At 35.8% G+C, this 47,137-nt stretch carries 37 protein-coding genes; 26 read left to right on the top strand and 11 right to left on the bottom strand.

Annotated elements, in window-relative coordinates; genetic code table 11:
* From H602_RS0108740 to H602_RS0108715, 6 genes are all read right to left on the bottom strand, one after another.
* Positions 1-4,031 (bottom strand): PKD domain-containing protein (locus H602_RS0108740; RefSeq protein WP_026977667.1); only part of this gene is annotated, 4,031 nt, incomplete at its 3' end.
* Between the two features lie 392 nt (positions 4,032-4,423).
* On the bottom strand, positions 4,424-6,676 hold the full coding sequence (locus H602_RS0108735; RefSeq protein ID WP_026977666.1) for a toxin-antitoxin system YwqK family antitoxin: 2,253 nt from the start codon (positions 6,674-6,676) through the stop codon (positions 4,424-4,426).
* A 278-nt stretch (positions 6,677-6,954) separates the two neighbouring features.
* Positions 6,955-10,689 carry an AAA family ATPase gene (locus tag H602_RS0108730; RefSeq protein ID WP_026977665.1) on the bottom strand — a complete coding sequence of 1,245 codons (3,735 nt, stop codon included), beginning with the start codon at positions 10,687-10,689 and terminating at the stop codon, positions 6,955-6,957.
* 202 nt (positions 10,690-10,891) lie between these two features.
* The gene (locus H602_RS0108725) at positions 10,892-12,121 is read right to left on the bottom strand and encodes an exonuclease SbcCD subunit D C-terminal domain-containing protein (RefSeq protein ID WP_026977664.1); all 1,230 of its coding nucleotides are present in this window, start codon (positions 12,119-12,121) and stop codon (positions 10,892-10,894) included.
* A gap of 71 nt (positions 12,122-12,192) precedes the next feature.
* Positions 12,193-13,059 (bottom strand): hypothetical protein, encoded by an 867-nt coding sequence (locus tag H602_RS19350; RefSeq protein WP_051224324.1) that lies wholly within the window; start codon positions 13,057-13,059, stop codon positions 12,193-12,195.
* Positions 13,060-13,150: 91 nt separating this feature from the next.
* Positions 13,151-13,354 carry a hypothetical protein gene (locus tag H602_RS0108715; RefSeq protein ID WP_026977663.1) on the bottom strand — a complete coding sequence of 68 codons (204 nt, stop codon included), beginning with the start codon at positions 13,352-13,354 and terminating at the stop codon, positions 13,151-13,153.
* Positions 13,355-13,569: 215 nt separating this feature from the next.
* Between H602_RS0108715 and H602_RS0108705 the strand changes: the two genes are divergently transcribed.
* The 11 genes from H602_RS0108705 (at position 13,570) to H602_RS19345 (ending at position 23,623) form a co-directional block, all read left to right on the top strand.
* A complete protein-coding gene (locus H602_RS0108705; RefSeq protein WP_026977661.1) occupies positions 13,570-13,806 on the top strand; it encodes a hypothetical protein in 237 nt (78 codons plus the stop codon).
* 48 nt (positions 13,807-13,854) lie between these two features.
* On the top strand, positions 13,855-15,573 hold the full coding sequence (locus tag H602_RS0108700) for a tetratricopeptide repeat-containing sensor histidine kinase (protein WP_026977660.1): 1,719 nt from the start codon (positions 13,855-13,857) through the stop codon (positions 15,571-15,573).
* Positions 15,574-15,583: 10 nt separating this feature from the next.
* A complete protein-coding gene (locus tag H602_RS0108695; RefSeq protein WP_026977659.1) occupies positions 15,584-16,252 on the top strand; it encodes a DNA-binding transcriptional response regulator in 669 nt (222 codons plus the stop codon).
* A 449-nt stretch (positions 16,253-16,701) separates the two neighbouring features.
* Positions 16,702-17,508, top strand: a complete 807-nt coding sequence (locus tag H602_RS0108690) for a hypothetical protein (protein ID WP_157504992.1) — start codon at positions 16,702-16,704, stop codon at positions 17,506-17,508.
* Positions 17,509-17,723: 215 nt separating this feature from the next.
* Positions 17,724-18,431, top strand: coding sequence for a TlpA family protein disulfide reductase (locus H602_RS0108685; RefSeq protein WP_211224062.1), 708 nt, complete (start codon positions 17,724-17,726; stop codon positions 18,429-18,431).
* A 641-nt stretch (positions 18,432-19,072) separates the two neighbouring features.
* The gene (locus tag H602_RS0108680) at positions 19,073-19,468 is read left to right on the top strand and encodes a hypothetical protein (RefSeq protein ID WP_026977656.1); all 396 of its coding nucleotides are present in this window, start codon (positions 19,073-19,075) and stop codon (positions 19,466-19,468) included.
* Between the two features lie 6 nt (positions 19,469-19,474).
* On the top strand, positions 19,475-19,885 hold the full coding sequence (locus H602_RS0108675) for a J domain-containing protein (protein ID WP_026977655.1): 411 nt from the start codon (positions 19,475-19,477) through the stop codon (positions 19,883-19,885).
* Between the two features lie 317 nt (positions 19,886-20,202).
* Positions 20,203-21,426 (top strand): hypothetical protein, encoded by a 1,224-nt coding sequence (locus H602_RS0108665; RefSeq protein WP_026977653.1) that lies wholly within the window; start codon positions 20,203-20,205, stop codon positions 21,424-21,426.
* Positions 21,427-22,518: a hypothetical protein gene (locus tag H602_RS0108660; protein WP_026977652.1), complete on the top strand. Its 1,092-nt coding sequence runs from the start codon at positions 21,427-21,429 to the stop codon at positions 22,516-22,518.
* A 409-nt stretch (positions 22,519-22,927) separates the two neighbouring features.
* Positions 22,928-23,095 carry a hypothetical protein gene (locus H602_RS20095; protein ID WP_169516028.1) on the top strand — a complete coding sequence of 56 codons (168 nt, stop codon included), beginning with the start codon at positions 22,928-22,930 and terminating at the stop codon, positions 23,093-23,095.
* Between the two features lie 42 nt (positions 23,096-23,137).
* Positions 23,138-23,623, top strand: coding sequence for a CinA family protein (locus tag H602_RS19345; protein WP_051224321.1), 486 nt, complete (start codon positions 23,138-23,140; stop codon positions 23,621-23,623).
* 217 nt (positions 23,624-23,840) lie between these two features.
* Here the strand turns inward: H602_RS19345 and H602_RS0108635 are convergent, their stop codons facing one another.
* The gene (locus tag H602_RS0108635; RefSeq protein ID WP_026977650.1) at positions 23,841-25,982 is read right to left on the bottom strand and encodes a catalase; all 2,142 of its coding nucleotides are present in this window, start codon (positions 25,980-25,982) and stop codon (positions 23,841-23,843) included.
* Between the two features lie 233 nt (positions 25,983-26,215).
* Positions 26,216-26,860: an SOS response-associated peptidase gene (locus H602_RS18495; protein ID WP_051224319.1), complete on the bottom strand. Its 645-nt coding sequence runs from the start codon at positions 26,858-26,860 to the stop codon at positions 26,216-26,218.
* A 621-nt stretch (positions 26,861-27,481) separates the two neighbouring features.
* Here H602_RS18495 and H602_RS0108620 point away from each other — a divergent pair.
* The 3 genes from H602_RS0108620 to H602_RS0108610 all read left to right on the top strand — a co-directional run bounded on the left by H602_RS0108620 (position 27,482) and on the right by H602_RS0108610 (position 30,877).
* On the top strand, positions 27,482-28,957 hold the full coding sequence (locus H602_RS0108620) for a DEAD/DEAH box helicase (protein ID WP_035759244.1): 1,476 nt from the start codon (positions 27,482-27,484) through the stop codon (positions 28,955-28,957).
* A gap of 281 nt (positions 28,958-29,238) precedes the next feature.
* Positions 29,239-30,285, top strand: a complete 1,047-nt coding sequence (locus H602_RS0108615) for an endonuclease/exonuclease/phosphatase family protein (RefSeq protein WP_026977648.1) — start codon at positions 29,239-29,241, stop codon at positions 30,283-30,285.
* A 55-nt stretch (positions 30,286-30,340) separates the two neighbouring features.
* Complete coding sequence (locus tag H602_RS0108610) at positions 30,341-30,877, top strand: GNAT family N-acetyltransferase (protein ID WP_026977647.1); 537 nt, start codon at positions 30,341-30,343, stop codon at positions 30,875-30,877.
* Positions 30,878-30,907: 30 nt separating this feature from the next.
* On the opposite strand, the gene H602_RS0108605 is transcribed toward H602_RS0108610, so the two are convergent.
* Both H602_RS0108605 and H602_RS0108600 read right to left on the bottom strand, forming a co-directional pair.
* Positions 30,908-32,284: an exonuclease domain-containing protein gene (locus tag H602_RS0108605; RefSeq protein ID WP_026977646.1), complete on the bottom strand. Its 1,377-nt coding sequence runs from the start codon at positions 32,282-32,284 to the stop codon at positions 30,908-30,910.
* Positions 32,285-32,405: 121 nt separating this feature from the next.
* Positions 32,406-33,455: a flavin monoamine oxidase family protein gene (locus H602_RS0108600; RefSeq protein WP_026977645.1), complete on the bottom strand. Its 1,050-nt coding sequence runs from the start codon at positions 33,453-33,455 to the stop codon at positions 32,406-32,408.
* A gap of 395 nt (positions 33,456-33,850) precedes the next feature.
* Here H602_RS0108600 and H602_RS0108595 point away from each other — a divergent pair, with 395 nt between their 5' ends.
* The 11 genes from H602_RS0108595 (at position 33,851) to H602_RS0108545 (ending at position 45,395) form a co-directional block, all read left to right on the top strand.
* Complete coding sequence (locus tag H602_RS0108595) at positions 33,851-35,116, top strand: cation:proton antiporter (RefSeq protein WP_026977644.1); 1,266 nt, start codon at positions 33,851-33,853, stop codon at positions 35,114-35,116.
* 113 nt (positions 35,117-35,229) lie between these two features.
* The gene (locus H602_RS0108590; protein ID WP_026977643.1) at positions 35,230-37,647 is read left to right on the top strand and encodes a heavy metal translocating P-type ATPase; all 2,418 of its coding nucleotides are present in this window, start codon (positions 35,230-35,232) and stop codon (positions 37,645-37,647) included.
* A gap of 109 nt (positions 37,648-37,756) precedes the next feature.
* Entirely contained in the window at positions 37,757-37,972 is a 216-nt protein-coding gene (locus tag H602_RS0108585) for a heavy-metal-associated domain-containing protein (protein ID WP_026977642.1), read from the top strand.
* Positions 37,973-38,130: 158 nt separating this feature from the next.
* Positions 38,131-38,733, top strand: a complete 603-nt coding sequence (locus tag H602_RS0108580; protein WP_026977641.1) for a YciE/YciF ferroxidase family protein — start codon at positions 38,131-38,133, stop codon at positions 38,731-38,733.
* Positions 38,734-38,960: 227 nt separating this feature from the next.
* On the top strand, positions 38,961-39,446 hold the full coding sequence (locus tag H602_RS0108575) for an acyl-CoA carboxylase biotin carboxyl carrier protein subunit (protein WP_026977640.1): 486 nt from the start codon (positions 38,961-38,963) through the stop codon (positions 39,444-39,446).
* A 101-nt stretch (positions 39,447-39,547) separates the two neighbouring features.
* A complete protein-coding gene (locus tag H602_RS0108570) occupies positions 39,548-40,990 on the top strand; it encodes an acetyl-CoA carboxylase biotin carboxylase subunit (protein ID WP_026977639.1) in 1,443 nt (480 codons plus the stop codon).
* A gap of 101 nt (positions 40,991-41,091) precedes the next feature.
* Complete coding sequence (locus H602_RS0108565) at positions 41,092-42,633, top strand: acyl-CoA carboxylase subunit beta (RefSeq protein ID WP_026977638.1); 1,542 nt, start codon at positions 41,092-41,094, stop codon at positions 42,631-42,633.
* Positions 42,634-42,718: 85 nt separating this feature from the next.
* Positions 42,719-43,369 (top strand): hypothetical protein, encoded by a 651-nt coding sequence (locus H602_RS18490; RefSeq protein ID WP_051224316.1) that lies wholly within the window; start codon positions 42,719-42,721, stop codon positions 43,367-43,369.
* A gap of 252 nt (positions 43,370-43,621) precedes the next feature.
* The gene (locus H602_RS18485; RefSeq protein WP_051224314.1) at positions 43,622-44,053 is read left to right on the top strand and encodes an META domain-containing protein; all 432 of its coding nucleotides are present in this window, start codon (positions 43,622-43,624) and stop codon (positions 44,051-44,053) included.
* Between the two features lie 238 nt (positions 44,054-44,291).
* Positions 44,292-44,708, top strand: a complete 417-nt coding sequence (locus H602_RS0108550) for a DUF2141 domain-containing protein (RefSeq protein WP_051224311.1) — start codon at positions 44,292-44,294, stop codon at positions 44,706-44,708.
* 234 nt (positions 44,709-44,942) lie between these two features.
* Positions 44,943-45,395: a ferritin-like domain-containing protein gene (locus H602_RS0108545; RefSeq protein WP_026977636.1), complete on the top strand. Its 453-nt coding sequence runs from the start codon at positions 44,943-44,945 to the stop codon at positions 45,393-45,395.
* Positions 45,396-45,500: 105 nt separating this feature from the next.
* Here the strand turns inward: H602_RS0108545 and H602_RS0108540 are convergent, their stop codons facing one another.
* On the bottom strand, positions 45,501-45,989 hold the full coding sequence (locus H602_RS0108540; RefSeq protein ID WP_157504990.1) for a hypothetical protein: 489 nt from the start codon (positions 45,987-45,989) through the stop codon (positions 45,501-45,503).
* Positions 45,990-46,547: 558 nt separating this feature from the next.
* On the opposite strand from H602_RS0108540, the gene H602_RS0108535 reads away from it, so the two are divergent.
* Positions 46,548-47,137: transposase (locus H602_RS0108535; protein ID WP_026977634.1), on the top strand; the 590-nt coding region annotated here is incomplete at its 3' end.

Below are 47,137 nucleotides of genomic sequence, written 5' to 3'. Positions count from 1 at the left end.
AGCAAAGTCCCACCATTTGTTGAATTTGTAGTGTTACTGTACCATTGATAATTAAAACTTCCATTTCCGCCCGTTGCTGTAACAACCAAATCGGTCGGAATTGCATTTGAACATAAAGTTTGCAATGCAATAGGTTGTGAAGTAATTGTTGGATCATCAGAAACAGTGATTGCAACAGCGGCACTATTTACGGCACCACAACCGCTTCCGGAAAGAGAAACTTCGGCATAAAAATAAAAAGTTCCAGCAGTATTGAAAGTAGGAGGCGTGTAGGAAGCAGTATTTGCACCAGAGATTAAAGTTCCCCCTGTATTTGAATTTGTCGTGTTAGAAAACCATTGGTAAGTTGGGTTTCCAGTTCCCCCAGTATATGAAACAGCTAATGGAGACGAAATGGTCACGCCCACACATAAATTTACCGGAGTGATCGGTAAAATAGAAACATTCGCCGCTGGGATTATTTCGACTTTTGAAGTATTAGTTGCTACCGTCGAACAAGAACCTGTAATAGCATCAAAAGTTACTAAACAATAATAAAATGTAGTTCCTGCAGTATCTGAAGGCGGTGAAAAGGTTGAACTTGTTTGCCCAACAATTGCAGTTCCTAATGTGTTTTGGTTTGCACTATTAGAATACCATTGATAGGTTGGCGTTCCAACTCCATTTGCCGTAGTTACCGTTAAAGTACCCGTGCTTCCGCCAATACACGAAGTAATTGGTCCTGCTGGAATAGAAGCAGTAGGCGATTGATTTATAATTACTGTGGAAATTGCACTTGTAACATTACAACCTAATGTAGATTGTGTAATTATGCAGTAATAATATTTAGTACCAACTGTTGTAGTTGGCGGAGTATAGGATGCAGAAGTAGCTCCCGTAAGCAAAGTCCCACCACTTGTTGAATTTGTAGTGTTACTGTACCATTGATAATTAAAACTTCCATTTCCACCATCAGCTACAATAACCAAATTGGTTGGTGCGGCGTTAGAACATAAAGTTTGTGAAGCAATAGGTTGCGAAGTAATGGTTGGATCAGCAAAGACGTTTATAACTACAGACTGACTAGTAATACTCCCACAGTTATTTCCTGGAAAAGTTACTATTACGTAATAATAATATGTTCCTGCTGTAGTAAAAATGGGTGGCATGTAGGTTGATCCTGTTGCACTACCAATGGCAGTTCCGCCTGTTGTTGCATTTGTACTATTAGAAAACCATTGATACGAAGCAATACCTAATCCACCACTTGCAGTTACAGATAATGGATTGGCAATAACAATTCCAACGCATATATTTTGAAAAGCAAGTGGTTGTGTTGTGATTATTGGTAGGGCCACAACTTTTACCAAAGCTGTTGCAGAAGTCAAGCCGACACAACCTCCTGAAGGAAATGTAATTTTGCAATAGTAATAAAGTTCTCCCACTACATTAGTAGGCGGATTGAAAGTTGCTGATGTCGCACCAGAAATAGCGGTGCCTCCTGTTGTTAAATTTATGCTGTTGCTGTACCATTGATAAGTAGGCACTCCAAAATTAGAGTTTATTGCGACAGTCAATCCCGTTGCTGTACCATTTAAGCAAATTGTACTAGGTGCAGGTTGGGTTGTAATTGTAGGAGCTGGATTTACGGTACTTACATAAGTAATCGCAGTTCCAGTACAATCGCCAATTTTTGGTGTAATGGTATAAGTAACCGTTCCTGAACTTGTATTTGTTGTAGTTAAAATTTGAGCAGGAATTGTACTTGCTGTTCCCGATGCAGTAAATCCTGAAACCCCAGGTGTTGCCGCAGCTGTCCAGGTATATGTGGCACCTGCTGGAGTTGACGTCAATACAATTGGAGCCGTAGCCGTGCCTGAACAGATTGTTTGACTTAAATCTGTGTTGGTAATTGTAGGAGTAGGATTAACAGTAAAAATTTGTGTAGCAGTGTTACTTGGCCCACACTCATTAGTCACTATCAAAGTAATGCTTTTTGAACCAGGTGTTGAATAAGTTATCGAACCAGGGTTGGCAGTTGCAGCAGTTGCAGGAGTTCCTCCAGGGAAACTCCACGCATATGTTAAAGTACTCGATGCAGGCGCACAAGAATTTATAGTTGCAGATGGCGTGATAGACCCAGGACCACAAAAAGTGGCTATAGGATTTATAGAAACTGTAGGCGGCTTTTTTACAACTATGGTTTGAGAAGTGGTTGTGCTGCCGCAGCTATTTGTAGTTTTGAGCGTTAGTGTGTACGTTCCAGCTTCAGTAAAATTGAAGGATGGATTAGCAGAAGTCGCCGAAGTATTATTAGTGTAAGAATATCCAGATGTTGTGCCACAATTTCCAGCCGCATAACCTACAGACCATTCATAAATGGGAGGAGAACATTGAGCAACTAAATTTGTTGTGTTCGTTGTTGTTATGGCTAATGGAGTGCAGCCTGAATTGGTGTTCAGTGCGAAAAGTGGAGTTAAAGGTGGTTCAATACAAATTGTTTGAGTATCAACTGAAGTTTGTGAACAACTATTTCTTTCAAATAGTTTAACGCTATAATTTCCTGCTATATTAAATTTTATTGATAGGTTCACTGAACCATTTGTCCATCCTTCATATTCATCTGGAGACCCACCATTATCACCCAAAGTTCCACTATTTAAATTCCAACCCGTAGATGGAGTAATTTGCCAATATCTCCCACCATTTGGATTGCAGCTTGAAGCTGTAACTGATGACCCTGGAACTGACTGATTGTTGGTAGTAATTATCTGATTAACGCAACCAACTACAGGTAATGTAAAAATTGCTGTCGGAGTTGATGATGTTCTTATTGGGCCAGATGAAGAGCTTGCAGATCCGCAAGGATTCACCGCTTGAATAGATACTCCAAAACCATTATTCTCTATAGTACTTCCGTTAGTAAAACTTGAACCGCAAGAAGTTGTAGTAAATGTTTTTGTAATTGAAGTCGGAATATTGAACTGTGTAAAAGTTAAAGGATTAGCTAAATCATCAGAAAAAGTAATTTTGTAGGTTGTTCCTGGAACATTTTCTGAAACACCACTTATAGGAAACACTAGAGTGAAAGGAGTACAACCTTGAGCATTTGCTGGTAATTGAATTTGAGGTGAAGCAGGTTGATTACCAACAAAAACAGTATAACTTTTAGAAATGACACATCCATTTGTAGTATTTATGGTTAAAGTTAAAGTATAAAGTCCAATGTTATATATGTTGTTTGTGCTCCAAGCCCCAGATGTAGATGTAAAGTTTGGCACTCCAGGTACACCCCAATTAATAGAATAACTACTGACATATGATTGCAAATTATTTGGTACCCCATTACTAACAAATATCTTACCTGTCGGTGTGCCAGGCTCTGTACATTTTACTAGCCATTCACTTCCATTATAATCTTGCAGCTGTGCGCCAGCTAATTTTGGCTCGAGAATCGTTATTACCACATCGTCATTCACCTGACAATTTCCAACTTTTGCAGTCACAGTGTAATTTCCAGACATTAAAATAGTGGAACTTGCTAAAGTCGGAGATTGCTGATTTGAAACATACCCATTTGGTCCTGTCCAAGAGTAGGTAACAGCATTACTTCCATTTCCTGAAACACTTGATGTCAAATTGATAGGATTTCCTCTACAAACCACCATATTCGACCCTGCTGAAACTGTAAATGGGGCTATCACTTTTACAATTACTGGATCTAAAGTTAAGACTTCCGTACCAGAAGCATCTTGAACGCTAATCAATTTATAACTAAACTCTGTTACTGCAGATGTAGTAACGGTTACACTTGCAAAATTGTTAGATCCAGAAGCTACATTTTGATTTGAACCTCCGTTAATAGTATAAACAAAAGTATAAGGAGCAGTTCCACCACTTCCTGTAAAAGTAACTAAAACGTTAGTAGCATTTTGACAAACAGTAGTTCCCCCAGTAATCGTTGCCGAAGCAGCAAAAGGCTTTGCCAGATCTGCACTATATCCAAAATTAAAGACAAACAATAAAAAGATAATAAAGTAATTTGATTTCATAGGTATGCGGTGTTGATAATATTTTGTTTAGGCTTATATTATTTAAAATCTTGTAAGAACTTAATATTTCGCAAAACTAGCGTAAATAATCTAATAATAATAAGTTAAATTATTATAATTTAATAAAATTATAGTAATCACATTTTTAGCATTTTAATTATCTGCCATTGGTACGGTCAATGCGTCTTGCAATAAATTAATACCATTTTGTAAATATTAGTAGACTTTTGATTAAAATTATGTATGCTATTTGATTAACAAAGTTTTCATTTCTGTACGAGTGCAAATTAATTGCAATGGTTAATTAACTATTGCAATTAATTTGCAATAAAGATGCTCCCGAAATTTATACAAAACATTGTAAAACCATTGTAGATAAGCGTTTCAACAAATCACTCCTTTATAAAACCTTCCTTGTAGGACTCTTTTCTTATGGTTTTGTCGTCTTCATCTTTGTAACGAGTGGTGCCATTACGCTTTCCATTTTTGATTTTTCGCTCTTCTCTAGTATTGTTTTGAATATTCAAATAAATAAATTCACCACTAAAATCCCGCATTTGTTTTACATCCCAATACGTTTCACTTTCCACCAGTCCGCGCTCCCACATCGTCGTGACTTGAACGCCCTGATTCAAATAAAGATCGTTCCAAATTCCGTCTTTCAAATTTTCAACATAATTTCCAGTGGATAGTATTTGTTTATCTTTAGAAGTTAATTCATATAGACCTTCCTTTATCTTTAACTGTGGCAACAGATGCTCATATGTGGATGGAAAATTGGCGCTGGAAATTAAAAAATCTCCCTTCTTGTCTATTTTAATGGTAAGTAGTTCCGTGCCATTTCCTGAATAAAAAATATCTTTTAACGTGTAGAAATTAGAATTTTCGCTGATAATTTCAACACTTCTTTTTTGCTGTCTATTTTCTAAAACCTCAAATTTTTTAAAATATTCAACGTTGAAATATTTATTCATAACCGGCAGCCCGTTTTTATACGTTATATGTTTGCCGTCAATTTTATCCAATTTATAATGATAGGATTCAAGAAGGGATTGATCGTCACTAAAGCGCTCCCAAGGTCCTTCCTTTAAATTATTTTTATAATTTCCTGTTTCATAGGATGGCCCGCTAACATCTAAATCAGAAAATCGCGAAATAGAGTAGTGCATCCATTTTCCATCTTTTAGATCTGTTTTGTATTGGCCTCTAGATAAGAGTTCGCCATTATTGCGTTTCATTTCATAAAAACCATCAAGCGCATCTTCTTTATAATTAGAAATTAAATGAAAACGGACGATCACTCTTTTATAACATTCTTCGTCTTTGTTTAAACCTTCAGGACAATTGATTATGACATTTTCAGAAACAGAAAACGTTTCGGAAGCACCATCCAGTAACCCATTTTTATAATTTACAATCCAATGCAATTCTCCAGACCCATCTGCAGTGGAGCCATCGCTATTGGTTTGTGTATCATAATAATAGTTCCAAGTTCCTGTTTTTAAACTATCTCTGTAAGATCCTTCTGCTATTTTAACTCCACTGATATCATAGCGTTTTGCAAAGCCTTCTAGTTTATCATTGCTGTAATTTTGCTCTAAAAGCAATAATTTGGGCATGGATAACGTATCTATCCTACCTAGACCACCATACACAACACTTTTCATATCCAGATATTCTTTATAACTTCCTTCCAAAAGATTATTCGTGTACTGCATCTCTTTGATAATACTTTTCCGAGAGGCATAGGCTTTGCCCTCAAGTATATCATTTTTATAAGAAAAGACGCTCGAGATATATTTTTCGTCTGGAGAAATTACATATTCAATTACTTTTCCATTTAAGAATCCATCCTTATAAGTACTTATAGTTTCAATATATACATCAGCATCTTCGATAAATATATAGGAACTATTTTTACCGTGCTTATTACCATTTTTAAAATTAAAGAGAGCTGTTATCTTGCCGTCAGAATTATATCGAGTAGCTTTGCCTTCTATCTTACTGTTCTTTAAAAAGTACTCAAAAGTTAAAGTGCCGTTCTCATCGTAATCTTTTTTAAAACCATTGTTGGGATCAAAAACGCCACCTTTCTTATAAATACTTGCTTCATAAACTGTAAATGTTCTTTTGGAGTTGGAATAATAATTGTCTTCCACTTCATCTTCATCCACTTCTCTTTTATAAGCAATCTTTAAAACAAAAGCCATGTTCTCATACGTAGCTACTAACTTTTCGTCGTGTATAGATTCATCTGTAAGTCCATAGCCAAAAGATTTAAGCTGGGATTGTATTGCAGTGTAATATTCTTTTTGTCTAAAACGATACATAATCCGATTGGGTAAGTCGTCATAATTATATAATGTTAACCAAGCCGTAGCTTTCTTATCATTGTTGTAATTCCTTCCATTTGCCCATGTAATTAGATCATAATGTTCATCATCTCCTTTAGTAGAATCATAATAATCCCATTTCTGTAACAGCAAATTTTTATTGGTCGTTTCCCAGTTTTTATTACTACAAAATATTTGGAGTTCGCTTAAAGTAATGCGTTGCGCAAATGATGTTCCACTGCCCAAGATGAAAATAATAGTATATAAGATGTAATTTTTCGTGAATAGTGAACGTGACTTTTGGTGTGACATTAGCAGTGTGCTATTTAATTTGACTAATTTTGTACAATTCTTACAAACTGTATTCCATCTCCGGTTTCTTGATTTCTGCAATTTCTTTTATAATATTTGTTATGACTACCGGCAGAAACGCATTTAAATTGTATTACGTGTAAGTTGTTATTAATTAGTTGATTACTTAGTTTTATATGGCTTAAATAAAATCGTAACATTGAACGTTACAAATCTAAATAAAGAGATTCACTTTATTTTACGGTTTCCCGTACCTGATGAAATAAACATATAAACTCTTAAACCCCCACAATCTCCACACTACTTCTTCCACTGGCTTTTTTACTCACTTTTATCTGTACCGGAATCCGTTCGGTCATTTCTTGAACGTGCGAAATCACACCTACTTTCCGACCTAAATTGTGCAAGCGTTCCAATGCATCCATCGCAATATTTAAGGTATTTGGGTCAAGTGAACCAAAACCTTCGTCTATAAATAAGGATTCTACTTTCATTTTGCTCGACGAAAGAGACGCTAATCCAAGAGCTAAAGCAAGTGACACTAGGAAGGATTCGCCACCTGAAAGGGAATAAACGGTTCGAATTTCATCTCCCATATCTTGATCCACCACCTGAAGTCCCAAAGTATTCGGAATGCGTTCAATTTTATAGCGATTGGTCAAGTCTTGCAAATGCAAATTAGCATAACTCAATAAAACGTCCAACGTGTGTTCTTGTGCAATTTGACGAAACTTTTTTCCATCAGCCGAACCAATAATGTCATTTAGTTTGTTCCAATTGTCCGCAATCAGGGCTTGCGCATTAATTTCGCGCAACAAGCTGCCCAACTTTATTTTATTCTGTTCGTCTTCTTTTAGTTTAAATACGATGGCAGATTTTTCTTGCAACCAAATTTCACTTTGTGCTTTTGCTTTCTCAAAAATCAATTTTAGTACTTCAACTTGTCTTTCTGAGGGTCTTTTTGCAACGTGTTCCGAAAATTTTTGCGTGCGTTCTGCTAAAATTGAACTTGATTTCGTGCGTTCTTCTGCAAAGCTTTGTAATTCTTTTCGCTCCTTTTCAATCCATTCTGGCGAGAAGTTTAACAATTCACGCAATTCCAAAAAGTTTAAAGTAGACTGCGATTTCAAATTGAAGGTTTGCAACCAATCTGTAATCGCCGCGTTTGCCCGCATTATTTCCGTACCAACTTTTGCTGTATTCGCCGTTGTTTCATTAAAGGAAGTTTCGGCTGTAGCCAAATCAATTTTGTTTTGCTGCAAATTATTTTGAATCAAAAGCACAATATGCTGCGCTTTTTCTACAGCTGTGGCAAATTGTATTTCCATCAATTCCGCCGATTGTCCGTCAAAAATCAATACCCGTTCCGCTTTTTGTGTGTCAAATTCATGCGATATGACATCTAAATTTTTCAACTTTAAATTCAAATCTTCTTCCAAATTTTTGCTCTGCTGTTGCAGCTGAAGTAGCGTTGCCGATGCCAAAGCGTGTTGGTTGACATTTCGTTCCAACTGTTCTTTTTTGGCATTCCATTCTTGCGCAAAATTATTTAGTGAAGTTACAAATTCGCTTGGCTGCTCTTCCCATTTCTCAATCCAAGTGGAAGCTGAAAAATGAGGGGTTATACCTTCTTGTACAGCTTTTAAATCGGTATCAAAGTCCACAATATTCTGATTTAAACCATTGCCTTTTTCATTAAAAAGATCCATTTGACTCTTCAAAACCTTGATTCCATCTGAAAGCGAAATTTTCTGTTCCTTTAAAACATCCAACTGAATTCTATCTTTTTCAAGTTGCGATTTCTCGTCGGAAATTGCTTTAATTTTCAACTGCAAATCTGCTTGTGAAATTTTGAGTGTCTGAATTTTCTCAAAAAGCCAAAGCGCCTTGTTTTCTTCCGCAATGGTTTCCGTTTCTTTTGCAAAAAACAGTGCATTCCAAGCCTGATTTTTAGAATCAATTAGAGCAGATTTAGCGTCAATTTCCGTCTTTTGTAACGCAATTAATTGGCTTAAATTCTTGCACTCTTGTTGCAATCGATTGCTATTTCCAAACAGTTCTAAGTATGATTTTTCATTCTTTTTATGCAAATTTTCCAGCGTATCCATCACCTGATCCAATTGTGGATTGTGTAAAGCGTACGGATGATTTTCGCTTCCACACACGGGACAAGGTTCGTCGTCCGTTAGATGCCCTCGAAGCAGTTCCACATTTTCCGAAGCGGACAAACGCGCCTTTTGAAGCAATTTCTCTGAAGTTTCTTTGATTACAGAAGCAGTTTGAACCGCTATTTGAATTTCCTGAAACTGTTGGTTTTTTAATTTAAAATCAACTTGAGTTGTACGTTCTTTTTGGCGCAATGCCTCAAAATCTTTTTTCAACGTGTACAGATCATTCCATACAACCTGAGCTTCAATTGCAGCCGTAAGCGTTCGGTCGGTCTCGTCTTTTTCAAGTTGCAAACGCTCAATTGGAACAATTAAAAGTTGCGAAACTTTTGTACTGTAAACTTTTTCTCGTGTTTCAAATTCATTTTCCACTTGTTCAAATGCCGCAGCACGCTTGTTAAGTTCTAGTGTGGAAAGTGCAGCTTTCTCTTCTAAAATAATCTTTTCAGCGGTTGCATTTTTAAGGGCTTGCCATAATTTTTCCGCATCTTGCAGCTTTGAAACAATCAAATCTTTGTGCTCTGCAATTGATTTTTTGGATTCAAATTTAGTCTGCCATTCCTGAACCGATTGAATTTCCGCTGAAAATTGCTTTAGCTCATCGCCTTTCTGAGTCACTTCCTTACTGTGAAGTGCTACTTTCAATTTTGCAGATTCTACTTCGTTCGCGGCTGTATTTTTCTGCTTTGTTTTTTCCGCAATCAGCGTGTCTAATTTTTTGGCGGCAGCCAATTTCGGAAGCGCTTCCTTTTGAATTTCTGTCAGCTGTGTAAGGTTTAATTGTTCCTTTTCGGCGCTATTGGTCAACTGCAATTGGGCTTCTTTTAAAGCACTTATTTTGAGTTGAAGTGAATCTAAAACTGTTTTTTGCTCCGTCAATTGGTTCTGACTGTGGTGCAAAGCGTCGTGCCAAGAGCGGGTATTTTGCGCTTGTTCTATTTGACCCAATTTATCTTTTCTACCTTGAGACGATTTTAAAATTTCCTCTGCTTTGGCAAAGTTTTCTAAAGCAATTGCTTTATCCGCTTCTAGTTGAAACAACCGCTCGTGCCAACTCATTTCGTTTGTCAACCGCTCTATTTCAATATTAATTGAGCTGATTTGCACCTCTAAAGCCAGTGCTGCGTCTTTAAACTCCGCGATTTGTTCCTCCGAAAATGTGGTAACACCTTGACTTCGAATGTGCAATTCGCGGAGTTTTTGATCTTCATTTCTATTATTTTCAAAAATCTTCTTGGAAATTTCAGAGTAGATGTGTGTTCCTGTTAATTTTTCCAGCAGGGACGATTTCTCATCTTTGCTGGCTTTCATAAATGCTGTAAAATCGCCTTGTGCCAAAAGCACCGAGCGTGTAAACTGTTCAAAATTTAATCCCACCAAACGTTCAATTTCTCGCTCGGTTTCCACTTTTTTTCCGGGCAAGTCAATGTTGCTCGAAATATTTTTTAAAGTTATACTTGCGCTTTGCATACTTCCGTCCACTTTACTATGTGCTCTTCGAACACTCCAAGTGGCACGATAAAATTGGCCGTCAATTCCAACAAAATCGACTTCTGCATAACCATCTGCGGTTCCGTCTCGCAAAATTCCCCGAACATCACCTTGCGTCATTTTGCTGCCTTTAACGTCTTGGATGTCAATCCCACCTTCTTTAGCCTGCAAATACCGCGGTGTTTTTCCATAAAGTGCCAAACACAAGGCATCTAATAAGGTAGATTTTCCTGCACCAGTGGGTCCAGTAATGGCAAATATTCCGGCCGACGCCAAAGGTTCGCTGGTAAAATCAATTTCAGTACTTCCTTCCAATGAAGCCAAATTCTTAATTCGTATGGCAAGTATTTTCATTCTATTTTATTAAAAAGCAAAATTGCTTTGTTTCAATTATTTTCTTCTATGTTCCAATTTCAATCTACCATATCCCAACTTCCAACTCACATCTTCAAATTCACATCTTCCAACTTCCAACTTCCAACTTCCATCTTCTATTTTCTATTCTCTATACTCTATACTCTATTCTCTACATTCTATTCTCTCTTTCTTCTATTCCTCACTCCACATTCCCAACCTCATTCACCGTCTGCTGAAAAAGCGCCATCAAATGTTCTGGAACTTCAGCACTGTATTTCAGTTGATACGATTTTGAAAAAACGTCAGTCGGTTGTAATTCGTTCAGCAATTCTTGTGAATAATGGGAACTGGATTCTTTTTCTCGGTTTGGATAATGAGGTTGAATACGAGCCAATCGTACATTTTTACCCAAAAGTGCAGTTTCCACTTTATGCCGCAATCCTGGTTCGGGTTCTGCTAAAAGTACTTGTACTTCAAGGTATGGAGCAGGTGTAGTGTCATTTTTATCTTCTAGTTGATGCAAAGCTGCAATTACATCTTCTAGCGGATGTGGATTTAACGGAACTCTTAAAAGCGGAATCGAAACGGGAATTTCAAGCATTTTTAAATGCTTTATTTCTTCTTCCAATTCAAAAACTATGACTTGATGTTTGTAATTCCGTTCTGAGAACGACATAGGAAGCGGACTTCCAGAATACCGAATGTGCTCTTTTCCGCCAATGCGTTGCGCTTTATGAATGTGACCTAAAGCCACATATTTTAAATTTTCATCAAAAGCATTTGCTGCAACACATTCCACGCCACCCATGATTTTGCGTTCCGCAGTGTCCATTTCAGAAATTTCGGCTTGTTGCGTGTGCATATGTCCCATAGCAATGATGGTTTGGTGTGCATGCTTATGCTGAGATGCGTATTCAAAAGCGTCACGATACAATTGAGCTACTCCTTCAGTATATGGATTTTCTGCTTCGGCAATTGTTGGATAATCTCCGGTGCGTAGAAATGGAATTGCAAGACAAAACGTCTGAATCTCTCCCGATTTATTTTTTAATGGAACGACTAATTTTTCATAATTAATACTTCCATCTGCATTTTTTTCGATCGTACCTATAATGTGAATGTTTGAGGATTCCAACAACGGCTTTGGAGCTTCCAATCGAGATGCCGAATCATGGTTTCCTGCTGTAATAACAATCTGCAACGCCGGATTATCTTGTGTTGCTTTCTGTAAAAAAGAATAAAACATCCGAATAGAGGCAGCCGACGGATTTGAAATATCAAATACATCACCGCTGACCAACAAAACTTCAATTTCTTCGGTCACTAATGCAGCTTGTAGCCAATTTAAAAATTGTTGGTGTTCAAAAGTGCGGTCGTACTCGTGAAAAAGTTGGCCTAAATGCCAATCGGAGGTGTGGAGTATTTTCATTTGGAATGTAGGATTTGCGATCTAGGATTTACGATTTAGGATTTGTGATTTATGAAGTTGGAAATTGGGATTTATTTTTTTACAACATATTTATTGATCATATAAGTGGTAATGGGTTTTAACACTTTTCCGTTTTCGGGATGGAAACCAGGACCGTTAAAATACTCTATTTGTTGTCCTCTTTTGCAATACCAAATGAGCGGTTTTTCATTGTTGAAAAAAGTGGTGCTATCGGAAACGGTAATCTTTTTAAGAGCAAAAGCGGTTTCGTCCCATACTACTTTTTCAGCTGAATGTAGTAATCCCAATTGTGCGGTTTTGCAATCTACCATTTCGTAATGATCTTCGTTCCATTGCATGCATTCTTTCTGATTCCACTTTTTGTAGCCAAAGATGCTTAGTAAAACAAGTAATAAAGGAGCTATAAAAAAATACCATCTTTTTTGAAATAAATTCTTTTTAGCATTTTTTTCCATGTGGAGGTATGATGCCTTGTTTGGTGTTGATACTTCGAGCTCCTGCTTTTGAACTTCGAAGCTCAAAGTAGCATTAGCAGATTGCAGTTCGGTTGCTGGATTTTCTGTTTTTGCAAATTTTAAAAAAGGTCGGGGTTGAAAATTTACCAAAACCGCCACCATATTCACGGCTGCTAGATCGGTCAAATCGGTCTCGCCTTTTAGGAATGTTTCTAGAGGTCTAAATTTATCAGTTGCGACCTTAAGCTTATTCAACGTGCTCGAATCAAAATCAAAACCCAAGAATGCGCGAAACGAATTTAAGTCCGATGTATTGGGATGTTCCTTGAACCATTCAAAGCACAAATCGCGCAATCGGGCTCTTGAAGGTTGCAATAAAAAGTGTGCATGGATACCCGTTTTATCCACCTCATACTTTTCTCGAATCGCTTTTTTATAATCTTCTAAAGTATTGTTTTTCATAAGCCTTTGGGTATTGGAAGGAATGTCTAGGAATTCTAGGAATTCTGGGAATTCCTTTATCACAGCGGTTTAACACTGCAGTTTCTTTGCTTCAGAATTGGTTAGGTCTGGATTTGCGATTCAGACAAATGTACAAAACTACTTCAAAATAAAGTCGGCTTTCCGCAGTGACTTTTTTTTTTCCAAAAGTGGGAATCAAACGCTTTTTAATCCACCACGCTATTTCTTTTAAAAACAGATAAATGACCAAGTGAATCAATCGCTGGTTGGCATTTCGTGCACTTGTGTTTTTCATGTTTCTGAGCGGTTTAGCAGAGGATGATTTGGTTTTGAAAAGGAGTGGAGATGTGGAAATGCACTGCGTGAGGGATGGAAGTGGAGCTCTTTATTGCTTGTTCAAAAGCAATAAAAGCGGGAGCGTACAGCCCGACCCTTTAATGGCTCGTTCCCGAGAACGAGCCATTAAAGGGTCACGCCCAAATAAGGAGTATTAATTTAAACTATATTAAAATGAAGAAAATTATTTTAGCGGCGTTGGTGGCTGCAATTGGTGCAACGACTGTTTCTTGTGAGGCGGAATCGGTAATAGAAATGGATAAGAAAAACGAGAAATTGGGCGATGAAACGCGCCTTTTAAATGCACCGGAACTGGACAGCATTCCGTCAAATGAGTACACTACTTTTGAGGATGGTGACGGACCTGGAGATCAACCTTTTATTATTTTTCCTCCAAAAAAGAAAAAATAATGCAGGCATTTTGCAATTAAAGAGTAATTTCGGGGAAAAGAACAGAACATGTGGCGTTCCCCGATTTTATATGTATTAACGATTTTTCTTACTTTTTCATGTCAACAACAAGACCAAAAATCGCTTGATGAAAATGCCGTTTCCAACACTATTAATGATACCTTAATTTCATTTTACGCTTCAAAAGCTGGCCAGTTTCAATCGGTCAATCAGTACGATAGTGCGTTTTATTTTTTCAGTAGGTCGAAAGAATTGGCGGTTGAGGAAAACGACAGTGTATATGTGGCGTATACTTCGTTGGCAATGGCTTATTTGCAACAAACGGTGGCGGATTATTCGAGTAGTGAGGAAACGTTGACGGAAGCGATGCCCTATTTTGCTGCGGAATCAGATCATAAACTGGCAGCTTTAAATTTATTTGGAATTGCGGCAAAGGAAGTGAAAGATTATTCGCAGGCGGTAAAGTATTATAAGCAATTGCTTCCGCTTACTGAAGATGCTGTAAATCAATCGGCTGTAGCCAATAACGTTGCTGCGATATATATAGAACAAAAAAAATATCCGTCCGCAATTTTGCTTTTAGAACCGTATTTAAACGCGCCATTTTTGGATACTTTACCGCAAAATAAAGCGCGAATAATGGATAATTTGGGCTTTGCTTATTATAAAAATAATGAAGACGCTCGAGGATTAGAGTTGCTCAAAGCTGCTTTACAACTTCGGACGGAGGCAGACGATTCTTATGGAAGTATTATGAGTCACCTGCATTTGGCCGATTATTACCAGATTAAAGAATACAATTTAGCTGAAAATCATGCAATTCAAGCCTATCAACTTGCCACAAAACACCGGAGTGTGGATGAACGTTTACGTGCCTTATCGTTCTTGATGGCGTATCATTCTAAAGTTGGGACCAACACCTATGCAGTGGCTTTTTCAAATTTAAATGACAGTATAACGACAGTTCGAAATCAGGCTAAAAATCAGTTTGCCAAAATTAAATATGATTCCCAAAAGGCGAATTTAGATGCTTTGAAATATAAAGGAGAAAAAGCAGCCGTTGATTTAAAATTGCAAGCCAAGCAATTGCAAAATTATTTGATGATTTTTGGTGTAGTTAGTTTGCTGCTTTTTATAGCCTATCTCATTCATTACTATAAAGTGAAAAGCAGACAAGAACAATTAAAAACCACCTACAGCACCGAAACTCGAATTTCAAAGATGGTGCATGATGAACTGGCAAATGATGTTTTTTACACAATGAATTTTGCCGAAACGCAAGATTTAGAAAATAGTGAAAAGCGGGAGCAACTTTTAAATAGCTTGGATAAAATTTATACTAAAACGCGAAACATTTCCAAGGAAAACAGTCCGATTGATACGGGTGCAACTTTTTTTAAGTATTTAAAGGAAATGCTGAGCAGTTTTAAAAGTGCGAAAATTGAAGTCATTATTAGAAATGGAGCACCAATTGACTGGTCAAAAGTGTCGGATGATAAAAAAATTGCGGTCCAGCGCGTCTTACAGGAATTGATGGTCAATATGAAGAAACACAGTCAAGCAAGCTTTGTGGTTATTGGCTTTGATGGAGGTGCAAAGGAGCTGAGTGTAACGTATTCCGACAATGGAATAGGTTGTTCTGAAACCGCTATTTTTAAAAATGGTTTGCAAAATGCGGAAAACCGTATTCAAGCCATCAAAGGACAACTTACCTTTGACTTTTCAAGCCCAAAAGGGTTTAAAGCGAAAATTATAGTTCCTAACTAAAGACTACTTTATGTTTACAAAAGTTTTGATTGCCGATGATATTGATTTTAATGATGTAGGTGCTGCTCAGGTTCTTAAAGAATTGGGCGTTCAGGAAGTGCAATACAGTAAATATTGCGATGATGCTTTATTGAAATTAAAGCGAGCCGCTCTGGATGGAGTTCCTTTTGATCTATTGGTGAGTGATTTATCATTTAAATCCGATCATCAAATCAACCAATTGAATTCGGGTCAAGAATTAACGCGAGCCGTAAAATCCTTATTTCCAGAATTAAAAGTGATTGTCTTTTCTATTGAAGATCGGTCGCATTGCATAAAAGCGCTTTTTGATGATCTGAAAATAAACGGCTACGTATTGAAAGGTCGCAATACAATGTATGATTTGAAGGTAGCGGTTCAGAAAGCTTTTTTAAACCAGCCCAATAATGTATCGGCCGAACTTTGGTCGCTTATGCAAGAAAATCCAACTACAGAAATTGATGCGTACGACATTATATTGATGAAAAAACTTTCGTTAGGCGTGAGTCAGGAACAGATGGAGCAGGTATTGAAACTGGAAGGCGTGACGCCAAACAGTAAAAGTTCGATTGAAAAGCATTTGAATAAACTTAAAATTTATTTTCAGGCCAATAATTCGGTGCATTTGGTGGCGATTGCGAAAGATTTAGGGATTATTTAGTTTTAGCAGCAGTCTCAGTTTTCAGTTCAGGGTTTGTCCTGTTTAATTTATTTCAGCCTCTCAATTCCAGCGTGATGAAGTAAGTTTTGAATAAAGCATTTGTCCTGCTGAATCTATTTCAGCATCTATAATTAGTGTCATTCAAAAAAGATTTATAAGAAATTTCCTTCGGTTACGGGAAACCGTAATGTAACTGTATTTTAATGCTATATGTTTGCAGAAGTAAAAGCCAAGGAGTTCATTTTATTATTTATAGAATGAGTAGTCCAAATAAATATCTGCAAATCGAAGCCAAATAAGTCAAATCAATTAAAGCCAAATCAATCTATTGTACTTTTAGGAGCGTAAATTAATTACGCTCCTTTTTTTTTACTTGAATTATGGGAAACCGTAAAACAGCTATTTTTTTGATTAGTAATTTTGATGAATATTTTAAAAACAATTTACAAATGAAAAAAATTACGCTTTTATTTCTAGGAATACTTGCAATGTCTTGTACCACAAAAAACTATTTCCAAATTTACAAAACTGAATCAAGTACCGTTAAAAACACGAGTCAGAACAGCATAGCATTCGAAGATGAAAATTGCAGAATAGATTACAATCTTTGGGAGAATAATGGAAATGCTGGTTTTAGCTTTTTTAATAAAACGGACCAAACCATATATCTGTTACTTGATGAGAGTTTTTACGTAATAAACGGAAGTGCTTACGATTACTACCAAAACAGAGTGTTTGTTAATTCCAGTTCTTCAGCAAGTCAGGCAAGCTCAAGTGTTAGCTATGGAAAAATAGGTTTTTTACTAAGCACGGCAACTGCGACAAAATCTACAGTTAATAATTTTAGTAATGGAGTTGAAACCATTGAATCTAAAGTGGTTGCTGTTCCATCAAAAGCTTCAAAAACTATTTCTGAATTTAAAATCAATGAAACGGTCTTCAGAGATTGCGATATGTTAAGGTTTCCTTCTAAAAGAGAAACTAGTAAAAAATCTTTTTCTGAAACATCTTCACCTTTAAAGTTTTATAATAGTATTAGTTATAAAATAGGAGAGAAGGAAGCTAAATTTAATGTAAAAAATGATTTCTATGTTTCAGAAATAACTAATATTTCACAAGATAAGGCAATGGAAGTAGCGAAAAATGAATTCTGTGATCAAAAAGGACGGACTCCAGTAAAAGTTTTTAAAGAAAGCAGCCCTAAGAATTTTTACATTCGCTACGCAAAAACTCAAATGGATACGTGGAAATATTAGGGTAAAAGCTTAGTTGCAAAATTTGAAGAACTATTTCCTTTAATAAGTGAGCGTTAAAAATAATTCTAAGAAGCTGCAAGCCAAATAGTCTAAATTTATATAATAGGAGCGTAAATTAATTACGCTCCTTTTTTTTACAAATTTTCTTCATAATTTGATCAAGTTTTAAAGTTTAAAGACAGTTTGATGCTGGATATGTTCAGTCTAGTACGGTTGTGAAGAGCGAAAGGTCAAAAGATGTACTTCTACTCAAAAGTAATTTACGACCTTTGGTACAAAACGAAAAACCGTATATTTTGACTCCTACAAACAACAGTAAACCGAAACCTAACCAGAATAAAGCTTGGCAATTCATCAAAAAGCACGGCGTTTCGCTATTGATGGCAATTGCACTGATCACGATGTTGGTAAATCCAGATGCAAAATCCTGGGTCATCCAAAAAATGATGTTGACCGGAATATTCAACGCAACGATAGACGAAAAAACGACTGAGGTAACTCCTATTTCAAATGTTGATTTTGCATTTACCGATGCTGAAGGAACGTTAAAAAATACAGCATCATTAAGAGGAAAAGTCGTTTTTATTAACTTTTGGGCGTCTTGGTGCGGTCCGTGTCGTGCCGAATTTCCGTCGATACAAACGCTATATTCGAAATTTGAAAACGATCCAAATGTTGTGTTTTTAATTGTAAATCCAGATCTAAAGGATGTGGAAAAAGCAAAAGCCTACTTGGCAAACCAACGCTTTACAATGCCTTTTTATCAACCTGCAAGCGCTGTTCCAGATGCTATTTACACGGGAACTTTACCGACAACGGTGGTATTGGATAAAAAAGGTGCCGTCCGATTCCAACATGAGGGTTTCGCCAATTATGCCAGTGAGAAGTTTATAAAACAGCTAAAGGATTTGGTGGCAGAATAATTAAGTATTTTGATTTTATTGATAAAGTCCAACTTGACAAAGGTTTTTTGTGAGGTTGGACTTTTTGGATTTTTGAGGGAGAAAGAGGGAATTTAAGCTACAAACTTCGTTTAAATTACTTCATGTGTTTATAAGAATTGAATGCTGTATTCGTGGTAAATTATAAAAATTTTATGGAATTACGGTTTACCGTAATGAAGTGATTCTACTTCAGCGTAGGTTTGTCAAAATGTTTTATAGTAAAAGTTTTTTATACTTATTATTTAGCAAGTTGATTTTTTGACATTGCAAAAGGTATTACATACTGTTTAAAAGTTGATAATTACTTACACATAGAATAGGACTATTCTTACTGCGCTATTTTTTTCACTGAATTGCAGTTGCAGTATAGAACGGTATAATTGTAAAATATATGGATATCCGCATCATCATACGAATACATGACTGCATTAGAAACAGCTGTACCGGAAGTCCGAAAGACTTTAGTGATAAGCTATCCATCTCTGAACGTACCTTATACAATTACATTTCATTTATGCGAAATGATTTAAAAGCTCCAATAGAGTTTTGTAAAGTGAAAAGGAGTTATGAGTATGGGAGGGAATGTTATTTGAGGTTTGAGAATATAAAATAAAAAAAATATGTGGCATAAAATTATGGTTATCTCTGAATGGTTCGGAGAAATGGGAGAAAGGTACAAGTTAGTAAAAGATTTTAATCGAGCTGGTAAAAATGCTTACATAGCTGGTTTTGCTCCAACACTTTTAGAAGCAAAAATAACTTCAGGCGAAACCTCAAATAGGCACGCTTTCTCTAAATGGATGGGTGGAGGATTTAGAATCAAAGCTCTTTCAGGAAAAGCATTAAGTAATAGTGAGCTTATTGAAGTAGGAAGAGTTGTTTTGGATAATGATGCATTAGTTAGAAAACTCATTTCTCTAGGCTGGGATACTTTAGAAGTTCATGATAATACGGGATTCAATGGTTGTAAATGGAAATTAATGGATTTTTCAAATTTAGGTGGAATTTTAAAATAAAAAACTATGTACAATATTTTACAAGGAGGTGTTAAATTAATATCACTAGAGAAAGTTTCGAATTACCAATCCATAATTTTTTGGATTGCACTAGTTGAGTTTTTAATTATACTGTTCTTATTATATAAACTAAAATTTAAAACTAAAATTAACAGATTATCAGAATTTGAAAGTAAATCTTTAAATGACTCAAAAGATACTAAAATTGATATGGATTCATTGATGAGTAGCATTCATAACGCAAAGCCATTGTACAAGGAGTTGACTAAAAAATGTCATCCTGATCGATTTATTAATAATTCAAAACAAAAAATAGCAGAGTCTATTTTTCAAGAAATATCTGAAAGCGAAAGAGATTTTGAAAAATTGACATTGTTAAAAATTAGAGCAATTGAAGAATTAAATGTAACATTTTAAAAAAAGAGATTATGGAAGGTGGAATCTTTATCGTGTTTTTCGTATTGAGAATAATTGGAGTTTTTGTATGCTCAGGTAAAGCAAAAGAGCTAAATCGAAACGCAGGAGGTTGGGGCTTCTTCGGTTTTGTATCTCCTATTATAGCAATGATTTGGATAAACTGTTTGAAACCAATTACAAAATGGCAGAATAATTAGAAATAAATAAATGTGTCGGAAATACTCGGAAATTTCAAGCAGTACTTATAAAAAATCTTCTTTTTATTCACTTTAGTTATCTCCGAACGCATTAAAACAGTAATTAATATAAAAGATATTATGGCAGAACAATTACAAAATGACCAAGTCAATTCGAAGACTGACAAAGGAATTATAACCTATTCTCAGTATGGATTTAGATCAGCACAAAAGTCTCAATCTCAGCCTGCAGCTATTGATGGCTATCTTGATAATGTCTATGATCATTTCTTGGAAGAGCAAAAATTAGATGAACAAGGTCTCAAAGATAGAATTTCAAAGTTAAAAGCTGAATTACAATCTGAAAAAACAAAAAAAAATGATAGTAATGCTGAAATATCTTCATTAAAGAGTTTTAAAGATGATAAAGAAAAGCAGATTGAAGAATTAGAGCTTGAAAAAATTGACATCAAAAATGGAGATGGTGAAGTAGGTGATACTTCATCATTTGTTATTGGGGCTTTCATAACCTTGCTGTTGACGATGTATTTATTTGTTTTCTATTCCTCTTCGGGCTACTCGGCTTTTTATGGAATAAAGCAAGGTAGCATGGGATTTATCAATCCAAATGTATTCACAGATGCTTTAAATAAAGGGGGAGGTGTAATTGCACTAATTATTTTATTTCCTGTAATTTTTCTCGCAATGGGTTTTTACATTCACGTGTCTATTGAAAGTAATAAAATATTGAAAGCAGAAAATAAACGTTCAAAATACGGAATTATCAGTTCCTTACTTTTGATTACGTTGATAGCAGATGTATTCATTGGCTATAAAATTTCTCAAGGAGTTCACGTAAATGAATTTAATGCAGGATTAACAAACGAAACTTGGAAATTTAATATGATCTTTTCTGATATAAATTTTTATTTAGTTTTAGTGTTAGGATTTGTCGTTTACGTGGTTTGGGGTTTTTTATTAAATTTTGTTTTAAGTCATACATACTTAAAAACTGAAAGTGAACAGGTAAAGTTAATGGTAGAAAATTTAAATTCTAAAATTGGAGATAAACGTAAAGAATTGGCAGAAATAATTTCAAAAATTAACAAATTTGAAAGTGACATAATAACTTGTGAAAGTAAAATTGAAGAAAAACAAAAAGACATAATCGGTTACGAGAACGGCGTGATTCCTGTTAATATATCCTCTCTAAAAGGTTCTATTGGAGAATTCATGGGTGGATGGCAAAACTATACTAATAATAACTTTTATACAGATTCAGCTCTTCCCTTAGTTGAAAATGCAATAAAAGCGCAAAATGTTTGGCTTACAAACAAAACTCAAAATTTAAATTATGACAATTAAATGATGGAAGATATTAAAATTAGAAAGAAGAAGAAGAAAGATAAAAAACCACTATTTATCTTAGTAGGTTTTCTATTGTTTTTTGGTCTATTTATTTATGTGATTACAAGACCATCTTCACAGAGCAAGGCATTAAATGAACTTAATATAAGTTTTAGTAAAAAAGATGTAGAAGTAATTTGGTATAAGTATAAAGCAGATTTATATCAAGATGAAGAATTTTTGTTTGAGATAAGGAAAAAATTAACGAGTTTTAAATTATCAGAGAATGAATTAATTGAATGTGCTAGCTGGTTGCCTAAACCGCCAACAAGTTTAAATTTAATTATTATACCTGATTTATCTAGAAGGATAAATGATACAATAAATAATCCAGATCAAATAGAAAATGACATTTTTGTATTAAATATAATTTGGAAATCATTCATTGAGTCTTCAAAATTGAATCAAGATACGCAAGATAAATTAATTGTTGATGTTACTGATATTGACCAAGCAAAGGGACAATTTGGAAAAATAGCAAATAACCTGCAATTTGACCTTTCAAGTCATAAAGGAAAAAGTAATCGTCTATTTTTTACAGATGAAAAAAACCAATTATTTGAGCAAAGTGTGAATATGATGTATGAATTAGCAAAAGGAAAACCTTTAGGAGCAGATTATAGATTTTATATCAGAAGATACCTAGGAAGTCGTATTAAAAAATCTACTCTCTTTGATGATTTCGTTAATAAAGTTGTGATCATTACCGATGGGTATTTAGAAGCTCAAAATAAACCAGCAGACACGAAAATTTATGGATTGGAAAAACAGCTACATGAATCTGTAACAAATGGGAATACGTTACAAGTAATAACAAATTATAAATTAAATATTCCAAAAATTGATATTGATCTAACAAATACAGAAGTTTTAATATGCGAAGTGAATGAAAGGAAAGCAGGTAAGGGCTTTGACTTTGAAATTTTGCAAACATATTGGGAAGATTGGTTCAAAAGAATGAATGTCAAAAGAATGAATTTTATTCCACGAGAGCAGTCGAACGAATTGACAGCAAAAAAGGTAAGGGATTTTATTATAATTAATAAGTAGAAATTTCATATAAGATAAGGAATCAATAGTAGTCAAATCATTTATCCATTTAATTGCTAAGCAAACTTAAATGGGTTTGACAGGCAATTAAATGGAAAGATAAAATTGTAATAAAACACATCATTTCCGATTGTCATCTTATTATGAAGTTAAATACGCTACTATAGGATCGTCCTTCATTTACCAAAAATAATGTGTTGATAAATAGCATGTAATGAATATGGTAAAAAAAATAAAAGTAATTCCTTTTTCTGATTCCACTTTAAACAAACTCCAAACCTGTCAGCATCAATCCGCTCACAGGTTTTTTCATATAATAATAATCCCAAATTCTTAATACTCCCAACCAAAATTTCATAAAACATAACACACTTAAATCCTTTAATTTTATACAATTAAAAAAAGTAAAATGCTTCAGAAAGGAAATAAAGTACAGCAAGAATTCGGCGGTCCAGTGATGAAAGTAATTGGCTTTGAGCCCGAGCTCATTGAAAACGTCCTAACCGAGTGGGAAGACGATCTGGGCAATGTGATTACAGGAAAATTTATGGAAGACCAGTTGCAGGTGGTGGATTAATAATTGTTTGAAATTAATATTGAATGTCTAAAAAGTAAAGTTATGGTACCGTTAAAAGTAATTGAATGTATTGATAAGTTGCAGGAAAGAAATTTGACCATTGCATTTGCAGAAGGCGCTTCCTCTGGATCTGTGTGTTCGAAATTTTCGGAAGCACATAAAAATACCGTTCCTTTATTGGGCGGAATTGTAGCTTGTAAAGACCACATGAAAGACTACTTTTTTGGCATCAACGCCGCTATTATTGAGAAGTATGGTGCAGAATCTGAAGAAGTCGCGCATTTAATGGCCGTTCACTTAAAGGAATATTATGAAGCCGATATTTTGGTTTCAGTCACCCATTGTGATGTAGAAAAAGAAAATAGGGCGAAAAACGCAAATACTTACATCCACATTATGTTTGAGGGAAAACAGCACAAATCTCAATACAATTATTCCGGAACGGAAGAAGAAATAGCCAATCAAATCTCCAATCAGATTGCGACTTTAGTTTTGGAACAAGTAGCAACGCAATCAGCGGAAGTGTAAAATAAGTCTATCTTTTAAAATACACTGTCATGTATCATTCAGATGTGTTAGTTTTTGCATTTGAACGTACAAAAATAGTAGAAGCCAAAAGCATTTTTAAAACGTGCGGCTCTTGCGGTAAGGTAGTTACAAAGTAGCCAACCACTAACATTTGTAAAGCACAAAAAAAGCGGATTAAGATTTTACATCCTAATCCGCTTTTGCATTTATAATTTTTCTAAACTGCTTTTTCGCGTTCCCAAAAACGGTGTGTTCCTAATTTTGCAATATAATTTTTCACAAATTTTTGATCGCCCACATTTTGGTTTGTCAAAACTCCTGCATCGGCATCCGGTTTTGCATCCGTATTTTTAAGAACATCGACTCCAGTTCCTTCTGCTGCAATGAATTTGCAGTGCTTGAAAGAATCATTGATAAATTCTTTCACTTCGTCCATATCCTTTAATGCAGCTGCATTTTCTCCATCGGGAATAAAAACGCCATCAAATAATACAGAAGCAGCAATCATATAACTTTGGTCAACAGCCAAATCTTTTCCTTCTGCCGTTTTAATAGATCCCAAATGTGGTGCTACAATTTTTACCATCGCGCCAGCATCTTCTAACGCTTTTTTCATGGTATCAACTGATTTTCCAGTAACACCAGCTGCGCATAAAAAGGCAATTTGTCGTGTGGCAATCGTATCAGTCAACGTTGGATTTTTAACCATACTCAAAGCATCTGAATTTTTTATTTTCTGCGTCTTTTTAATCGGTTCTTGCGCATCATCTGCATCTGCACCCACACCATGATTCATTGGTTTTTCGGGTTGAGGCACTTCAAGTCCCAGTCCTTCCGCTACTTTTTTAGCAAGCGTAGGATCTACTTGATCCAACAAGCCAAGTGTTCGTTTACGGATTGCAACCGTTTCTACTTTACCCAATTCAAAACGCAATGCTTTGATAATATGGTTTTTTTCAACATCAGTTTGACTGTTGTAAAACAAAGTCGCCTGACTGAAATGATCGGCAAAACTCGTACTTCTTGCTCTTACTTTTCGGGCGTCAATGCGTTCGTCATAACTCGTAAAACCACCTTCAGATGCTTTGGCTTGAAACGGACAACCGCCACCTAAAGAATTGGGATGATAGGAAACACGACCCGGATTTATTTCCTGACGCATGTGTCCATCTCTTTGATGATTGTGCATGGGTGCGATGGTTCTGTTGATTGGAATTTCATGAAAATTCGGACTTCCCAATCTTGAAAGTTGCGTGTCGGTGTAAGAAAATAAACGACCTTGTAACAATGGATCATTTGAAAAATCAATTCCTGGAACAACGTGTCCGGGGTGGAAGGCAATTTGTTCCGTTTCGGCAAAAAAGTTATCTGGATTTCGGTCCAAAACCATTTTTCCAATGATCGTAACCGGAACTAATTCTTCTGGAACTAATTTTGTTGGGTCTAGTAAATCAAAGTCGAATTTATGTTCGTCTGCTTCTGGAATAATTTGCACACCCAATTCCCACTCTGGAAAATCGCCTTTGTCAATGGCTTCCCATAAATCCAGTTTGTGAAAATCCGAGTTTTTTCCTGAAATCTTTTGTGCTTCATCCCAAACCACGGCGTGTGTGCCTAATTTTGGTTTCCAATGAAATTTAACAAAATGCGATTCGTTTTTATCATTGATAAATCGGAACGTATGAACGCCAAATCCTTCCATCATTCGTAGGCTTCTTGGAATCGCGCGGTCGCTCATCGTCCACATGATCATGTGCATGGATTCTGGCATTAGCGAAATAAAATCCCAAAACGTATCGTGAGCCGAAGCGGCTTGCGGAATTTCATTATGGGGTTCGCCTTTTACAGCGTGAACCAAATCGGGAAATTTCATCGCATCTTGGATAAAAAAGACAGGCATATTATTTCCCACCAGGTCGTAATTTCCTTCTTGCGTGTAAAATTTAATAGCAAAACCTCTCACATCTCGAGCCAAATCTGTTGAACCTCTTGAACCTGCAACCGTAGAAATCCGAATAAAAATGGGCGTTTTTACAGAAGTGTCGTTGAGGAATTTTGCTTTGGTAAATTCGCCCATCGGTTTATACAATTCAAAATAACCGTGAGCACCCGAACCGCGGGCGTGAACAATGCGTTCTGGAATGCGTTCGTGGTCAAAATGGGTAATCTTTTCTCTTAAAATAAAATCTTCTAGTAAAGCAGAACCGCGTTCGCCGGCTTTTAATTGGTTGTTGTCATCGTTGATTTTCAAACCTTGATCGGTAGTCATAAATTGACCGTCTGCATTAGACCTGTTGCGTTCTAAATCAGTTTGTTTTGCATTCGCACCGTCTGAATTGTTGGTTTTTTTATCTTTCATAATTCATTAATTGGGTTGATTCATAAATTGGAAATCAAATTTAATAAATTACTATTAGTTTGGATTACAGTATTTTTGGATAAATTAATAAGATTTAATTGTAGTGTTTAAATACTGATTTTTAATATCTGCCAGTTTAAAGTAGAATTAAAAATAAATTCGAAAAGATAAAGCTGTTATCTTTGCGTCTTTGCGAGAAAATTGTTAGTTTTTAAATTAACGATGATAGTTATTTAAAATAGCAACAACTCATTCTGCACGTCCAAATTCTTCGCAAACAAATTTACTTCATACGGATAAGCAAATTGATCTACAGGTTCTTGATGCAGCCAATTTATTTCGTCTTCAGCACGCAAAATAACCGGCATGCGCTTCTTGATATTATGAATGGTTGCCATTAGGGGATTGGCTTCTGTGGTTACAATAGTAAATGTATTTACAATTTCATTGGTTTGATCATCGTGCCAATGCGAATAAAGTCCAGCAAACGCAAACAGCGCGTCGCCTTCGATGCCAATTTGGTATTTGACTTTGTTTTTTCCTTTAATATCGCGCCATTGCCATTCATAAAAGCCATTTGCCAAAACCAAACAACGTTGCTGAACACTATTCTTAAACGACGGTTTTTCGTGTAAAGTTTCAATTTTTGCATTCAAAGTCACCGCTCTAATGTCCTTGCTTTTGGACCACTCCGGAATGAAACCCCAATTAAAATCTTGAATAATTTCGGGCTTATCATTGGTGATTATTGGAATACTTGGAAAGTCAAATCCGTTCAAATGAGTAGAAGGTTCAAATGTGTTTGGCAGCATAAATTTTGCCTTGAATCTACGTTCAATTTGCTTTCTCAATTTGGATTGTATAATGTGGTAGCACATAAACGGACTTCTTTTAGAATTGTAAAGATATAAAAGTGATTGGAAGAAATGAAAAAGTGTTTTTACATAAAAATTGAACCGATCCTTGGATTATTGCCGCGTAACTGGTTCTCCTTGAAAAGTGGAGACGTAAGCTGTTTTTGCATGCCCGAACGGGTGGAAAGGACATGCGCCATTACAGTCACTTCGACAACCTGACTACCCGTCACCTTCGTTGCAACAAGCATCGGTTCAATTGTAATTTCGATGTAAAATGATTTTCATCGAAACTCATAAGATTCAAGATGAGCTGCATTTTTGTTTCAGCTTTCGCTAAAATGAAGCAGCATATAGTTACTTAAATTCTGTTTTACTAAATTATAAAATTTGCATTTTCAAGTTGTTATAAAATGTGAATCGGAATTTATAATTTTTGCAGACAAAAACAATTGTTAATAAAATTAGGTATTAATATGCATGGATTAGAGAAAAAATAAATATTGATACATCTGAAATACAGTTATTTAGTTCTAAATCTAAAGCCTTTTAGTGTGTGAATTTTAAAGTGTAAACTATTGTCACAATACTATAAAATGATGAAGTGCTGCTTGTTCTAAATTTGACCTACTAATTTCAGTACTCATGGTTAAAGAATTTTACGATTATCAGGAACGTGATATCAATTCGATTTTTGAAACGTTACAAAGTGGCACTTCAAAAAAACTATTATATCAATTGCCAACTGGCGGAGGGAAGACCGTAGTTTTTTCAGAAATTGCACGTCGTTTTATGGAACAATCCACGCAAACCGTGACCATTTTAACGCACCGAAAAGAATTGTGCAAACAAACTTCTACCACCTTGAAAAATCTTGGCGTAGAAAACAGTGTGATTAAAAGCAGCACTACGTATTTTGATAAGGAGTGTTCGTGTTACGTTGCAATGGTAGAAACATTGAAAAACCGAATTAAAAAGAAAAAAATAAAGGTCAACAATGTGGGACTGGTAATTATTGATGAAGCACATCATAATTCTTTTAGTAAATTATTGACTAAATTTAAGAACGCTTTTGTCATTGGAGTTACTGCAACTCCCTTTAGCGCGACACTTAATAAACCGATGAAGCGCCACTATGACTCACTTCTTGTAGGCGAAAGTATTTCAACTTTGATAAAGGAGGGATTCTTGGCAAAGCCAAAATCCGTTCAGTTTAATGTAGAATTAAATTCATTAAAAACGGGCATTCATGGCGATTACACGGTCAGTTCTTCCAATTCACTTTACAGTTCAGAGCCTATGTTGGACTTGGTTCGTTCGGCTTATCAAAATCATTCAGTTGGAAAGAAAACACTAATTTTTAATAACGGAATTGCAACTTCCCGAAAGATTTTTGACGTATTTACGGCATCAGAAATTCCTATAAAACATTTGGACAATCAAACCAGTCGAGAGGAACGGAAAGAAACTTTAAAGTGGTTTAAGAAAACCAAAGGCGCTGTTTTAACTTCCGTTTCCATACTTACCACAGGCTTTGACGAGCCAAGCGTTCAAACTGTGATTTTGAACAGAGCTACAACTTCTATTACTTTGTACCATCAAATGATTGGAAGAGGAGCCCGAAAATTGCCAAATAAAAAATCGTTTAACATCATTGATTTAGGAAACAATATTGAGCGTTTTGGCCCTTGGGAAGAACCTGTGGATTGGAAATTTGCCTTTGAACATCCAGAAGCTTTTGCGCAACAATTGCAAGCCAGCGTGAGCTTAAATTCAGGAATTACGTCTCCAGTTTTGACGTTAGAGTTACGAGCTAAATTTCCTAAAACACTTGAAATGAGTTTTGACGTAGAAGGGCATTTTCAGGAGGCAATTGATTTAGGTAAGAAGCACAAAACAGTTATTCAAGATTCCATTAGGCAACATACAAAAATGTGTTTGGAAAATGCCGAAACGGTAAGCGAGGCTTTCAAATTAGCGGAAGCTTTAATTCCTGAAATCGAGTGGAGAATCAAGCAATATGTAGGTTGTCTAGAACGTGCAAGTAAAAGTTACAAAGAATGGTTACTCGAAGATTATAACTTCCGACTGCATGTAATGATACGAAGATTGTTTTCATAACATCAAAAAGAGGGAGCTTTATTCTTTAGGAATGTTCCCTTTTTTCATTGATTTTTGACAGTGAAAGAACATTCTAAAGAGCAAGAAAAGTGGTAATTTCTATAATTTTTTACCGCTGTAATTACCGCTTTTTTTATAAATCAATTCATGGTAATGAAGGAAAAGCAAACTGAAAACTACGGCAATCGTTTCGAGATTTTATAAAAAGTTGTACCTTCGGTAAGGATTACCTCTTGCCAACGCAAGCTATGATTCATTTCTTGAACAATTCCATTTACAACATGAAAACAGCGCTTCTTATTTTTGCCTCAATACTGCTGATTATTACATTATTGCCTTTCGTAAAAAAAGAATATTGGGTATTCCGCGTTTGCGAATATCCTCGAATTCAGAAATTGGTTCTAAACAGCATTACGATAGGTTTACTGTTTTTTTTCTGGGACAAAGACGATAGCGTTATTCAGATTTTCTTGGGATTAATGCTTCTTAATGCAGGTTATCTGCTGTATTTAATTCTTCCTTTTACTCCGTTTTCCAAAAAACAAGCGCTAGACATCAAAAAAGAAATTCCCGAAAATGGAATCAAGTTGATGATCTCAAATGTGCTCCAAGACAATACCAATTATCAAGGTTGTCTCAACGAAATTGAACGTGTGCAACCCAACCTTCTTTTACTTCTAGAAATCAATGAAACGTGGGAAAAAGAAATTGAAATACTGACCGAAAAATTTCCTTTTCAGGTGAAAGTGCCTTTGGAAAATAAATACGGAATGGTGCTGTATTCGGAATTTGAATTGCAAAATACGCACGTTCATTACATGGTGGAAGATAATATTCCGTCCATTCATACCGAAGTTATTTTGCCAAGTGGCCAAGCATTTCAGTTGTTTGCTGTTCATCCCACGCCACCAGTTCCGAACGAAAATCCAACTTCGAAAGAAAGAGATAAAGAATTGCTTCTGATAGCAGATTTGGCTAAAGAATGCACACTTCCCGTAATTGTCATCGGAGATTTGAATGACGTAGCTTGGAGTTATACAACCTCTTTGTTTTTAAAAATGAGTGGTTTGCTTGATCCTAGAAAAGGCCGTGGTTTCTTTAATACCTTTCATGCTCATTATCCATTTCTCCGCTTTCCGCTGGACCACGCCTTCATTTCGGTCGACTGGAAATTAAAACAAATTGTGCGACTCAATAATTTTAATTCCGATCATTTCCCAATTTTCATCAGTTTGCAATATGAAAAGCAAGCGCATTTAGAACAAGAAGCATTGGAACCGGATACAGATGATGTGGAATTGGCCGAAGAGAAAAAGCAACAGGTTTAAATTTCAATCACAGTTTTCAGTTGACTACTCTTCTATTGACACAAATAAAATTAAAATGACAATACACGCAGAAACACCACGTTTTATTTTAAGGGAAATTGAATTTACTGATGTTGATGGAATGTTTGAACTTGATTCCAATGCGGAAGTACACAAGTATTTGGGCAATAAAACGATTGCGTCAAAAGAAGAAACCATTAAGGTGATTGAAGTAATCCGTCAACAATACCTGGATTATGGAATTGGACGTTGGGCAATTATTGATAAGGAAACCAACGCGTTTGTAGGTTGGTCAGGACTCAAGCTCGTAACCGATACAATCAATTCCCACCAGAAGTATTACGATTTAGGATACCGCTTGATTCCTAAATTTTGGAGAAAAGGAATTGCAACGGAAACTGCTGTTGCATCACTAGATTACGCGTTTAATCAACTCAATTGCGCTGAAGTTTACGGCAGTGCTGATATTGACAATGCAGGTTCAAATAAAATACTTCAAAATGTGGGATTGCAATTTGTGGAAACATTCGAAATCAATGCAATAAAACACAATTGGTATCAATTATTGAAAGACGACTATTTGAAAAAGTGATTTTTAATAATTAAAATGTCGCTTGTTATGTCAATAATTACTCATTTCAAATTGAATCTTGCTCTTATTTTTTTCTGCGTAAGTACCAATTAATTGCATCAAATACTGGTTTGATGGATACAAATCAATGTGATCCTTAAAGGCTGAAATTTCAGTAATGAAAGCATCAGAAGGTACATATCCCATTCCTTTTAACCGCCCGTTTTCAATGTAAATACAGCTTTTCTCATCCGAAGTTCTTCCTTTATCAATGATGACATAAGTTGCTCTGCTTTTTAAATAATAATCGATTGCTTCAGCTACCTGTCCATTATGCGTCTCCAAATCGGGTAGTTCTTCTGTTGAAACAGGAAACTGAACTTCACCAACGCCAGGTGTTCCATATTTGCAAAAGCGGTAGTCAATGTCAAATTTAGCAGCAAGTTCCCGCAACAACGCAATGGCATCTCCCGAACTGCTAAAGGTTTCAATACAGGTTTGATTTTTAACGATGTTTCCAACGGCCAAATAACGATAACCATTTCTAGCTTCATATTCAAACAAGCCACATTTGGGTTCAAAGCGTTTCAATGCCTTGTTATACGTGGGCCAAAGATTCTTGATTTCGGTACATTCTAAAATGAGTCCCATTAATTCTGTAGCACAAACTTCAAAAGTTATCGCATGAATGTCTTTTAAAAAATGCTGCCGTTGAGGTGTAATTTTATGTCCGCTAAAATGGGAAGCCACTCGTTTTTTCAAATTGACTGCTTTACCCACATAAATTACTTTCCGAACCTCATTGTAAAAATAATATACACCTGGTTTTTCTGGAATCTTTGCAAAATCTTCAGGTGGCAAATTGGGCGGCAAACGTTGATCTTCTGCCGTTTTTTTAATCATCGTATTGATTTCACCTTTAGTATCCCAAGCTAGTAATTTTGACAGCAATATAGTGGTTGCATCCGCATCTCCACCAGCACGGTGTCTATTTTCTAACGATATATTCAAGGAAGTACATAGTCGACCCAGACTGTAGGAGGGAAGTCCTGGTTTGATTTTTCGAGCCGCTCGAACCGTACATAACTTGGTTGCCGTCCATTTCAAACCGGCAGTTTCCAATTCATGTTTGACAAAAGAGTAGTCAAAATTAACATTGTGAGCGACAAATATACGGTCGTTCAACAGCTCAAAAACTTTGTCAGAAATTTCATCAAAGGTCGGAGCATGCCGAACTAGTTCATTGTCGATTCCTGTCAAAGCAAAAATGGCAGGAGGAATAAATTTTTGTGGATTCACGAGCGATTCCCAACGGTCAATGATGTGTGTTCCGTCGTAAATAATGATAGCGATTTCAGTAATCCGACTGTGGCTTGCATTGCCACCAGTGGTTTCAATATCTACTACTGCAAATAATTTGTCTTTCATATAGGCTAACCTATGCTTTCTTTTTTAGGGGAATTTTTAAATAAATTCGTGGTGCAAAAATACTTCAAGGAATGTTCTAAAATGAATTCTACACTACATTTAACAGTCTCATTTTCTGAAATTAAATTGCACTTGCTTTTAAAATCTTTTCTGCAGTCAAATTTCCTGCAGCAACCGCGCCATCCATATAGCCTGCAAATTCCGCAGCAGATTCGGCACTTGAAAGGATCAATCGACCGTCAAAATATATTTTTCGAAAGATCGCATTTCCATTATTTTGATGTGGAAAAAGTAAGGTTTCGTTCGTGGCAAATGTATACGGTTCTTGGCTCCAAATGCATTCGTGGTATTCTAAAAAATCGGTTGCTTTGGTACCAAATGTATTTTGCAACTGCCGAACTACCGCGAGCTGACGTTCTTCTGCTGAAAGTGCTTTAAAAGAAGTACTCATAAAACCGCAAAGCGCAAATGTTGAACGTTCCCTATTGCTATGATCGTACACTTCAGTCATCGGACCGCCATTACTAAAAAGCGTTCCTGCTTGTTTTGCTTCTTGCCAAAAAGGATTTTTATACGTCAAGGCAACTTTAATCGAATCTTCCATCCAAGTATGGGTTTCTTGGCTTGTGGCCAAAAGGTCTTGCGGCAATTTGGGTTCAAAAGAAATGTTTTTCGCCCACAATTTCGGCGGCAAAGCCAATACAACTTGTGTTCCTATAAAAGTGTCGTTGGCAACTACTTTCACTTCATTTTCTTCGAAAGAAATATGGGTCACATTTTGATTCAATAAAACATCTTCTGGATCCAATTTGGAAAATAAAACATGAATCAGATGTGAAGAACCGCCATCAATTCGATAACTCGGAGCTTGAGCCGGCAACTCTATTTCTTGAACGGAACCAGTGGCATTGGGTTGGTAAAAAACCGTTCCTTCCATGTATTGTTCAAAGGCATGCAATTCCAATTCATTTAAAAGGTGAATTAAATTACGGTGACTTTCATTGAACCAAGTCGCACCCATTTCAACTGGAATGCCACTCGAGCCTTTCACGGTATTGATTCTTCCGCCAATGCGAGTTCTGGCTTCTAAAATTTTAAAAGGAATTCCTGCTTGTTTTAATCGATATGCGGTTACAAGTCCCGATAATCCTGCTCCAATTATAAGTATCATTTGCTGCTTTTGAGAAATAAAATAAGTAAAAAGTAGGGACTGTTTGTGCTCCACTACTTACGCATGTGTTGCAGTAAGTACCACTTTGTTTTTACGTTTAGATTATTTCAAAGGTATTGTTTCGGAACTTAAATTCAACTTTATTTACATTTTTTTAAAATTTGTGTAGCTGAACTTTAGCTGCAATCACTGCTTTATCTGCGTAACTTATGGAGCAATTCAACAATTTGCATAACCTTTATAATTTGATAATCAATATGTAAATCATGTAAAACAGTTTAATGCAATTGCTATTATTTTTACCAACAATGAACAATGCACTTTATAGGACAATTTAATTTAGTATTTTCTTGAATAAAATGTAAAAGCAAGGTTCATTTAAAACTAGATAACCTATGGAGTTAAAAGACGCCGTTTCCTTTTTTGAATCGTATAATTTATTTCTACTCATTGTAGGTGTAGCTATTTTAGCGGCAAGTATTTTACCGCGCGTTTTATCTCAATTTCCCTTGTCAATGCCTATAATTATTTTGACCGCTGGGTTTTTAATATTCTCACTGCCTTTTTCCTTTTCGCGTCCTGATCCACAAGTACATTCGGTTTTTATAGAACACATTTCTGAATTGGCAGTAATTATTGCCGTCATGGCGGCGGGTTTAAAGATCAATCGAAAGCCAAGTTTTAGAAATTGGAATATTACGTGGCGTTTATTAGGCATTACAATGACGCTTACAATGGTTTTTGCAGCACTAATTGGGTGGTGGTTTGCAGCTTTTGTCCCTGCAACGGCCGTTTTGTTGGGAGCTGTCATTGCACCAACAGATCCCGTTTTAGCCTCTGAAATTGAGGAAGAAGGTCCGGGTGAAGGCGCTCCAGAAGGTTCAAAACAAAAGGCTGAACTTAAATTTGGATTGACTTCCGAAGCAGGACTCAATGATGGCTTGGCTTTTCCTTTTACCAATATGGCAATCGCAATGGCACTGTTTGGTTCGCATCCCTCCAATTGGATTGAAAGTTGGTTTTTAGTCAATGTGTTATATGAATTGGCTGTAGGAATTGCAGTGGGTGTCGGTATGGGTTATTTATTGGCTCGCTTTATTTTAAATCTTCCCGCTAAAACTGAATTCGCAAAAATTATCGTGGGTATCGGATCGCTTGCCGCTACATTAATTATCTATGGATGTACTGAAATTCTAGGCGGTTATGGATTTATAGCCGTTTTTTGTGGTGCCATAACTATTAGACAATTTGAACCTGACCACATACATCAAGTGGCACTGCATGCATTAATAGAAAAGTCGCAATTGATATTAACTGCTTTACTTCTGTTGGCTTTAGGTGCGGCAATTAGTGGTGGAATATTACGATTTCTTGACTCAACTTTAATTATTATCGCCGTTGTTTTGGTACTCGTAATTCGGCCATTGTGCGGAATGATTGGACTAGCAGGTTTTAAAAAAATGGAATGGAAAAGTCGTTCGGCGGTTGCATTTTTAGGAATTAGAGGTTTTGGCTCCGTATATTATTTGGCGTATGCCGTCAATCACAGCGACTTTGAAGGAAGTGATCGGTTGTGGTCTTTGGTAATCTTGGTCATTGTACTTTCGGTCTTTATCCACGGCATTAGTGCTTCTTCAATTTTGAAAAAAATCACGAATTAATACGTTACTTTTCAAAGTCAATTCAATTAAATTTAAGTAGAATTTAACCCAATTTTTACTTGAACCCAATTAGAATGACGACCTTTGTATTTAGTTTAAATCTAAAACTAATTATGAATTCACAAACCCATTTTCAAACTTTTCATATTCCTCTTGATGGCCTGAAAAGTGAAAAAACGGCCCTTCCAATAACAGAATTTTTGAGTACTAACCCTAAAATAAATAGTTTTAATATTGATTTTAAAAAGAAACGGGTTGCTATAGAAACAAATCATTCAAATGTTCTGACCGAAATTGTTGAACAATTGAATAACCTAGGATTCAAAGTGCCAACGGTTAAAAAAACTATTCCGGTATTAGAAATGAGTTGTGCGTCGTGTGCTTCAGGTGTAGAGACCATTTTAAATGCAGAAACGGGGGTTTTAAAAGCAGTTGTAAATTTTGCTTCGGCAACTGTAGCGGTGGAATATGTGCCAAGTGTGACTTCGCCTTTAACTTTAAAAGATGCCGTTATTGAAGGAGGTTTTGATCTATGGATTGAGGAAGAAAAAGGGAGTGATGATGCGTTAGCTCTTTTGCACGAGCAAAAATTTGCCAAACTCAAAATGAAAACCTATTGGGCATTAGCACTCGCTATTCCATTGGTTGCAATTGGGATGTTTTTTATGAACATACCTTATGCTAATACTATAATGTGGATCTTAAGCACGCCAATTGTATTTGGTTTAGGATTGGATTTCTTTAAAAATGCATGGAAACAAGCCAAGCATAAAAGTGCCAATATGGATACTTTAGTGGCTTTGAGTACTGGAGTTGCTTATGTTTTTAGTGTGTTCAATACCGTAAATCCGCAATTTTGGTTGAATAGAGGTTTAGAACCACACGTTTATTTTGAGGCAGCTGGAGTGGTCATCGCTTTCATATTACTTGGACGACTTCTTGAAGAAAAAGCCAAAGGAAACACCTCTACAGCTATTAAAAAATTGATGGGTTTGCAACCAAAATTTGTAACCTTAATAAACGTAGAAGGTCAACACGAACAAACTTCCATCGAAGAAGTTCAAATTGATGCTATCATTTTAGTCAAACCCGGCGAAAAAATAGCTGTGGATGGAATCGTTACACAAGGTCAATCTTACGTTGACGAAAGTATGTTGAGTGGCGAACCGATTCCTGTTTTGAAAGTTGAAAATGAAAAAGTTTTTGCGGGAACGCTAAATCAAAAAGGAAGTTTTCAATTCAAAGCAGAAAAAATTGGGAGTGCGACTTTGCTTTCCCAAATTATACGAATGGTGCAAGAAGCGCAAGGAAGTAAAGCGCCAGTGCAGAAATTAGTGGATAAAATTGCGGGAATTTTTGTGCCCGTAGTTTTGGGAATTGCAGTTTTGTCGTTCCTGATTTGGACTATTTTTGGCGGACCAAATGGTTTTACACAAGGTTTAATGGCGCTCGTTACCGTTTTAGTCATCGCTTGTCCTTGCGCTTTAGGACTGGCTACACCTACGGCAATAATGGTTGGAGTAGGAAAAGGTGCTGAAAATGGAATATTGATTAAAGACGCGGAGAGTTTGGAGTTGGCACAAAAAATCAACGCCATTATTTTGGACAAAACAGGTACAATTACAGAAGGAAAACCATCTGTGACCAATGTATTTTGGGTGTCGAAAGACGAGCGTCTAAAAGCAATTTTAAGTGGCATTGAACAGCAATCGGAACATCCATTGGCAGACGCTGTTGTTGATTATTTAGAAATTAAATCTAAAATTGAACTTTCTGATTTTGAAAGTCATACAGGAAAAGGAGTGCAAGCTACAATTGAAGGCAAAACTTATTTTGTGGGAACTAAAAAATTACTTTTGGAACACCAGATTGTCTTTGACGAAAGTCTAATGCAAAAAGCGGAAGCGTGGAGTAATCAAGCTCAAACTGTGATTTGGTTTGCCAATAGCGAGCACGTATTAGCCATTTTAGCGATTTCAGATTCCATAAAAGCGACTTCTAAAAAAGCTGTCGCCGAATTGCAACGAAAAGGAATTGATGTGTATATGTTAACGGGAGACAATCCTGCAACCGCCAAAGCAGTAGCGGAATCGGTAGGAATCAAACACTTCCAAGCGGAAGTACTTCCAGAACAAAAAGCAAATTTTGTAAAACAATTGCAAACGGAAGGTAAAATGGTAGCCATGGTGGGCGACGGAATCAACGACAGTACAGCTTTGGCACAAGCCGACGTTAGTATAGCGATGGGAAAAGGTAGCGCAATAGCCATGGATGTGGCCAAAATGACAATTATATCCTCGGATTTGCAAAAAATTCCAGAAGCCATTCAATTATCAAAATGGACTGTGGCGACCATCAGGCAAAATCTGTTTTGGGCATTTTTCTATAACTTAATCGGAATTCCAATTGCAGCGGGAATTTTATTTCCAATCAACGGTTTTCTATTAAATCCAATGCTTGCCGGAGCTGCAATGGCGTTAAGTAGCGTAAGTGTGGTAAGTAATAGTTTACGTTTAAAGTGGAAGAAATGAAACAATAACGTCAATATTCAATAATAATAAGTAACAAATTCTTAACACATTGACTCCAAGCACTTTCTTTAAGAGAGTTGAGGGAGAAAATTTAATAAAAAGTAAAATAATGAGAACATTAAGATTCAAAACTAATATGAAATGCAGCGGATGTACAGATACTGTAACTCCTTTTTTAAACAGTGTGCCTGAAATAAAAAAATGGGAAGTGGATACTTCAAGTAAAGATAAAATTTTGACGGTTGATTTTGACGGAACCAATGAAGGAATTATCTTGACAAAAGTTGAGGAGGCAGGTTTTAAAATTGAAAAGATAAGCTTGTAGTTTTGGAACACTTTTAAAAGTTTTTTTAGCATATTTATTTTGCAGTGTTTTGGTTGGTAAATACTTATAGTTTGTAATTTTATAAATTGAGTTTAAAATTTCATAATTCAATTTTTGTGGTTTTCAAATAACTTTGAATAAATCAAAAAATAGACGCTATGAAAAATTCAACAGACACAAAAAAAGAGACCGCATCTAAAGACGCACTGAAAGAATCAATTGAAAGAAAACACATGGTAGATGCCAAATCTACGGCAGCAGAAAAATTAAGAGAACTGTTTGTAGACAGTTTGAAAGATATTTACTGGGCAGAAAAAGCGTTGACAAAAGCAATTCCAAAAATGGCCAAAAATGCAACTTCAGCGAAGTTAACAGAAGGCCTGACTGCGCATTTAGTGGAAACAGAAGAACAAATCAGCCGATTGGAAAAAGTCTTTGAATTAATTGGCGAAAAAGCAGTTGCTAAAAAATGCGACGCTATGGACGGACTAATCGAAGAAGGAAAAAGTATCATGGAGGAAACGGAAGTTGGTGCCGTTCGTGATGCTGGAATCATTGCTGCTTCGCAAAAAATAGAGCATTACGAGATTGCAACGTACGGAACTTTAGCAGCATGGGCTAAAACATTAGGTGAAGAAGAAGCGGCTGCTTTATTGGTAGAATCGTTACTTGAGGAGAAAAATGCAGATCAAACGCTTACAGATGCTGCTTATAATGATATCAATTTTGATGCAATGGAAACAGAGGCGGCTACTGAATAAATGCACGTTATAATTTCGTAAGTAACGGCAGTCCATCTGACTTTTACAAATCCCCATTTTACTCCGTAATTTCCGGCAGTAGAATGGGGATTTTTTAATAAAAAAGGTCAATTTCTGGAAATAGTCAGTAAGAAGGACGGAATTTCAAGCGTAAATTGGTTCTATATAATTATTATCCTTTTAAAACGACTACTTTTTTCCTATTTTTACGATATCAAAAATACAACATGGATAAAAGTTATAAACTCACCGTAAATAACACGAATATTTACGACCGTAAAGCATCTGAAGATTCAACAATTGATGCGGTGGAAGTTTCACCTTCGAAATTTCACATTCTAAAAAATAATCAAGCTTACTCTGCCGAAATCGTTGAAGCTGATTTCATTAACAAAACCTATACTGTTAAAGTAAACGGAAATACGTATGAAGTAGCTATTGAAAACGCCCTTGATTTATTGATTAAGGAATTGGGGTTTTTAGTGGGTGGTTCCAAGCAAATCAACGAAATCAAAGCTCCAATGCCGGGACTTATTTTAGAAATGAGTGTTTCTGTAGGGCAAGAAGTGCAGGAAAATGACTGTTTGCTAATCCTTGAAGCCATGAAAATGGAAAATAGTTTCCTTTCGCCAAGAGCGGGAATTATCAAATCCATTTCTGCTAAAAAAGGCGACGCTGTAGAAAAAGGACAGTTGTTGATTGAGTTTGAATAAAGCATAGCCCATGGTTTTAACCTTGGGGAAATAAATTGAGATAAAAGTAAACATTCATAGAAGTATCGTGAGATGCTGAAACAAGTTCAGTATAAATGAAAATAACAAAAATATTAGTTGCCAATCGAGGCGAAATTGCCATTAGGGTAATGAAAACGGCCCAGAAAATGGGTATAAAAACCGTAGCTATTTTTTCGACGGTAGATCGAAATGCACCCCACGTTAAATTTGCTGATGAAGCGGTTTGGATTGGCGAAAGCCCATCTAATCAATCGTATTTATTAGGAAGCAAAATTGTGGAAGTTGCAAAATCTTTAAGCGTAGATGCCATTCACCCGGGATACGGATTTTTGAGTGAAAATGCCGCTTTCGCAGATGAAGTTCGTGCAAACGGAATGATTTTTATCGGACCAGAATCCAAAGCGATTCACATGATGGGAAGTAAACTTGCGGCAAAAGAAGCGGTAAAAGCCTATGATATTCCAATGGTTCCCGGAATTGACGAAGCCATAACCGACACGGATAAAGCAAAGAAAATTGCAAGTGAAATTGGTTACCCCATTTTGATTAAAGCTTCTGCCGGAGGTGGAGGAAAAGGAATGCGTGTTGTTGAAAAGTCGGAAGATTTAGAATCGCAAATGACACGTGCCATTAGTGAGGCGACTTCTGCTTTTGGAGATGGTTCGGTTTTTATTGAAAAATACGTGGCTTCTCCAAGACATATCGAAATTCAAATCATGGCAGATTCTCACGGGAATACCTTGTATTTATTTGAAAGAGAATGCAGCATACAGCGTCGTCATCAGAAGGTAGTGGAAGAAGCTCCATCAGCAGTTTTGACTCCAGAACTTCGTAAGAAAATGGGTGAAGCAGCGGTAAAAGTTTCACAAGCTTGTGATTATCTTGGAGCGGGAACGGTTGAATTTTTATTGGACGAAAACCATAATTTCTACTTCTTGGAAATGAATACTCGTTTGCAAGTTGAACATCCGGTTACCGAATTAATTTCGGGTATGGATTTAGTAGAATTGCAAATTCGTGTCGCTCGAGGCGAAAAACTTACGATGCAACAAGAAGACTTGAAAATGAAAGGACATGCGATGGAATTGCGTGTTTATGCGGAAGATCCGTTGAATGATTTTTTACCAAGTGTAGGTCATTTAGACGTGTACACTTTGCCGGAAGGTGACGGAATTCGTGTAGATAATGGATTCGAGCAAGGAATGGATGTGCCCATTTATTACGACCCGATGTTGGCTAAATTAATCACTTACGGAGCTACTCGCGAAGAGTCGATTCAATTGATGATTCAAGCTATTGATGGCTATCACGTGGAAGGTGTGAGTACAACTTTACCTTTTGGGAAATTTGTAATGGAGCACGAAGCGTTTCGTTCCGGACATTTTGATACCCATTTTGTAAAGAAATATTACGATGCCGAACATTTAAAAGTACACCAAGAACAAGAAGCAGAAGTGGCGGCTATGATTGCCTTGCAACAGTATTTAAAAGACCAAATCACGCTTCGTTTGCCTCAACAATAAAGAATCATTTTCATGAAATAAGCATTACACAGATTTGGTCGAAATTACTAATCAAGAGGTGCGAATTCCATATTCCATTAAAAAATAAGCATTATCTATATATGAAAGATAAGATACAAAATTTAGAAGATAAAATGGCTTTGGCTCGTTTGGGCGGAGGTGAAAAAAGGATTGCAACACAACATTCAAAGAAAAAATTAACCGCTCGGGAACGGGTAGAATATTTGATGGACGAAGGTTCCTTTGAAGAAATTGGAATGCTAGTTACACACCGTACGACCGAATTTGGCATGCAAAAAGAAGTCTATTATGGCGACGGTGTAATTACAGGTTACGGAACTATTAACGGGAGAATGGTGTATGTTTTTGCACAAGATTTTACTGTTTTTGGAGGTGCATTGTCTGAAACACATGCCGAGAAGATTTGTAAAGTAATGGACCTGGCTGTGAAAACAGGGACGCCAATGATTGGATTAAATGATTCTGGTGGTGCTCGAATTCAAGAAGGCGTTCGTTCTCTTGGAGGTTACGCAGATATTTTTTACAGAAATGTACAATCGTCGGGCGTGATTCCACAGATTTCTGCTATTATGGGACCCTGTGCTGGTGGAGCGGTTTATTCGCCTGCCATGACAGATTTTACTATGATGGTCGAAAACAGTAGTTATATGTTTGTTACGGGGCCAAATGTCGTGAAAACAGTAACAAACGAAACGGTGACTTCGGAAGAATTGGGTGGTGCAAGTACACATTCAACAAAATCTGGAGTAGCTCATATTACTTCTGCAAATGATGTGGAATGTTTGGAAGACATCAAGCGATTGTTGAGTTATTTGCCACAAAATAATACCGAAACGACACCAAAAGTTGCAGTAGAATTGGGTGATGAAATTCGGGAAGAATTAGCGAATATCATTCCTGAAAATGCTAATAAACCGTATGATATGCATTCGGTGATTAAAGGAATTATTGATGCAGATTCGTTTTACGAAGTGCATAAAAATTACGCTGAAAATATTATCGTAGGATTCGCTCGTTTAGGAGGTAGAAGTGTTGGTATTGTTGCCAATCAACCTAATTTCTTAGCGGGAGTTTTGGATGTGAACAGTTCGATTAAAGCGGCACGTTTTACCCGTTTTTGTGATTGTTTTAATATTCCACTTTTAGTACTTGTGGACGTTCCTGGTTTCTTACCTGGAACCGACCAAGAATGGAACGGAATTATCGTTCACGGTGCGAAATTATTGTATGCGTTAAGCGAAGCTACAGTGCCAAGAATTACGGTTATTACTAGAAAAGCGTATGGTGGTGCTTATGATGTGATGAATTCAAAACACATTGGTGCCGACATGAATTTTGCTTGGCCTTCTGCGGAAATTGCCGTTATGGGTGCCAAAGGAGCGAGTGAAATTATTTTCAAAAAAGAAATCGCAGCTGCTGAAAATCCTGCTGAAAAACTATTAGAAAAAGAAGCTGAATATGCGGAACAATTTGCAACTCCTTATGGTGCGGCTCAACGTGGTTTTATTGATGAAGTGATTTTGCCACAAGACACGAGACGTAAATTGATAAAGGCTTTCAGTATGTTGGAAAATAAAGTGGTAGACCAACCGAAGAGAAAACATGGGAATATTCCTTTGTAGGATATAAAAATAGAGAATAGAACATAGAACAAAGAAGATTTATGCTTTAATGAAAGGTCAATGTTTTATTTTAAAACAATTATAAATGATTTATAGATTAACTTTTTTACTTGTAGCACTAATTTTATTGATTAGTGCTACAAGTTGTAAAAGTGTTGCAACACAACACAACACTACTTCAGAAATTGATTCAGTTGCACAAAGAAAACAAGATAGTCTTGCTTTTGAATTGTGTCAAATTTATGGATTGGATCAAGGTATACGTGATTCAAGAATTACTTTCAATAAAGCAAAAATCATGTCTAGTATTGACACGTTGAGTTTTGTAAGAGTTGTAAATTTTGTAGTAATGAATGGATTTCCGACAGAAGAACTCGTTGGAAAACGGAATTACTCTCAAGAATGTGTTTCAATGGCTTTTCCAGCAGTTTTACTACACAATTCACACCGACTGATTAATGAACAGAAATATTTTGATTTATTTTTTAATGAAGTTAGAAAAGGAAATTTACAGGCGGAATACTTTGCTATGATTCTAGATAAATATTATTGGGGCAATAGTAAAAACAAAGACACTAGACGCGTTTTTTACGGTTCTCAATTTGGAAAACCTTGTATTCAAACTAAAGAAGCTACGAATAAGGCAAGAATTGAAATCGGTTTAGAAGCTTTGGAAGATTCAGGATTTGTAGATTGTGGTGATGAGGTACTTGATATGCCGAAGGAACGAAGGTAGAATTTGGAGTAAAGAAAAAATAGAGGATAGCCAGTAAAAATATAGATTTAGAGAATTTACTTTCAATACATAAGTCGTAAAGCAGTACATTAAATTGTGCCGTTTTGCGGCTTTTTTTCGTGTCTGAATTAAAATAAATTAACTATCTTCATTTGATGTACTTTTGCATAGTAACATTTCTGGCATCCTTATTGGTTTACGATGCGTAAAAGATAAAAGCTATTTTAAGTACATTCTTAAAGTTATAAAACTATGAAAATCAAATTAGCATTAATTGCACTAGTAACTGTACTATTTATAAGTTGTAATGCTACGCAACCAGCAGTTGCCGGAGTTGAGGGAAAAATGTGGAAATTGAAAACCTTTGAAGGAAAAGACATGACCGATCTAAAATTGGATAGAACTGTTTTTTTCATGTTGAATAAAGAAAACAACCGCGTTTCTGGTTTTTCAGGATGTAATAATATGCTGGGAACTTATACTTTAGAAAAAGGAAATCGTATTAAATTTTCTCAAATGGCATCAACAATGATGGCATGTACTGATCATAACTTCAATGAAAGCGCTTTTTTAGAAGTTTTTGAACTGGCAGACAATTACACGATTAGTGGTACTGAATTATCAATTAACGTGGGAAGAAGAGCACCTTTAGCTGTTTTTGAAGCGGTTGATGCAATAAAGTAATACAACTTCAATATTCTGATCTAAAAATTTTAGATAAAAGAATATTGGATTTACCTCTATAGAAATTAATTTTAAAAATGTCTGGTCTTTTTTCTTGGTTGTATTTTCGAACGTGCGAATTTTGACTTGAAAATCGTTTCTTTACCAAGGGATTTAACTAGTTGTAAATCAAATTGAAATTTAATTATTTGAGCTTGGCGCTACGTTGACACGGTTTCGATATAAAAATAATAAAGCTATGAAAAGTGTACTACTGCTATTTGGTATAATTTTTACACTCATACCATCGAATAATCCACAATTAACGATTAAAATTTCTAATATCGATAAGATTCAAGGCGAGATTAAAGTTGGTATTTTTGACAGCGAAACACACTTTTTAAAAGTAGGATATGCAATTAAAAATTATTCTATAAAAGTCCAAGATAACACGGCAACGCTTATTATCACTGATTTACCAAAAGGGGATTACGCCGTAACATTGTATCACGATGAGAATTCGGACAATAAAATGAATACAAACTTTATTGGTATTCCAAAGGAACCTTACGGGTTTTCTAACAATTTTGCGCCAAAGATGTCAGCACCGAAATTTAAGGATTGTAAATTCACTTTTTTAGAAAGTAAGACGTTAAATATCAAATTGTTAAATTAAAAGATTGAGATTTAGTGTTTCCATTTAAAAATTCTTTTTACACAGATTTCCCAAATTTCGAATTATAGCGTAAAATTGCATTCAAATTTTTATCGTCAAATTTCAAATTAATTTCCTTTGCTGAAATTCCATTTTCCCGATTCCCGTGCGATGAAAACCTATAAAAAGGATTGCAAATAGTATAAAATGTTACGGTTTTTATTTTCTAAATTTGAACAATTAATAAATAGGAAAATGGACACAGATAAAAGCATAGACATTTTAAACGAGTTGATCGTAATAAATAATGATAGAGTAGCAGGTTATAAAACTGCTTATATAGAAGCAGAAGAAACTGATTTAAAGATAGTTTTGGAACGCTTCCAAAATACGAGTGAAAAAAATCTAGTTGAACTTTCGGCCGCGGTATTGACCTTGGGTGGCGAGGTGGAAGAGGGAACGCGTGCGACAGGAAAATTTTTCCGATTTTGGATGGATTTTAAAGCAACACTTACTGGAAATAATAGAGGTACTATTTTGGACTCCTGCGAATATGGAGAGGACAAGGCACTTGAGGCTTATGAAACGGCACTTGATGATAAGGAAGATTTAGCACTAGATCATTTGGCAATGATTCTAAGACAACAAGCTGCAATTCAATCGGATCACGATCAGGTGAAAGTACTTCGGGATCAAGCAATGGACTAAGGTAGAAACTTAAAGGTTGGCAAGAAATATATTTTTTAAACAGAAAATCCAGTAATTCCATTGCGTTTACTGGATTTTTTATGTGAGGCACTGGAAATTTATCAATTAATTTTTCGCGCTTAATTTCATATCATTGACATATAAATCAATTCTTTTCCATTTTGTCAAATCCATTTTAGTAGTATCAACATCGGTAGTCCATTGGATAAAAGGTGCAATTTTATTGATTTCAATCACTCTTTCTTTGTATCCAAAATTGAATTTATCTGCACGTAGCTGAATATCTACAGATTTGCTTTCGTTTTCAATATTCTGGTACATTTTGGTCTGCGTTTTCCAATCGCCGCCCCAAGTGAAGAATGCTTTTAAGAAACAAGCAATTCCTACCAATAGAAAAGTTATAAAGATAGATTTATTTGTTTGTAACTTTTTGAACACATGCCCCACAATTACTACAAAGGATGATGCAGCAAAAAATAAAAAGAAAAAATGCACACGATAATCGCTTAAATATAAGTCGGTGTAGCGATTCAGTAAAACCATGGCCGCTGTTACAACAAATATTAAATATAAGCTTAGATGAAGTTTTTTCATTGGGTTTAGTTTAGTGTTTATAGGTGCCATATTGATTATACAGTAAATTTAAACTTACTTTCTACAGTTTTCTGGTAATCAGTTGTAGTTATGAATCAATAGACGTTGTAAATTAATAGGTTATTAAAATTTTACTGATTCTGAGTTTAAAAAATCATTTTAAACTACTTTTTTGAATAGTATTTTCTTCTGTTAAAGGTAAACAAAAACTACCACGTGCATTCCAGATTACCGTTTATAGTATTAATAAAACGTAAGGTATTAAAGGACAGTGGAGTTATGTATTTTGCAATTTCTTTATTGAGCTGAAAAATGAAACTTCTTTACTACATAATTTCAATTTGTACTGTACCAATATAGATCAATTGTAATGCGAAACACATCATTCGGAGCCAAGTTCGTCCAAACTAAATTGCATTTAAAGTAAAAAAAGCCTCTACAATCAAGGAGGGCACTGAAAAAGTCTTTCTATTAAATTGACACATAAAAAGGAGTAGATATCTATGGATTTCTGCTCCTTTTTTCTTATATTTAAGTCTAATTATAAGTGTTTTTTAGATGTTAGTACGACAACAAACAATACAATTCAGCGAGTATTCTTCGTTGTATGATTTAATAGTTCCAAAAGAAAATCTATTAAGAAAAATCAATGATTTGATTGATTTTACTTTTATTTACGATGAGTTGTTAAATAAGTACTGTACCAACAATGGGCGAATGGCAGAAAGTCCCGTTCGTATGTTCAAGTATTTACTACTTAAAACAATCTATACTGTTTCCGATATTGATGTCGTGGAGCGTTCTCAATACGATATGTCTTTCAAATATTTTTTGGATATGAATCCAGAAGACGATGTAATCAATCCGAGTTCGTTAACAAAATTTAGAAAACTACGTCTAAAGGATACCGATTTATTAAATCTATTGATAAACAAAACAGTCGCCATTGCTATCGAAAAAGGTATTATTCGTTCGAAGTCTATCATCGTTGATGCCACACATACTTTATCAAGATCCAATCCATTTTTAGCCATCGATGTATTGAGAGAACGTTCCAAGCTACTGCGAAAAACAGTATACAGCTTCGAGCAGGAATTCAAAGAACATATGCCAGAAAAAAATACCGACAATGACTTAGAAAAGGAACT

Source organism: Flavobacterium tegetincola DSM 22377, assembly GCF_000425485.1.
Classification (GTDB): domain Bacteria; phylum Bacteroidota; class Bacteroidia; order Flavobacteriales; family Flavobacteriaceae; genus Flavobacterium; species Flavobacterium tegetincola.
Note: the sequence above shows the minus strand (reverse complement) of the source record. Positions and strands in the feature narration are given on the sequence as shown.

Excerpts from the sequence above, each read along its gene's own strand:
- H602_RS0108580 (WP_026977641.1), top strand. The coding sequence starts at position 38,131 with ATGAAAAATTCAACAGACACAAAAAAAGAGACCGCATCTAAAGACGCA.
- H602_RS0108690 (WP_157504992.1), top strand. The coding sequence starts at position 16,702 with ATGAAAAAAATTACGCTTTTATTTCTAGGAATACTTGCAATGTCTTGT.
- H602_RS0108730 (WP_026977665.1), bottom strand. The coding sequence starts at position 10,689 with ATGAAAATACTTGCCATACGAATTAAGAATTTGGCTTCATTGGAAGGA.
- H602_RS0108590 (WP_026977643.1), top strand. The coding sequence starts at position 35,230 with ATGAATTCACAAACCCATTTTCAAACTTTTCATATTCCTCTTGATGGC.
- H602_RS0108675 (WP_026977655.1), top strand. The coding sequence starts at position 19,475 with ATGTACAATATTTTACAAGGAGGTGTTAAATTAATATCACTAGAGAAA.
- H602_RS0108600 (WP_026977645.1), bottom strand. The coding sequence starts at position 33,455 with ATGATACTTATAATTGGAGCAGGATTATCGGGACTTGTAACCGCATAT.
- H602_RS0108620 (WP_035759244.1), top strand. The coding sequence starts at position 27,482 with ATGGTTAAAGAATTTTACGATTATCAGGAACGTGATATCAATTCGATT.
- H602_RS0108565 (WP_026977638.1), top strand. The coding sequence starts at position 41,092 with ATGAAAGATAAGATACAAAATTTAGAAGATAAAATGGCTTTGGCTCGT.
- H602_RS0108545 (WP_026977636.1), top strand. The coding sequence starts at position 44,943 with ATGGACACAGATAAAAGCATAGACATTTTAAACGAGTTGATCGTAATA.
- H602_RS0108660 (WP_026977652.1), top strand. The coding sequence starts at position 21,427 with ATGATGGAAGATATTAAAATTAGAAAGAAGAAGAAGAAAGATAAAAAA.
- H602_RS0108680 (WP_026977656.1), top strand. The coding sequence starts at position 19,073 with ATGTGGCATAAAATTATGGTTATCTCTGAATGGTTCGGAGAAATGGGA.
- H602_RS20095 (WP_169516028.1), top strand. The coding sequence starts at position 22,928 with ATGCTTCAGAAAGGAAATAAAGTACAGCAAGAATTCGGCGGTCCAGTG.
- H602_RS19345 (WP_051224321.1), top strand. The coding sequence starts at position 23,138 with ATGGTACCGTTAAAAGTAATTGAATGTATTGATAAGTTGCAGGAAAGA.
- H602_RS0108735 (WP_026977666.1), bottom strand. The coding sequence starts at position 6,676 with ATGTCACACCAAAAGTCACGTTCACTATTCACGAAAAATTACATCTTA.
- H602_RS0108705 (WP_026977661.1), top strand. The coding sequence starts at position 13,570 with ATGAAGAAAATTATTTTAGCGGCGTTGGTGGCTGCAATTGGTGCAACG.
- H602_RS0108540 (WP_157504990.1), bottom strand. The coding sequence starts at position 45,989 with ATGAAAAAACTTCATCTAAGCTTATATTTAATATTTGTTGTAACAGCG.
- H602_RS0108695 (WP_026977659.1), top strand. The coding sequence starts at position 15,584 with ATGTTTACAAAAGTTTTGATTGCCGATGATATTGATTTTAATGATGTA.
- H602_RS0108575 (WP_026977640.1), top strand. The coding sequence starts at position 38,961 with ATGGATAAAAGTTATAAACTCACCGTAAATAACACGAATATTTACGAC.
- H602_RS0108725 (WP_026977664.1), bottom strand. The coding sequence starts at position 12,121 with ATGAAAATACTCCACACCTCCGATTGGCATTTAGGCCAACTTTTTCAC.
- H602_RS19350 (WP_051224324.1), bottom strand. The coding sequence starts at position 13,059 with ATGAAAAACAATACTTTAGAAGATTATAAAAAAGCGATTCGAGAAAAG.
- H602_RS18485 (WP_051224314.1), top strand. The coding sequence starts at position 43,622 with ATGAAAATCAAATTAGCATTAATTGCACTAGTAACTGTACTATTTATA.
- H602_RS0108715 (WP_026977663.1), bottom strand. The coding sequence starts at position 13,354 with ATGAAAAACACAAGTGCACGAAATGCCAACCAGCGATTGATTCACTTG.
- H602_RS0108610 (WP_026977647.1), top strand. The coding sequence starts at position 30,341 with ATGACAATACACGCAGAAACACCACGTTTTATTTTAAGGGAAATTGAA.
- H602_RS0108605 (WP_026977646.1), bottom strand. The coding sequence starts at position 32,284 with ATGAAAGACAAATTATTTGCAGTAGTAGATATTGAAACCACTGGTGGC.
- H602_RS0108615 (WP_026977648.1), top strand. The coding sequence starts at position 29,239 with ATGAAAACAGCGCTTCTTATTTTTGCCTCAATACTGCTGATTATTACA.
- H602_RS0108550 (WP_051224311.1), top strand. The coding sequence starts at position 44,292 with ATGAAAAGTGTACTACTGCTATTTGGTATAATTTTTACACTCATACCA.
- H602_RS0108665 (WP_026977653.1), top strand. The coding sequence starts at position 20,203 with ATGGCAGAACAATTACAAAATGACCAAGTCAATTCGAAGACTGACAAA.
- H602_RS0108635 (WP_026977650.1), bottom strand. The coding sequence starts at position 25,982 with ATGAAAGATAAAAAAACCAACAATTCAGACGGTGCGAATGCAAAACAA.
- H602_RS0108585 (WP_026977642.1), top strand. The coding sequence starts at position 37,757 with ATGAGAACATTAAGATTCAAAACTAATATGAAATGCAGCGGATGTACA.
- H602_RS0108595 (WP_026977644.1), top strand. The coding sequence starts at position 33,851 with ATGGAGTTAAAAGACGCCGTTTCCTTTTTTGAATCGTATAATTTATTT.
- H602_RS18490 (WP_051224316.1), top strand. The coding sequence starts at position 42,719 with ATGATTTATAGATTAACTTTTTTACTTGTAGCACTAATTTTATTGATT.
- H602_RS0108700 (WP_026977660.1), top strand. The coding sequence starts at position 13,855 with ATGTGGCGTTCCCCGATTTTATATGTATTAACGATTTTTCTTACTTTT.
- H602_RS18495 (WP_051224319.1), bottom strand. The coding sequence starts at position 26,860 with ATGTGCTACCACATTATACAATCCAAATTGAGAAAGCAAATTGAACGT.